Origin of the sequence: Veillonella parvula, from assembly GCF_001553335.1 — a bacterium.
Taxonomy (GTDB): Bacteria; Bacillota; Negativicutes; order Veillonellales; family Veillonellaceae; genus Veillonella; species Veillonella parvula_S.
Genome location: NZ_KQ960806.1, coordinates 1 through 57,671 on the forward strand (window position 1 = coordinate 1; position 57,671 = coordinate 57,671).

Here is a 57,671-nt window from a genome sequence, read left to right on the forward strand (position 1 = left end):
ATTTGTCGCAATATATTTTACAATTCATCATATAAAATAATTACAATAATAAAGATAGCAGATGAGTGTAAAAAAAACAATTATTTGAAAGTACTACTATAAATGCTTTATAATTATATAGTTAAAAACATTTTTTCTGAGGATTGGGTTTTATGGGAGATTATAACTACAAGTTGGACGTTTTTGAAGGTCCCCTTGATCTGCTCTTGCATCTCATTGAAAAACATAAAATAGAAATTACCGATATTCCTATCGTTGAAATAACGAGTCAATACTTGGCATATCTAGACAATTGGAACCATTTTGATATTCATTATAGTAGTGAATTTCTTGTTATGGCATCTACCTTATTACAGATTAAATCACGCATGTTATTACCTAAGGCTGAACCTGAGCCTGATGAAGCAGAGGATCCACGTGACGAGTTGGTAGCAAAATTAGTAGAATTTAAGAAAATTAAGGATATTACATCTCTATTAATGGAGCGTACCGCTGTATCTGCGAATATATTTAGTCGTCCTGAAGAAACGAGTGTGCTTGGATTAGATAGTGTATATAATTTGGAACTTTCACAGTTATATCAAATTTTTTATCAAACTATAAAACGGGCTAAAGAGTTACCAGAAGAAGAGACAATTCGTGAGGTAAAGGTTGAAAAGGATACGTATAGTTTAGAGGACATGATTATATCCTTGTCTAGTCGTATACATCGTGGCGAATGTCTATATTTTAGGGAGTTATTAGTAGCAATTGATACGAAAAGTGGTATGGTAACTATCTTTATGGCTGTTTTAGAATTATTAAAACAACAAGTTATGGAAATGCGCTATGAAGATGATGATATTATATTCACTGCTACCTTAGAGAGGGCCGTGTAGAAAGGGGGCCATATGAGCTTACCAACGATGCATTTAGAAGCCGTTTTGTTTTCATCGGCAAAGCCTATATCGATAGATATGTTAGCAGAAGTGTTTGGGCTTTCCACAGAGGCGACACAAAAATATATAGAAGAATTACAACGAGAACTAGAAGAACAGAATCGAGGTATTCGAATACGTATATCTGGAGCTGGTGTTGAATTAGTAAGCGCTGTTGAATGTGCTGATTATGTTGGGCATATTCGTAAAAGAGAAGATAAATTATCTAATGCGGCTATGGAAACATTAGCTGTTATCGCCTATAAGCAGCCTATTACAAAGGCTGAAATCGAAGAGGTGCGCGGTGTAAATAGCGATAAAATTATAAAACAATTATTAACTCGATCTCTTATAGCTGAATTAGGTCATAAGGATACTGTAGGTAGACCGATTCTATATGGCACGACTGATGAATTTTTGAGAAGTGCTGGTGTAGAATCGATAGAAGCCTTACATCAAGAAGTTTCGGAAACAGAAGGATAGCATGGAACGATTACAAAAATATATTGCCAGTTGTGGTATTGCATCACGGCGTAAGGCAGAAGAACTAATTACAGAAGGTAAAGTACAGGTCAATGGTCGCAAGGTAACCGAATTAGGGGTCAAAATTAATCCACAAAAAGATAAGGTTAAGGTTAATGGCCAATTATTGGCTCAAGAGAAACCAGTATATTATTTGTTAAATAAACCAAAGGGTGTCATTACATCTGTGTCTGACCCTCAAGGTCGAGAAACAGTTTTAGATTATATAAAAAATGAAACGAAACGAATTTACCCTATTGGTCGTCTCGATTTATATACAGAAGGTTTGTTACTGCTTACGAATGATGGAGAGTTGGCACAAAATCTAACGCACCCATCTAAAGGCGTGGAAAAGACTTATGAAGTTCGCATCAAAGGTCGTGTTCGCGATGATGATTTACAAATTATTGCAAATGGTGTAGAGCTTGAAGATGGTATAACTGCACCTGCGACAATTGTAGATTTAGGTTTTGATGATCATAATGGTGTACATGAAGTAGAAATTACAATTCATGAAGGTCGTAATCGTCAAGTTCGTCGTATGTTTGAACACTTTGGCTATCGTATTCATAATTTAAAACGTATTGCGTATGCTGGTCTTACTTTAGGTGGTGTGAAACGAGGCGCTTCTCGTCAACTAACAATTCGTGAAGTAAAAGCGCTAAAAGCATTGGGGACAGATAAGGCATGAAGCAAATCATAGTCATTGGCGGTGGTGCGGCAGGTCTAATGGCAGCTGTTATAGCAGGCCGTGAAGGAGCACGCGTCATCTTATTGGAAAAAATGAATATGGTTGGCAAGAAAATGGGCATTACCGGTAAAGGTCGCTGTAATATTACGAATAGTGCAGATATGACCGAATTTATAAAAAATACGCCTGGTAATGGTAAGTTCTTGTACGGTGCCTATGAACGCTTTAGTAATGAAGATCTTCTGGACCTTTTGCATAGCTGGGGGTTAAAAACTAAAGTAGAACGTGGGGGACGAGTGTTTCCTGAATCCGATTCTGCATTAGAAGTTCGCAATATCTTTATGAAAATCCTAAAAAAGTATAATGTTCAAGTTCATTTAAATGAACCTGTTACATCGATTACTGTACAGGAAAATCGTGTAGTTGGTGTTACAACGGATAAGGAACAATATGCTTGTGATGCTGCTATTATTTGTACTGGTGGTGCATCTTATCCATTGACAGGCTCTACTGGTGATGGTTACGTTTTAGCCGAAAAAGTGGGACATACTATTACTGATATTCGTCCATCCTTGGTTCCTATCGTTACAAACGAAACGTGGGTAAAGGAAATTATGGGGCTTAGTCTTCGTAATGTTGAGGTTTCCGTAATTTCTAAAAGTAAGGTACAAGCAAAACAATTTGGGGAAATGATGTTTACTCATTTTGGTCTTACGGGGCCTACAATTTTATCATTAAGTCACACGGTAGGTAAGTTGCTTCGTAAGAAAAATCCTCAAGTTACCATTGAAATTAATCTTAAACCTGCTTTAACTGCAGAAGTATTGGATAAGCGCTTGCAAAAGGATTTTGATTTATACTCTAAAAAACAATTGTCTAATGGGATGAAGGATTTACTACCTGTTAATCTTATTCCCATTGTTATAAAGCTTGCTGAGTTAAATCCGGCTAAACCAATTAATCAAATTACAAAGGAAGAGCGTTTGCGCTTATGCCATGTATTGCAACATATGACAGTAACTGTTAAGGAATTACGACCTGTAGCGGAAGCTATTGTTACAGCAGGTGGTATTTCATTAAAAGAATTTAATCCTAAAACTATGGAGTCTAAATTGATTGGTGGTTTATATGGTGCTGGTGAAGTACTAGACATAGATGCTTTTACAGGAGGCTATAATTTACAAGCTGCCTTTTCCACAGGCTATGTGGCGGCTATGCATGCCGTACACGGTGATAAAGAATAGAGGTTGTTATGAACACTAAAAAAATTGCCATTGCTATTGATGGTCCTGCTGGGGCTGGTAAAAGTAGCATTTCTAAAGTAGTGGCCAATGAATTAGGGTATTTATATATCGATACAGGTTCCATGTATCGCGGTGTTACATGGGCAGTTCTTGATAGTCAAATCGATGTTAAGGATCAAGCTGCTGTAGAAGCTTTATTACCTTCTTTAAATTTGACTTTAGAGCCTACTGCAACAGCATGCAAGGTCTATATTAAAGGGAAAGATGTTACATCATTAATTCGCCAGCAGCAAATTAATGATAATGTATCGACTATAGCTTCTTATAAAGGGGTTCGACAATATTTGGTAGAACGCCAACAAGAGATGGCCGCCGTTGGGGGAGTTATATTAGATGGACGTGATATCGGTTCTGTCGTATTACCTAATGCAGAGCTAAAAATTTATTTAACCGCTTCTGTAGATGCGCGTGCAAAACGTAGATGGTTAGAAGTACAAGGTACATCAAACGAGCAAACACTAGATGAAATTAAAAAGAATGTTGTTAGTCGTGATGAAATGGATAAAAATCGTGAAGAGTCTCCACTTGTATGCGTTGAAGATGCAGTAGTTGTAGACTCTAGTAATATGAATTTCGATGAAACTGTGGCATATATATTGAATTTAGTACAGGAGACAATCAATCATGAATAAATTTTCTACCTGGTTATGGCGTACCGCTTTTTGGCTTCGCTATAAGGTAGGGTATGGGTTGAAAGTATATGGTCGCGATAATTTTCCAATGGAAGGGCCTGTTATCGTGGTGCCTAATCATTTAAGTAATAACGATCCCCCTATCTGCGGCTATGCTTTGCCTAGACATGTACACTTTATGGCTAAACAAGAATTATTTGTGAATCCCATTTCATGTTTTTTTTGTACATGGCTTGGTGCATTTCCGTTAAATCGCGGTGCTATTGATAAAGTTGCTATTCGTCATGCCATGGGACTACTTAAAGACAATAAGGTTTTAGGCATATTTGCAGAAGGAAACCGTCAAAAAAGTGGTAAACTTGGTAGATTCCATGATGGTGCAGCATCAATTGCTCTTAGAACAGGTGTTAGCATAGTGCCTGTTGCTATCATTGGCTCTCACAATATGGAACGTAATAAAGTGGCTTGTATTATTGGTAAACCAATCCCAGTTGAAAAAGCTAAAGCGACTCCAGAAGCAATTCAAAAAGTAAATGATAGTGTTAAAAGTGAAATCCAACGAATGATAGATTCTTATCATAACAATTGTATAGAGGAGACTTTATGGAAATAATTTTGGCTGAAAACCATGGTTTTTGCTATGGTGTAAAACGGGCTGTCGAAATGGCAAATGAAGCTGCAAATAGCGATGGTAAAAGCTATACATTAGGACCTATTATTCACAATCCTCAAGTTGTAGGTCGTCTTGAAGATAAAGGGGTAAGCCCTGTTCAAGAAGTGTCTGATATCGCTGAAGGCACAATGATTATTCGCTCTCATGGTGTAGGACCTGCTATTTATGAAGAGGCAGAAGAAAAAGGATTACATGTTGTGGATGCCACATGTCCACATGTAAAAAAGGCACAGCAAGATGCAAAGTCTGTTATAGATGAAGGTATGACTTTGGTGATTTTGGGAGAAAAAAACCATCCTGAGGTCAAAAGCATTAATTTATGGGCAAATAACGAAGGAATAATCATCGAAGATGAAGAATCCGCCCAAAAACTACAAGTTGTGGAAAAAATGGGCGTTGTTGTACAAACAACCTTTTCACAATTCAAATTTAACAGTATAATAGACATATTAGAGAAAAAATCTAAGAATCTTAAGGTTTTCAAAACGATATGCAATGCAACGCAAGAACGACAGAATTCTGCCGTTGATTTAGCACGTAATGTAGATCTTATGATAGTGATAGGCGGTAAGAACAGCGGCAACACAAACCGATTGGCAGAGGTTTGTCGTGACGTTGGATGTACAACGTATCACATTGAAACTTCTACTGAATTACAACTGGAATGGTTTAACCGAGTACAGACGGTAGGAGTAACAGCAGGAGCATCGACTCCCGACTGGATTATTAAGGAGGTCATTGAGACAATGAAAGATTTTGCAGAATTATTAGCAGCCGAAGGTCAAGAAGAATTTAAGAAAGGGAACGTTGTAGAAGGTACAGTAGTTCAAGTCGAAGATGAACGAGCTTATGTATCTTTTGGCTACAAAACTGAAGCCATTTTGAACAGAACTGAAATTTCTTATCCAGCACCAGAATCTGCCAAAGATGTGTTAAAAAATGGTGATGAAATTAAAGCAGTTATCATGAATCACATCAAAGAAGATAATCCTATTTATCTTTCCATGACTCGCTTGGCTAAAGATGAAGATTGGCAATATGTTATCGAAGCACAAGAAAAAGATGAAGCTATCGTATGTAAAGGTATTGATGCTATCCCAGCAGGTTTAGTAGTAACAGTTAAATCTCTTCGTGGTTTCATTCCATTGTCCCAAGGTGATGTTCATTTCGTGAAATCCTTGGACAACTTGGTTGGTACAGAATTTGAAGCTAAAGTACTTGAAATCGATGAAAAGAAAAACCGTTTGGTTCTTTCTCGTCGTGCAGTATTGGAAGTGGAACGTCAAGCTAAATTAGCTGAAGCATTGAAAAATATCAACGTTGGCGAAAACTATAAAGGTATCGTTCGTAAAATTATGCCTTATGGTGCATTCGTAGATATCGGCGGTATTGAAGGTTTACTTCACATTTCCGATATTTCTTGGCAAAAAATCAAAAAAGTGGAAGATGTTCTTTCCGTTGGCCAAGAAATCGAAGTTAAATTACAATCTTTCGACGCTGAAAGCAATAAATTATCCTTGTCCTTAAAAGCTTTATCTAAGAGCCCATGGGACGTTGCTGAAGAAACATTGCATGTTGGCGATGTTATTAAAGGCAAAGTTGTTCGTTTAGTAGCTTACGGTGCATTCGTAGCTGTTAATGACGACATCCAAGGTTTACTTCACATTTCTCAAATTACAAAACAACGTAATGCGAAAGTTGAAGATTACTTGAATCGTGGTCAAGAAGTTGAAGTTAAAATCATTTCTCTTAACAAAGATGAAAAGAAATTGGGTTTGGCTTTGACTGAATTGATGGAATCAAAAGAAACTGCAGAAGACGCTGAATAATTCATTGTCTAATATAAGGCTAGCCAAGGTTTCCTTGGTTAGCCTTTTTGCGTACTTTACTTAGTATATGATAAAATATAGTAATGTATTAGATTAGATAATGAGGTGAAACTATGGCAAAACCATTAGTGGCTGTTGTAGGCCGTCCAAACGTAGGTAAATCTACACTTTTTAATGCCATTGTTAATAAACGTATCTCTATCGTTGAAGATATTCCTGGTGTGACAAGGGACCGTATTTACTTCGATGCAGAGTGGTTAAATCGTGAGTTTACAATGATCGATACTGGTGGTATCGAGTTCATTACTGACAATAGTCATGTTATTCCTAAGATGATGCGACTACAAGCGGAATTAGCAATTGAAGAAGCAGATGTAATTCTATTTGTCGTTGATGGTAAACAAGGTATTGTACCTGCTGATGAAGAGGTCGCAAATATTCTTAGAGCTAGTGGAAAACCTGTTGTACTCGTAGTTAATAAGATTGATAGTGTAAATCAAGAACCGAATATTTATGAATTTTACAATCTTGGTTTGGGGGACCCCATTGGTATTTCCGCTAAAAATCTTATGAATTTAGGTGATCTATTGGATGATACTGTAAAACATTTTCCTCCAGTAGGTACTAATGTAGATGATGAAGATACTATTCATGTTGCTATTATAGGTCGTCCAAATGTGGGTAAATCTTCTTTGACTAACGCATTGTTAGGACAAGATCGTGTAATTGTATCTGATGTAGCAGGTACTACTCGAGACTCTATTGATACGTATTGGACTCATGAGAATCAAAAGTTTGTACTTATTGATACAGCAGGTATGCGTCGTAAGTCTAAAATCGAAGAAGCCGTTGAACGATATAGTATTGTTCGTTCTTTGCGATCAGTAGATCGTGCTGATATTGTAGTCCTTGTACTAGATGCTCAAGATGGTGTTACAGAACAAGATAAAAAAATTGCAGGTTACGCTTACGAAGCTGGCAAGGGTGTAGTGATTGTTGTAAATAAATGGGATCTTGTTGAAAAAGATGACAAAACAACATTGCGTTTTACTGAAGATATTTATGATGAATTAGGTTTCTTGCAGTTTGCACCTATCCTGTTTGCTTCTGCTTTAACTAAGCAACGTATTCATCGTTTAGCTGATATGTTGAAGTTCGTATCTGAACAACAATACCGTCGTGTATCTACAGGGACGTTAAATCAATTATTACAAGATGCACAAACCGTAAATCCTGTGCCGTCTCGCAATGGTAGAATTCCAAAAATCTATTATATGACGCAAGCTAGTGTTAAGCCGCCTACATTCATTTTATTTGTAAATGAACCAGAGCTAATTCACTTCTCTTATATGCGTTTCTTAGAGAATCGATTGCGTGAATCCTTTGGTTTTGAAGGAACACCGATTCGTTTAGTATTACGTGGCAAGAAACGGGATGATGAAGACTAATGGATATTATGATTATTGTATATGCTGTATTATCATATCTTATCGGTTCGATTCCTAGTGGATTAATTATAGGTAAGTTTTTCTTTAATACAGATGTACGGCAATATGGCTCTAAAAATATTGGCGCTACTAATACATATCGTGTTATAGGTCTTAAAGCAGCCTTACCTGTATTTCTATGTGATGCTTTAAAAGGGTCAGTAGGAGTAGTGCTACTCTCACCCTATGGGCCTATGTTTATGATCTTAGGTGGTATTCTTGGAATGATGGGGCATAACTGGTCTGTTTTTCTGGGCTTTAAAGGTGGTCGTGGCGTTGCTACGGGTTTAGGTGTACTTATTGCTCTTTCACCAATAGTAGCATTGATTTGCTTTTTGGTATGGGGTGTTATCGTATACTTCACTAAACTTGTATCTTTAGGCTCTATCATTGCCGCTGCATTAGTACCAGTACTGATGTATTTCACTGGAGAATCCTTCTGGTTTGTTGGCTTTGGCGGATTAGCAGCTTTGTTTGTCATTGTACGTCACTGGGATAATATTAAGCGTCTACTTGCTGGAAACGAGTTAAAAGTAGAGCGCATTAAAAAGGATTAAAGAATGAATGTTGTTGTTATCGGCTCTGGTAGTTGGGGGACGGCCCTTGCTATTAAATCCGTTTTAGCTGGAAATACTACAACTATATATTGTCGTCGTCCAGAATTTGCGGATAAACTTGCAAAAGACTTAGAGAATAAAGACTATTTACCAGGTGTAAAACTTCCAGAAGAATTACAATATAGTTCTGATTTAGAGGCTTGTATTAGTAATGCTGAAGTGGTATTAATGGTTACTCCTTCTGTACATGTACGTACCAGTTTAGAGGCTATTAAACCGTATGCTCATAAAAATCAAGCCTATATTCTATGTTCAAAAGGTGTAGAACGAAGCAGTGGGAAACTTTTGACGACTGTGATGAAAGAGGTTTTTGCTACCATAGGGTGTAATTTAGCGGTTTTGTCTGGACCTAATCATGCAGAAGAGATTGGGCGTAATTTGCCTGCTGCCTCTGTGTTGAGTACAGAGAATCTAGAAGTGGCTACAACATTGCAAAAGGCATTATGTAGTCAAAACTTTAGAATTTATGCAAATACTGATATGATTGGTGTTGAACTAGCAGGAGCCACGAAAAACATCATTGCCCTTGCAGCGGGTATTGCAGATGGTTTAGCTTTAGGGGATAATTGTAAGGCTTTACTATTAACACGTGGTCTTCATGAGATGACTCGCTTTGGGGTGGCCTTAGGGGCCCAAAAAGAAACTTATGCTGGTCTTGCTGGTATGGGGGATTTGATTGCTACTTGTATGAGCCCACATGGTCGTAACCGTGCGGCTGGTCAAAAACTAGCCGAGGGTAAGACGATGGATTTTATTGTTAATCATACTAATATGGTTGTAGAAGGATTTTTCGCAACAGAAATTATTTATAAAATGGCTTGTAAACATCAAATTGAAATGCCTATAACGAAGGCTTTATATGAGGTTTTATACGAAAAAAAATCTCCATCCATAGCATTAGCTGAGTTGATGGGGCGTGATATTAAAATTGAAGTATCATAAATAAAAGATACTTTTAATTTGGTTATTTATATACTATAATTAATGAGTATAATCTTGTGAGGGTTGTATGCGAATTATTGGCGGAACTGCTAAGGGACATGTTATAAAAGCACCTAAAGGATTAGATACTAGACCTACACTTGATCGTGTTCGTGAAAGTGTATTTAATGTATTAGCAAATAGAGGTATATTTGGTTCTGATGTACTAGATATATTTTCTGGCACTGGTGCAGTAGCAATTGAATCCTTAAGTCGTGGTGCAGCACATGCAGTAGCAGTGGACTTTAAAACGGGAAAACTAATTTTAGAGAATGCTAAACATTGTCGTGTGGATGATCGGTTAGAAATTATTCCGAGGAAACTTTCACAATTAAAAAATTATATGGTAGGGCGACAGTTCGATTATATATTTTCTGACCCGCCATATGAAAATGGATTTATACAAGATACCATAGATTTGGTTGTAAACTATGATTTGTTAAAACCTGAAGGTGTTTTATTATTAGAACATCATAAGGATGAGGTTTTTACCTTACCAGAATTATGGGAATGTATAAAAGAACAGAAATTTGGTTATACGGTAGTTTCCTATTTTGTAAAGACAGCCGAAAGGAGCTAAACCTGTGCGTATAGGTGTATGTCCGGGTAGTTTTGACCCAGTTACTAATGGACATGTTGATATTTTTGAACGGGGCAGCCGATTGGTTGATAAATTAATCATTGCTGTCAGCTCAAATCCGAATAAAAATTCCTTATTTTCTATGGAAGAACGGGTTGAGATGATTCGAAATTCTGTCAAACATATTCCTAATGTTGAAATTGATTGTACAGGTGGCTTGCTCAATGAGTATGTTAAATCCAAGAATGCTACTATTATTATTCGAGGATTACGTGCATTGAGCGACTTTGAATATGAATTTCAGCGCGCATTATTTGCAAAATATTTGGATGATGACATTGAAACAGTATTTATTATGACAAATAACAAATACTCTTTTGTCAGCTCCACGGGTATTCGTGAACTAGCTAAATTTGGTGGTAAGCTAGATGGTCTTGTTCCGGATGATGTTAAGGAAAAACTTGAAGAACGCTTTAATACGGTCCATAATAAATAGGGGTGAATTGTATGAAAACAGAAAAATTATTAGAAGATTTAGAGGTTCTTATTGAATCTAGCAGCCGTATTCCTATGACTACTAAACGTATGGTTGAGGAAGACGAAATTATGCGTATTATTGATTCTATTCAGGAATCCTTACCTTTGGAACTTGAAGAATCTCGTCGTATTGTAGCAGATAAAGATAAAGTGTTAGCTGATGCTCAACGTCAGGCTGAAACTTTGATCGATCAAGCTAAAGACTACATTGCTAAATTGACAGCTGAAAGTGAACTTGTAAAACAAGCTCAGGAACAAGCTAATCAAATTATTAATGCAGCAAATCAATCCTCTGATGAGCTGAAAGCTAGCTCTATTCAATATGCTGGTGATGTTCTTAAATATGTTGAAAACAACTTGGAGAAAACATTGGAAAGCTTGCGTCAAAATCGTGAAAGTTTGAAACAAACTGAACAACGTACAGAAGAAAACCAATAGTTTAAACAAAGGCTAGATATCATATTATATCTAGCCTCTTTTTATATTTTAATTCCATAGAAAACTTAAGATAAGTAATATCAAATTTCAGATCAATATGTAAAAAATAATGTGAGCAAAATAATAAGCCAAAAATAAAAGCGAAGGGATACCTTCGCTTTTATCATTCTCTATAGTTTTCTGGTTTTTTAGGCTCCACAATCATAGTTTGATGGGTATTAAAAATAACAAATCCCAAAGGAGATCCAGGTGGCTTTTTGATATTTTTAATGTATGTATAATCTACCGGGACCTTACTAGTATCACGAGCTTTACTAAAGTAGGCTGCATATTGTGCTACTTTAGATAAAATCATATCGTCTGGCTCAATATTGAGTCTCAAAATAAGGTGGGAACCTTGGATATCTTGTGTATGGAACCAAATGTCAGTTGGCTTTGCAAATCGGTGTGTTAAATATTCGTTTTGCTGATTGTTACGACCGATGAATATTTCACCTTCATCAATTGTTAAGTGAATGTAGTTAGATTTACCTAGTTTGTAAGATAATGGTTTTTTTGATTTTTTTATAATGCCTGCATCCATACATTCTTTGCGTATTTCTTCTAAACTTTCACGAGTGGTGGCTAAAGAGATACTGTACAGAATGGATTGTAAGTATGCTAGTTTTGTAGTACTAGCATTGAGTTGGTACTCGCCGCTAACCATACGATTTTTTAGTTTTGTATAAAGCTTATAATACCATTGTGCATTTTCCACAATCGTTAAGTTTGGCTTTAAAGGAATCGTTAAGATTTCGTTTTCTTCGGAAAGAAGATTTTGCAATTCAATAGAAGGCTCATATTGCACTTGAAGGTGTGCATTTATCATTAGAAGATCACCATATAATTTATAGGTTTCCATTTTCTTAGTATCTTCTAATTCATCTTTAATCTTTTGATGGCGACCTTCTTCCTTTTTGATGGCTGCTGTTAAGATTTTTTCTAACTCTTTATCAGCTGTATGAATTGCTTTTGTATTATGAATGGATTCTTCTAAGGCTTCAGAAATAGTGTTGTATTCTTTTAATACCTTATAGTTATGTAATAAAATACTTGCGTAAGCTTTTTTATTGTTATCGTTGACTAAAGTAAACAAACCTTTGCTATTTTCGAGTTTTACCTTGAGGTCGTACAAGGCTTTAGCAAGTGTATCTAGTTGAGAAGTATCTAAATCAGTTATGATTTCTTCACCACTTAATTTGGAAATATATAAAAGTTCATCCAATAAAGGTTTACCAAAACCGTTAAAGATAGCTCGAATAGATTGCTGCACAGAACCATTACCAAAGGAAGTAAGTAGATTTTTTATTTCATTATTATCAAAGTCCATTAAACTTACGCGATTAGCATTTGGTGGTAAATCATACTGTAGCTTTGGACTAATAGAACGTTCACGGTTCATGAGTGGAGAGACGTGAATTAAAGATTCTAAAATAATACCGTCTTGTACAAAAATACAATTGGAATATTTGCCCATTAATTCAACATAAATATATGTACTCGTAATGGAACCGTCCATTTCAAGTTTATCCGTTTGGATGCACATGATTCGGTCGCCATTGATTTGTTCCACCTTTACAATGCGGCTACCTTCAATATGCTTTCGTAAGAACATACAAAGTGAGCTTGGTTCTTTTGGTAAATCTTGCAGTGGTTGACTAAGATACATTGCTGGTGTAGCACCTACGGTAATGATCAAGTTTTGGTCTTCGTTGAGTGCTCGAATTTTAAATAATAATGTAGTTTTATCTATTTGATATAGTTTTTGTATTTGACCTGTTTGTAATCGCTCGTTTATTTCTTTAGCAAGTACAGACATGGTGAGTCCGTCTAAATTCATAGTACTCCTTTCAAATATATTTAGAAGTATAGTTTAGTATACCATAGTGTACATATAATTCTTAGTATTTAACACGGATTGTGTAATTCGTGGTACAATAATAAAAACTACTAAGGAGGATGACTTATGAAAAGTATGACCGGTTTTGGTTCTGGCACAGCAACCAAAGATGGTATTACCTGTACTGTAGAAATTAAGTCCGTAAATGCACGCTTCTTGGATCTATTTATTCGTAGTCCAAAACAAATGAATCCTTTTGAAAGTATTATTCGTGGAATGATACAAAATCGCATTACTCGTGGTAAGGTTGAGGTATCAGTTTCTATTCTAGATGCAGGAGAGCGACCTAAAACTTTCACTATTAATAGTGTATTGAGAAAGCAGATACAAGAGTTATTAGTACAAGAGGAGTTCTATGATAACCCCAAAAAGGTACCTTTACAAGCTGTAAATTCGATTTCTAACGAATGGATTCAACAACAAGATACACTAATTGCTGAAGAGGTACTTTCAGATATTGTAAAAGAAGCAACTACTCAAGCATTAGATGCTTTAATAGCAATGCGAACTGCGGAAGGTCAACATATCAATCAGGATTTATTAGAACGTATCGGAACACTTGAATATATAATTACTAAAATAGACACTAATAAAGCTGGTGCTGTAGAAGCATATCGGGAGCATATAAAAACTAAGATTCAGGAATATTTAATTTCTTTAGAAGCGAGTATTAGTGAAGATCGTTTTATACAAGAAATTGCTCTATTAGCTGATAAGACGGATATTACGGAAGAGATTGTCCGATTTACCTCTCATGTGGTACAATTAAAAAATACACTTGCAGATACAAATTCAATCGGTCGTAAGATTGATTTTATTTTGCAAGAAATGAATCGTGAGGTAAATACAATCGGCTCCAAAGCAATGGATTCGATTATTACTGAGTTTGTGGTTCAACTTAAATGTGAGTTAGAGAAAATTAGAGAACAAGTACAGAATGTAGAGTAATAGGAGGTCTATGAATGAGTATTCAATTACTGAATATAGGCTTTGGTAATATGGTATCTGCTAACCGTGTTATGGCTATTATTAGTCCTGAATCCGCCCCTATAAAGCGGATGGTTCAAGATGCTAGAGATAAGGGATTGCTCATTGATGCCACATATGGTCGTAAGACACGTGCTGTATTAGTTATGGATAGTGGTCAAATTGTATTATCTGCAATTCAACCTGAAACCGTAGCACATCGACTTGTGCAACATGATGTGGATGTAGATACAGTGGAATCATAGGAGTGCATATGTCAGACAGAGGATTATTAATCGTTATATCCGGGCCATCTGGCGCAGGTAAAGGTACGATTTGTGCGAATATTCGTAAAGAAATGCCTAATTTAGTTTATTCCGTTTCTATGACAACCCGTGCTCCACGTGTGGGTGAAAGGGAAGGAATTAACTATTTCTTCCGCTCTAAAGAGGAATTTGAGTCTTTGCTTAGTGAAGACGCATTCTTAGAATATGCTAAGGTATATGATAATTACTATGGTACTCCAAAACAGCATGTAATGGATTTATTAGATGATGGGAAAAGTGTACTATTAGAAATCGATATTCAAGGCGCTATGCAGGTTAAGGAACGTTTTAGCGATGCTGTATTTATTTACATTGTACCGCCGTCACTATCGGAGTTATCTGAACGTTTACATAATCGTGGCACAGATGCTAAAGAAGTCATTGATAAACGATTGTCATTGGCTTGTTCAGAATTAGCCTTAGCTCATCGTTATGACTATATCGTCGTAAATGATGATTTAGCAGAGGCTTCTGAAAAGGTTGCCTCTATCTTGCGAGCTGAGTCTTGTAAGATTAGTCGTAATAAAGAGCAAATTCAATATATTTATAAACAATATCAAGAGTCTAAGGAGAAGTGATAGTATGATGGTAAAACCTCCATTAAAAAAATTGGAAAGCCAAGTAGATAGCAAATATACATTGGTGACTTTAGCGGCTAAACGCGCTCGCGAATTAACAGATGGCGAACCTTGCTTAGCAGAATCTACACATGCGACTGACAAGCCTGTATCTTTGGCATTTTATGAAATTGCTGAAGGTGAAGTGACATATAAACGCACTAAAGAAGGCATTAAATAAAAAATCAATTCCTTGTATCAATGATACAAGGAATTTTTAAAAGGAGAAGAACATGCGCGGAAAACATATCATTGTCGCAGTATCTGCAGGTATTGCAGCGTATAAGGCAATTGAAGTGGTAAGCAGACTTCGTAAAAAAGGGGCTGAAGTAAAGGTTGTAATGACACAAAATGCAACGCATATTGCGTCACCTTTAACGTTTGGCGAAATCAGTGGACATCCTGTAGCTCTAGACATGTTTGAACAAGTCCATCAGTGGGATGTAGAACATATTGCACTGGCCACCTGGGCAGATGCATATGTAGTTGTGCCTGCAACAGCAAATGTGATCGGAAAAATTTATGCAGGCATTGCTGATGATATGTTAACTACAACTATTATGGCCACTACAGCACCTAAGTATCTTTGTCCTGCTATGAATACAGAAATGTATAATAATCCTATTACACAACGCAATTTAGAAGGATTACGTTCTCTGGGCTACCATATTATGGACCCTGCAGAAGGTTGGTTAGCCTGTGGCATTACTGGTGTAGGGCGTTTACCGGAACCAGAAGCAATTGTGGAGTGGCTAGAATCTAAAATGTTCAGTACCAATGAGCTTGAAGGTACTACTATACTCGTTACAGCTGGTGGAACACAGGAGAATATCGATCCTGTTCGGTATATCGGAAATCGCTCTAGTGGTAAGATGGGATATGCTATTGCAGATCAAGCTGCACGCATGGGGGCTCAGGTGATTTTAGTAAGCGCTCCCACATCTTTACCTGTACCAAGTGGCGTAGACTTTGTTTCTGTAGATTCTGCATTATCCATGCAGGAGGCTGTTGAAGCTCGTTATAATGATGTTAATGTAGTTATTATGGCTGCCGCTGTTTCTGACTTTAGAGTCCTTCATAAAGCAGAGCAAAAAATAAAAAAAATGGAGTCTATGACCATAGAACTTGTAAAAAATCCAGATATTCTACAAGGGTTGGGCTCTAAAAAAAGTCATCAAATTCTTGTTGGTTTTGCGGCAGAAACAGAACATGTAATCAAGTATGGTCAGGATAAAGTGGCTAAAAAAAATCTAGATATGCTTGTAGCCAATGATGTAAGCAAATCGAATGCAGGTTTTAATGTAGATACGAATGAAGGCTATTTTTTATATCCTGATAAAGAGCCTAAAGAAATGCCTAATATGAAAAAATCTGACCTTGCTCGACATATCCTTAGAGAAGTTATTGATTTAGTAGCAAACAGAGCTGATATAAATTAATTCTTGTGTGTGTTGTTTTAAAAAGGGTGTGTTTTTCTTACATGTTTGCTATACAAAAAGCATATTTAGACGGCTCATTAGGAAAAGGAAAATGGAGTAATAATATTATCGCCGGATTGGTCGTAGGGGTTGTGGCTCTGCCTTTAGCAATGGCCTTTGCTATTGCTAGTGGAGTTACACCGCAAGCGGGCATTTATACGGCAATCATTGCAGGTATATTTGTATCCTTGTTTGGTGGCTCCCCTGTTCAGATTGCGGGCCCTACAGGGGCATTTATCGTTCTATTGAGCAGTATCGTTGTCAATTATGGCTTTGAAGGTTTACAAATTGCGACCATGATGGCAGGAGTTATTCTGGTTTTAATGAGTGTTGCAAAGTTAGGGACAGTCATTCGGTTTATACCCACACCTGTTATTATGGGTTTTACAGCGGGTATTGGTGTTACAATTTGGGTGGGGCAATGGCCATATTTCTTTGGATTTCCACCGTTGCCTTATATGGCTCATTTCCATGAAAAATTATGGGCTATGATTCAGTCCTTACCATACTCTGACTTACCTACATTGGGGATTGCGATCTTAAGCTTAAGTCTACTGTTAGTTTTACCTAGAATCCCATATATTAATAAAGTTCCAGCTCCCATTGTAGCTATGATTGTTGCTACGGTTATTCAAGCCATCTACCAATTTCCTACGGTTTTAACCATTGGTAGTGCATTTGGTGGCATACCTCAAGGTTTGCCAGAATTTTCTGTACCAAAATTGAGTTTTGATAAAATCTTATCCTTAATCGGGCCGGCTTTTACAATTGCCATGCTAGGCGCTATTGAATCCTTATTGTCTGCAGTTGTTGCTGATGGTATGAGTGGAACCAAGCATGAATCTAATACTGAATTATTTGGACAAGGATTAGCTAATATATTTGCGCCATTGTTTGGTGGAATTGCATCAACCGGTGCTATTGCGCGAACTGCCACAAATATTCGTCAAGGTGGTAATTCTCCGGTGGCAGGTATTGTTCATGCCATTACATTAGGTGCCATTCTTTTATTTTTAGCCCCATATGCAGTGTATATTCCGTTGGCATCTATGGCAGCCATATTATTTGTAGTAGCCTACAATATGAGTGATGTACCACGTTTTATACGAATGCTTGTTCTCGCACCTCGTCCAGATCAAATAATATTATTGCTTACCTTTTTCCTGACTATTTTTACGGATTTAGTAGTAGCTGTAAATGTAGGTGTAGTACTTGCAGTGTTGCAGTTTATGCGTAAAATGGTTAATACAATTGATGTGCATGAAGCAAGTAGTGCCGAATTATCAGCTCAGATTAGGCATGAGATTACAATCCATCCAGAAATAATGGTATACACTGTAGATGGCCCATTATTCTTTGGCGCTATAAGTGCATTTGATAGAGCGTTAAACTCTATACATAAAGATCCTAAATATTTAATCATTCGTTTTGTAAAAGTACCATTTGTAGATTTAACGGGTTTACGTATTTTACGAGGTATTATTGAAGAACTTCAAAAAAGAGGCATAGAAGTTTTGCTTAGTGATGTGAGTTACGATATACGTAGAGAGATGTATAAATCTGATTTCTTGGATATTCTGGGCCGTCATCATATGTATCGTCAGTTTGAAAGTGCCCTTCATAAGGCCGAACATGATTTAGCTTTAAAAGAGGCAAGAGAGGTATAATAATGACTTGCTTTCTCACTGTAAATACACTATAATATTTTTGTAACTCATCAAGAGTAGTGGAGGGATAGGCCCTGTGAAGCTACAGCAACCATTCCAAGCGGAAAAGGTGCTAATTCCTATGACAAATGTCGTTAGATGGGAGGGTCTCTCATGAGTGCATGAGAGACTTTTTTTCGTATTAGGAGGATAAAATGGCTGAAAAACATATGTTTTTTACTTCTGAATCTGTTACTGAAGGCCATCCAGATAAAATAGCTGACCAAATTTCTGATGCTGTTTTGGATGCGATTATTGAAAAGGATCCAACTGCTCGTGTGGCTTGTGAAACTTTAGTTACTACTGGTTTAGTTCATGTAGTAGGTGAAATTTCTACTCACACATATGTTGATATTCCTCGCATCGTACGTGATACAATTCGTGAAATTGGTTATACTCGTGCAAAATTTGGTTTTGATTGTGATACTTGTGGTGTACTTGTATCCATCGATGAACAATCTGCGGATATCGCCATGGGCGTTGATGAAGCACTTGAATCAAAAGATGGCAATGGTGAAGTGCTTGATAAAATCGGTGCTGGTGACCAAGGTATGATGTTTGGCTATGCATCTAATGAAACACCTGAACTCATGCCTTTGCCAATTTCCTTGGCACATCGTTTATCTCGTCGACTTACAGAAGTTCGTAAGGATGGGACTTTAACTTACTTACGTCCAGACGGTAAAACTCAAGTTACTGTAGAATATGTTGATGGTAAACCTAAGCGCATTGATACAATTGTTATTTCTACGCAACATAGCCCTGAAGTGACCCAAGAACAAATTAAAGCCGATTTGAAGCGTTATGTAATTGACGCAGCGTTGCCTGCTGAATTCGTTGATGAAAATACTAAATACTTCATCAATCCAACTGGTCGTTTCGTAATTGGAGGCCCTCATGGTGATGCTGGTTTAACTGGCCGTAAAATTATTGTAGATACATACGGTGGTATGGCCCGTCATGGTGGCGGTGCATTTTCTGGTAAGGATCCATCTAAAGTGGACCGTTCTGCAGCATACGCAGCGCGTTATGTAGCTAAAAATGTTGTAGCAGCAGGTCTTGCTGATAAATGTGAAGTGCAAGTTGCTTATGCAATTGGGGTTGCTCATCCTGTATCTATTTTAGTTGATACTTTTGGTACAGGTCGCATAGAGGAAACAAAAATTCAAGAGCTTGTTAAAAAACATTTCGACCTTCGTCCAGCAGGAATCATTGAAATGCTTGATTTGTTAAAGCCTCATTATCGCAAAACTGCAGCGTATGGTCACTTTGGTAGAACTGATGTGGATTTACCTTGGGAACGTACAGATAAAGCACAAATCCTAAAAGAAGAAGCTGGCTTATAATACAAAAGGTCTTGGTAGAATTTCTACTGAGACCTTTTATAATAAACGAAAGGAAATAATGTATGCGCGTAGCACAAGTTATAATTAACAGACCAGCCAAACAACTTCATAAACCTTTGAGCTATTTAATGCCTGAAAAGTTTGGTAATGTTTTACCTGGTACGCGCGTACTCATTCCTTTAGGACATAGTCGTGAAGAAGGCATTCTTATTGGTTACGACGAGTTAGTTGAGCCACCAGAGTTCACTTTACGAAATATTGTGCAAGTATTAGATAGCGAACCTTGGTTTACACCGGAAATGATGGATACGGCCCGCCGTCTAAATGAGTATTATTTATTCTCTTATGGCGATGCATTGCGATTGTTTACAGTGAATAAGACATTAAAATCTTACGAGGCACCAAAGGAAGAATGGTTAGTAGTCATGCCAGAATTTTCGGTGGCACAATTTAGTGAACGGAAAAAGAAGCAACGAGAATTAGCAAAATACTTACTTGAAGTGGGCGGAGCATCTAAGGCATTACTGCTAGCTAAAGGCTATTCTCGTATGGTCATTAAACAAGTGAGTGAAGCTAAAGGTATTGTCGTTGAAGCTCGTTTTAAAGCCACAAAAACAACATTTGATGAGCTTTTAACAGAAGAAGTTAATATTCCTCTTACTGAATCTCAACAAGCTGTATATGGACCAATACAAGATACAATGAATAGCCATGAATATAAAACCTTTTTACTTCATGGTGTCACTGGTAGTGGTAAGACTCAATTATATTTACGTGCTACAGCAAGATGTATTAGTCAGGATAAGACGGCTATTATTTTAGTACCTGAAATTATATTGACTGATCAAATTGTGAGACGATTTGTAGAAACTTTTGGTGACGAAGTCGTAGTATTTCATAGTAAATTGACGGTACAACAACGGAACAATAATTGGGAGCGTTTGCGCCGTAAGGATAGTCACATTATTATTGGTGCTCGTTCTGCCGTATTTGCGCCAGCTGAGGATATCGGCCTTATTGTGGTCGATGAAGAACATGATCCATCTTATAAACAAGAGGATATGGTTCGATATCATGCACGTAACGTGGCATTGTGGCGTGCTGAGGCACATGGTTGTCCCGTTATTTTAGGTTCTGCTACACCATCTGTTACTTCGTACTATAAAGCTAAGCAAGGGGAGTATCATTTACTAGAGTTGCCAAATCGCATTTTTGAGCAACCTATGCCGAAGGTTACTATAGTAGATATGAAGGAAGAAATTCTTCATGGGAATTACTCCGTTTTTTCTGATGCCATGAGTCGCTTAATTCAACATACATTAGATGAGCATAATCAAATGATTATTCTGTTAAATAGACGCGGTTATAGTACTTTTGTTATGTGCCGGGATTGTGGGGAAACTATTATGTGTCCTCATTGTGATGTAGCTATGGTTTATCACCAAGCTGGTGAAGAATTGCGTTGTCATTATTGTGAACATCATGAACCAATTCCAACTGTTTGTCCCAAATGTAATAGTAAGAGGATTAAGTTTTTTGGTTCAGGCACACAAAAGGTAGAGGAAGAGTTACGTCGTCACTTTAAATCGGCCCGCATTGCTCGTCTTGATCAAGATGTGACAAAAAATAAGCAATTAGCAGAAGATATTTTACATGATTTTGGGGCTCATAAATATGATATTTTGTTGGGAACACAAATGGTATCTAAAGGACATGACTTTAAAGATGTAACAGCTGTTGGTATTTTAACAGCCGATTCAGTTTTGAATATTCCCGTTTATACAGCTTCAGAACGAACTTTTGATTTACTTACTCAAACGTCTGGACGTGCCGGTAGGGGTGAAAAACCGGGTAGCGTTGTAATACAAACATATAATCCTTTAAATTATGCTATAATAAAGAGTAAGGCTCATGATTATATAGGCTTTTACAATGAAGAAATTCAAAACCGTAAAGCTTTAGGATATCCTCCATTTCGCGAAATGATTCATATGGTTGTTCGTCATCAAGATATGAAAACATTAGAGTCTATAGCAAATCGTATTGTCGATGACTTGGAGTCTTATAAAGGAAATCAGGATATTTTGATTAATGGTCCTTATGAAGCGCCTATAAAAAAAGTGCGCGATATGTATCGTTTAGCTATTATGATTCGCGGTACAGATTTAACGAATTTGAAAGAATATATATATAACTCATGGATTTTCACGCAAGAAGGACTGCTGATTGACGTGGATCCCGTGTAGTGTAGGAGTATCAATGGCTGTATTAGATGTTGTGAAAGCAGGTCATCCCGTTTTAAAACAAGTGGCGGAACCTGTAGAACATGTTAATAAAAAACTTAGAGCCCTTATCGATGATATGGCTGAAACTATGTATAAGACTGAAGGGGTTGGTCTTGCAGCACCTCAAGTGGCTGTAGCTAAACGTATTATCGTTGTAGATGACCAATCTGGTAGTGGTCTTATTGCGCTAATTAACCCTGAAATCACTCATGCTGAAGGTTCTCAAGTTGGACCTGAAGGATGCTTAAGTGTGCCAGGATATTTCGGAGATGTGGAACGATTTAATAAAGTCACCGTTAAAGGTATTGATCCACATAATAAGAAAGTAACTATAAAAGCTGAAGGTTTTTTGGCGCGTATTTTCCAACATGAAATTGATCACTTGGAAGGTCATTTGTTTATTGAAAAAGCAACTAACTTACGATTAATTACTGATCATCCAGAGGAGAAAGAAATTGTCTGATAATAAACAATTACGCATCGTTTTTATGGGGACACCAGACTTTTCTGTGCCTACCTTAGAGGCTTTGATTCAAGCTGGTCATTCTATTGTCGGTGTGTATTGCCAGCCTGATAAACAAAAAGGGCGTGGTAAACAAGTTCAAATGCCCCCTGTAAAAGTAGCTGCTTTAGAGCATGACTTGCCTGTATATCAACCAGTCACTTTGCGTGATGAACAAGTGAGAGCCGAATTAGAAGCATTACAACCAGATGTAGTGATTGTTATTGCGTATGGTAAAATTTTACCTCCTTGGCTTATTCGATTGCCGCAATATGGTTGTATTAATGTTCATGCCTCTATTTTACCTAGTTATAGAGGCGCTGCGCCAATTCATTATGCAATTCTTAATGGAGACTCTAAAACGGGTGTTACCATAATGCATATGGATGATGGACTTGATACAGGTGATATCATTGACATTGTGGAGATAGATATTTTACCCGGTGAAACGACAGGACAGTTATTTGAACGTATAGCTGTACTGGGGGGTGAAACTATAGTGCCTGTATTAACTCGTTGGGTTAATGGAGAAATTGTGGCTACACCACAAGATGATTCAATGGCTACACATACTACTAAGATTACAAAGGAAATGGGGCAGATCGACTGGTCTAAGCCGGCTAATGAAATTGCAAATCTCATTAGAGGACTTAATCCAGCACCTGGATGTTATACATATCTCGATGGAAAACGTTTAAAAGTATGGTCTGGAGAAGTGGTTCCCAGTGATACGACTCACTGTTTGATAGATGTCCATGGTAAACATGTACCAATTGCTATATCAGCCACAACTGTGCCTGGTACAATCGTATCTAAAATAGCCGGTTTAGGTGTATTTTGTGGTGATGGAAATATAATTCTATTAACAGAAGTCCAACCAGAAAATAAAAAACGCATTTCTGCAATTGATTTTATAAATGGTCATCAAATAAAGGAAGGTATCGTTTTTGGGGACTCAATATAAGCAGTACGAAACGTATCCGTTATACTTGATTTTATCAACTATTACATGTGCTTTGCTCACAGCAGTACTAGCCTTTCTAATGTATATATTAGAACCAGGACTTTTACAATTGCATCCATTTGCATCAATTATAAGTAGTGTAGTTATATCTATACTTATTGCTATTATATGGATTTTGTGCTTATCTTTAATTGTTGCTAGCACAGGTATTATACGGTTACATCCTATTGTTTTAAGACTAGCCAATCAGTTTATTTATGGATTATTTCCATTAACTTTGGCGATTGGTAAGGTGAGAGGGGTTACTAAGGATCAACTCCGCCAGTCTATGATTGATTTAATCAATCATTTAGTAATGCTAGATATGTATACGGTAGATCCAGAACGTATATTATTATTAACTCCTCACTGTTTACAAGAAAGTTCGTGTGTTCATAAGGTTACACATGATGTATATAATTGTAAGCAGTGTGGGCGATGCCAGGTTGGTAATTTGTTGCAAGTGGCTAAGGACTATGGTTGTCAATTTATAGTTGTCACTGGAGGCACCTTAGCGCGGATGAAGGTAAAGGAAGCACGGCCAAAAGCTATTGTAGCAATAGCTTGCGAACGAGATTTAGCAAGTGGAATGGCTGATGTATTTCCCATCCCAGTTATTGGGGTATTAAATGAACGTCCTAATGGGCCATGTTGTAATACAACAGTCGATTCTGAACGTGTTCGAGCAGTAGTAGAACAATTGATTGGTAGGAATAGTAATGATAGAGGTAAAGACTAATCAACAACAAAATATTCGATTGCTCGCTGTAAAAGCATTGAGTGAAATTAATCGCAATGGTGCTTATGCAAATATAAAGTTGCAAGAGTATTTACAGAAATATCATCTATCCGATTTAGATCGAAGATTCTTTACTGAACTTGTGTATGGGGTCATTCGTAGAAAAAATTACTTGGATGCTATTATTGTTCACTTTGCAAAGCGACCCTTAAAGAAACTATCTTCTATGGTTGTGGAAATCCTTAGACTTGGTATTTATCAAATTATCTATATGGATAAGGTTCCTGAAAGTGCGGCTGTTAACGAATCTGTTAAACTCGCCAAAAAGCTAACTAGAGGTTTATCTGGTTTTGTAAATGCTGTTTTGCGTTCGGTTTTACGTGAAAGTGATAGCATTTCTATCGGTGAACTAGCTAAGTCCGAAGCTGAAGAAATTTCCTTTATCTACAATCAACCATTATGGCTTGTCAACTTATGGATAAAAGAAATGGGAAAAGATAAGACCGTAGATCTTTGTTCTTGGTTTAATGAACAACCTCGTTTGACGGCTCGCATAAATACAGTGAAAGTATCTATTGAGGATTGTTTAAAAGAATTAGAAGATTTAGATTGGATTGTAGAACAGGATACATATATTCCTGAAGTAGTTTATATTGATGGACATCAAGGTCATTTAGAAAAAGCTAAACCTGTTTTAGAAGGTCATATTACTTTTATGGATAAAGCATCTATGTTAGTAGCCCATGTGGTAGATCCTCAACCAGGAGAGCATATCTTAGACTGTTGTGCTGCACCAGGTGGCAAGTCTATGCATATGGCAAGTCTTATGAATAATACAGGAGCTATTATGAGTTGTGATATTTACGACCATAAATTAGAACTGATTAATCAAAATGCTGAGCGATTAGGTGTATCTATTATTTCTACTAAGCTTCAAGATGGTCGTTATCTTCCTGATAATTGGAAAGAACAATTTGATCGCGTCTTAGTTGATGCTCCTTGTTCTGGTCTAGGTATATTACAAAAGAAATTAGACATGCGTTGGCGTAAAACAGAGTCTTTACTTATTGAGTTGCCGCCGTTACAACTTGAAATATTAGAAAAAGCCTCTGAAATGGTTAAGGTTAATGGATATTTAGTATATTCCACATGTACTATGAATAGTGGTGAAAATGAAGCTGTTCTAAATAAATTCTTGGCAATTCATAAGAACTTTATCATCGATCCTGTATCATATAAAGGGGCACCACAAGCTATAGATGGTATGATTACAACCTATCCACCGCGAGATCATATGGATGGTTTCTTTATGGCTCGCATGAAACGCTTATCATAATATAAGAAATGGAGCACCATGATAGAATTATTGGGTAAGTCTTTAGAAGAATTACAATCTATCTTTAAGACCCATAATATACAAAAGTTTCGAGCGAAACAATTAATTGACTATATCTATCATAGATATATTTTTGATTTTGAAGACATGACACAATTTCCGAAAGACTTACGTCAATGGCTAGGTGACAATTGTGTTATTTCTTTACCTACATTAATTACAGAGTCTATTGCCCCTGATGGAAAGACTCGCAAAATACTTGTAGAGATGTCAGATCAAAGTCGTGTGGAAGCAGTTTTGATGGAACAACACTATGGGTATTCTGTATGTGTTTCCTCTCAAGTGGGGTGTGCTATGGGATGTGTATTCTGTGCTTCTACACAAGGTGGCTTATACAGAGATTTAACAGTCGTTGAGATTATTGGACAAGTTGTCATATTTGGGGCTCTTACTAAAGAGGAAATACACTCTGTTGTCGTTATGGGCGCAGGGGAGCCGTTACAAAATTATGATAATGTATTACAAGCATTACAACTACTACATGATCCTATGATTTGTAATATTAGTTATCGTAAGATGACGATTTCCACTTGTGGTTGGGTTCCTAATATTTATAAATTAGCTAATGAAGGTTTGCCAATAACCTTAGCACTTTCATTACATGCTACAAATAATGAAGTTCGTCGTAGTATTATGCCCATTGGGGCACGTTATGAATTGACGGAAGTCTTAGATGCGGTAAAATACTATTATAATACGACACAGCGTCGTGTTACCTTTGAGTATATTCTTATAGATTCTGTAAATGCATCTATAGATGATGCTCATGCTTTGGGGAAAATCTGTAAAGATTTCCCAAATTGTCATGTTAACTTGATCCCAGTTAATGGCAATGAACATATTGAATTATATAAACCATCTATTACGAATATGAATACATTTAAAGACATCGTTAGTTCCTATGGCGTATCAGTAACGGTACGAAAGGAAATGGGCGATGCAATCCAAGCCGCATGTGGACAGTTAAAGGCTGCTCATGGTCGGAAAAAGGAGAATCATGAATAATTTTGTTGGTTTAAGTAAAATTGGGCTTGTACGCCAGCGTAACGAGGACCGTTTTTTCATTGATGGCCATATTTGTGCTGTTACTGATGGCATGGGTGGTTATAGCGGTGGTGAAATCGCAAGTACCTATGCTGTAGATGAAATAAAAGAATATTTGTCCTCCCTTGAAACGATAGGTCAACAAGACTTATGTGATGCTATCATTCACGCTAATCAACGTATTGTAAATCGCGTTGCTTGTGAAGAACGACTTGCTGGTATGGGTACTACCGCTGTAGTTACAGCTATAAATGGTAATCAACTTTACTGGGCAAGTGTTGGTGATAGTCGTTTGTATGTATATAGAGATGGTCATTTACGACAAATTACTACGGATCATTCTATGGTACAAGAATTATTAACAGCTGGAGAGATTACAAAGGATGAAATGCTAAATCACCCTCAACGTAATTTATTAACCCGTGCAGTCGGTGTTGATGAAATCTTAGAGGTTGATAGTGGTGTAGAGTCTATTCTTCCCGGTGATCGTATTTTACTTTGCACTGATGGATTAAGTGGCTATGTATCTGATGATGTAATTGCCTCTGCATTACAATCAACGGATGATGATATGTTGGTTATTGAATCATTGATGGAAGCTGTATATGAAGTCGGAGCAGGAGATAATGTGACCATTGTGGTGGGAACAATCTAATCTAGAAATGGAGAAATAATGAGTACTATGAATATAAAAGGCATACTTCTAGATAACCGCTACCGTATTGTTGATAAAATTGGCGTTGGTGGAATGGCTGATGTATACCTTGGAGAAGATACCTTACTAGGTAGACAAGTAGCAATAAAAGTATTGCATGCTAATTTTGCAAATGATGATGAATTTGTGACTCGATTTAAACGAGAAGCACAAGCGGCAGGTAAATTAAATCATCCCAATATTGTAAATATGTATGATGTAGGTTTTGACCAAAATTTACATTACATTGTTATGGAATATGTAGATGGTGAAACCTTAAAAAAATATATAACTCGTCATGGAAGACTGTCTATAGATGAGGCTGTTAAATTTACTATCGCCATAGCTGAAGGCTTAGAACACGCTCATACAATGGGTATTGTTCATTGTGATATAAAACCACATAATGTTATTATTACCAATACTGGGCGCGTTAAAGTAACTGACTTTGGTATTGCTCGTGCAATAAATGCAACTAACACAGTTATGTATACGAATTCGATTTTGGGTTCTGCACACTATTTATCACCAGAGCAAGCTAGTGGTAAACCGGTAGATGGAAATACAGATATCTACTCATTGGGTGTTGTATTGTATGAAATGCTTACAGGTCGTGTGCCATTTGAAGGGGAAACGCCAATTGCAGTAGCATTAAAACACGTTCGTGAGAAGGTAGAACCTCCAACTCGATATAATCCATCAATTCCTCCGCTTTTAGAAGCTGTTGTTATGAAAGCATTATCTAAAAATCCTGCAGATCGTTTTGATTCTATCTCTGATATGATCAGTGATTTGCGGTTATCTCAAGGTTTTACAATGGGGAAAACACAACGTCATGAACCATATGATTTTGCTACACAAATGATTCCTGCGGTTGATCCTGAAGCACTTGAAGATCTAAGTACTATTCAAGAAGAACGTAAAGACGAGGGTAAAAAGAAGAGTATGTTAAGTAAAATTGCATCGATTCCACAAAAATACATCGTTCTAGGTGCTGCTGTCATTTTCTTAGTAGCATTTTTAGGTGCTTTCTTAAGCTATGGAAATTTCTGGAGTAATACAACAGTAGATGTACCTAATGTGGTAGGCAAACAAGTTTCTGTAGCAAAAAATATCTTAGAAGATAAACATTTGCGTGTGTCTACAAGTGAAGTTACGAATCCTGATGTGCCAGCTGGTCAAGTTATTTCTCAAACACCTGGGGCTGGAGAAAAGGTTAAAGAGCAACGGACGATTCACCTTGTAGTTTCTAAAGGTGTAGGCGATATTACGGTGCCAGATTTAACTGATTTAACTGTCGATCAAGCCCGTCAACGACTTAAAGATTTAGGTTTAGTTGTGGGGAAAATAACACAGCAATCTGTAGATGGTAAAAAAGATGGTGTAATTATTGCTCAGAGTCCTTCAGGAGATTCTAAAGTGTCTAAAGGGACAACAATTGATCTCGTAGTAAATAAAGCGAAGGCTAAGAAAGTCAAAGTACCTAATCTTGTTGGTATGACATTAAAAGATGCTCGTGATACATTGAGTAATATTCAACTAGGTGTAAACCAAGTATCTGGATCTGTGGAAGAAAAATCTGTGGTTATAGAGCAAAGCATTAAAGCTGGTGATGAAATTGACGAAGGTTCCACATTAAATCTTACGACTGAGTTCAAAGATGATAAAAAGAAATCCGATAAAAAAGAAGGAAATAGTGGTAATAAAACAACTGGTACTATAGATGTTACTGTACCAGCTGGTTCTAAAAATCAAGAACTTAAAATTGTCGTAAAAGATGATGAAGGTTCTGCCGTAATCTATGATGATACGAATAAACCTGGAGATCGTGTTGTTAAAAAAGTGTCTGGTGTAGGTAATGTACGTATTGAGGTGTACCTCAATGGTGCATTAGTGCAAGAAACTGCATTATAAGAGGTACTATGATTACAGGCATTGTTGTCAAAAATATGAATGGGTACTTTTATGTACAAGATGATATAGGTACTATTCATGAATGTAAGGTTCGTGGCAGACTTAAGCAAGGACGCTATAGTTTACTTGTAGGGGACCGCGTTACGATTTCGGAGGATGGGTTCGTTGAATCCATCCATGAACGTCATAATTCGATGGTTCGCCCTGCAGTAGCTAATATTGACCAAGTTGTATTAGTTGTGGCTGCTCATGAACCAGATATTAATGAGTTATTACTCAATAAAATGCTCGTTATGATTGAACATGCGGATATCCCTATCGTACTATGTATCAATAAATGTGACTTGATGGATTTAGAGACGGAAACTATGGTTGATCTTTATAAATCAATCGGCTATGAGGTTTTGATGACATCCACATATAATATGACAGGCATTGATGATTTACGTCATGTGCTTCAACATAAGGTAACGGCTTTTGCAGGACCATCTGGTGTTGGTAAAAGTAGTCTTTTAAATGCGGTAGACCCAAAATTTGCCTTTCAGACTGGGGAGGTAAGTGATAAGATTAAACGTGGCAAACATACTACTCGTCATGCTTCTTTATATAGTTTAGATGCAGATTCTTTTATCATGGATACACCTGGATTTAGTGCTATTGAATTTAATGATGTTTCCCTTGAAAGATTGCCTACATTATTCCCAGAATTTGGTGAATATGTTGATACTTGTAAATTTAATCCTTGCTATCATGAACATGAACCCATTTGTGGGATTAAAGCTGCTCTAGAAGCTGGTCATATTCATCAAGGACGATATGATGCTTATATGTCTATACGTAATGATATAGAAAGTCAACGAAAGAGGTTTTAATATGATAAAAATTGCACCATCTATGCTTTCCGCAAATTTTGCGGTGTTAAGCGAAGAATTAAAATCTATTGAAGCAGCGGGGGCTGACTTATTACATATCGACATCATGGATGGACACTTTGTTCCGAATCTAACCTTTGGTGCTCCCATTGTGAAAGCCATTCGTCCATATACAAAATTACCATTTGATGTGCATTTGATGGTTACTAATCCTGGTGATTATGTAGAAGAATTTGCAAAAATTGGTGTAGAATATTTTACTTTTCATCAAGAAACTGTACCTCATATGCATCGTTTGATTCAACATATCAAGCAGTGTGGGATGAAGGCTGGTGTAGCATTGAATCCTAGTACACCTGTATCTCTACTAGAAGATGTAGCTGCAGATTTAGATATGATTTTAATTATGTCTGTGAATCCAGGATTTGGAGGACAATCTTTTATTAAGAATGCCATAAAAAAAGTTAAACAAGCTAAGATATTGTTAGAAGAAGTAGACAATTCAACGGCAGTCATTGAGGTGGACGGTGGTATTAACGATATTACTTGTGTACCGATTAAAAGAGCGGGGGCTACAGTTTTAGTTGCTGGTTCTGCAGTGTTTGGAGCAGAAAATCGTGCAAGTATGATTGACTCCATTCGCAATAATTAAATAAATAGTTTCATAATATTCTATAATTCAAATTTGAACATAAGATCGTACATCAATAAGAAAGAGAATGTATTTAAAATAAGGAGTGAGGAATACTTAAAGAATTCCTCACTCCTTGCTTGCTTTTGCTATGATTTTTTGTTAAAATTATTAGGTATGAAAAATAAGCACGTCAGTGGACTTCGGTACTGTGCCTAATTTTGGGTGACCCGAAGGATGAAGCGGCGGAGGTTAATTAACAGGAGGTGCCACAATGGCAGTAGTATCAATGAAACAATTATTAGAGGCTGGTGTACACTTTGGTCATCAGACTAGAAGATGGAACCCTAAAATGGCGAAATTCATCTTCACTGAACGCAATGGTATTTATATCATTGATTTGTCTAAAACAGTTAAAAAAGTAGAAGAAGCTTACAATTTCTTGCGTGAAGTTGCTTCCCAAGGCGAAGTAATCTTGTTCGTAGGTACTAAAAAACAAGCTCAAGAAGCTATTAAAGAAGAAGCTATCCGTGCTAACATGTTCTTCGTTAACGAACGTTGGTTGGGCGGTATGTTGACTAACTTCAAAACAATTGAAACTCGTATTAAACGTTTAAAACAATTGGAAGCTATGGCAGAAGACGGTACTTTCGAAGTATTGCCTAAAAAAGAAGTTATCGGTCTTCGTCATGAAATGGATAAATTGGAAAAATACCTTGGCGGTATCAAAGATATGCCTAAAATGCCAGGTGCTCTTTTCGTAGTAGATCCTAAAAAAGAAAAAATCGCTATTGCAGAAGCTAAAAAATTGGGTATTCCTGTAGTTGCAACAGTTGACACTAACTGCGACCCAGACGAAGTTGATTTCCCAATCCCAGCAAATGATGACGCTATTCGCGCTGTTAAATTGTTGGCTGGTAAAATGGCTGACGCTGTTCTTGAAGGTCGTCAAGGCGAATCCTTTGAAGAAGCATTAGATAACATGGTAGCTGATTCCGCAGAAATGGTTCGAGACGGTAAAGCTTAATCGTTGTCGTATTAGCATTTGAAAGATAAATCTATAACATATATAATTGGGGTAAGGACTATATCCTTACCTTAATTAATACTAGGAGGAACAAAATAATGGCAATTACTGCTGCTTTGGTAAAAGAATTGCGCGACATGACTGGCGCAGGTATGATGGACGCTAAAAAAGCATTGGTTGAAACTGACGGTAATATCGATAAAGCGGTTGACCTTCTTCGTGAAAAAGGTTTGGCTGCGGCAGCTAAAAAAGCTGGTCGTATTGCAGCTGAAGGTGTAGTACAATCCTACATTCATGCTGGTGGTCGTATCGGTGTTTTAGTGGAAGTTAACTGTGAAACTGACTTCGTTGCAAAAACTGATGATTTCCAAAATTTAGCACGCGACATCGCAATGCAAATTGCAGCTGTAAATCCTACATACTTGAACCGTGAAGAAGTTCCTACTGAAGTAATTGAACACGAAAAACAAGTATTATTGGAACAAGCTAAAGTAGAAGCTGAAGAAGACGTTAAAGCTGGTCGTAAACCAAAACCTGAAGCTGTTTTAGAAAAAATGGTTGCAGGTCGTATTGAAAAATTCTATAAAGAAAATTGCCTATTAGAACAAGTATTCATTAAAGATGGCGATAAAACTGTTACAGACATCATTAATGAAAGTATTGCAAAAATCGGTGAAAACATCAACGTACGTCGTTTTGTTCGCTATGGTTTAGGTGAAGGCATTGAAAAACGCCAAGATGACTTCGTAGCAGAAGTAATGGCATCTGTTGGTAAATAATTAATAAACAATAAGAGAACACCGTACAGTGTTCTCTTATTTTGCAATAGAGGAGTAAAAATATGGCAAAAAGAAAGTTTCGACGTATTGTTTTAAAGTTGAGTGGTGAAGCATTAGCAGGTGAACAAGGTTTTGGTATTAATCCTGATGTTGTTGAAGAATTTGCAAAAGAAATTGCTGCTTTAGCAAAATCCACTGATTTAGAAATCGCGATTGTTGTTGGTGGCGGTAACCTATGGAGAGGTTTAGCTGGTAGCAATCAAGGTATGGATCGTGCTACTGCTGACTATATGGGGATGCTAGCAACAGTGATGAACTCCTTAGCATTGCAAGATGCATTAGAGCAAGCTGGTGTAGATACACGTGTTCAAACAGCTATTGAAATGCAAGAAATTGCAGAACCTTATATTCGTCGTCGCGCTATTCGTCATTTAGAAAAAAAACGTATCGTTATCTTCGGTGCTGGCCTTGGTAAACCTTACTTCTCTACAGATACAACAGCTGCATTACGGGCCGCTGAAATTGAAGCCGATGCTATTTTAATGGCAAAGAAATTTGCAGATGGCGTATATGATTCTGACCCTAAGACAAATCCTAATGCTGTTAAATTTGATGAATTAACATATAACGAGATTATCACAAAAGAATTAAAAGTAATGGATGCTACATCTACAACTTTATGTAAAGATAACAATATTCCTATTATTGTATTTAGCATGGATATTCCTGGTAATATTACAAAAGCTGCTAAAGGTGAAGAAATAGGGACCATTGTTCGAGGAGAATAATTCATATGGAAATTAAAGAATTGTTACAACAAGCAGAAGACCGCATGAATAAGTCTATTGAGGCTTTAAAACATGAATTCGCATCTATTCGTACAGGCCGTGCTAGTGTAGCACTACTTGATAAAGTAATGGTTGATTACTATGGAAGTCCATCACCCATTAATCAAGTTGCGAATATCTCCGTGCCTGAACCTCGCATGATTGTGATTGCACCTTGGGATAAAACAATGATTGGTGCTATTGAAAAAGCAATTTTACAATCTGATTTAGGTTTGAACCCTGGTAATGATGGTGCACAAATTCGTTTAAGTATTCCTCAATTAACTGAGGAACGTCGTAAAGAAATCGTTAAAGTAGTTCATAAAAAGGCTGAAGATGCAAAAGTTGCAGTGCGCAATATTCGTCGTGATGTAAATGAAGCATTAAAAAAAGAAGAGAAAGCTAAAACGATTACTGAAGATGATGCTAAAGACGGTTTAGATCAAATCCAAAAGCTTACCGATGCTAAAGTTAAGCAAATCGATGAGTTAAAAGTAGTAAAAGAAAAGGACGTATTAGAAGTATAATGTTTGATTCTAATAGCCTTATTGGAATACCATGGCAGCTTGCAAAGTCTCGTTTGCAGGCTGCCCATATTCCTTTTAAGGTAATGATTGGTGGATCCTTTAATCGCTTCTTTGAAATTTCAGATAAAGGATTTTATGTGGCACGTATTACAAAGGTTGATGAGTGCTTACATATACTACTATATAGACCAATGATTGCCAGCGACTTCGGAAATTCTATCGAGGTAGACTATGCTAAAGAAATTATTTAACCGTAAACGTTCTGATACGCCTGTCATTGATCGTAATATAATTCCACAACATGTTGCTATTATTATGGATGGTAATGGACGATGGGCTAAACGCAGAGGCATGCCGCGCTCCATGGGGCATCGTGCTGGTGCAGATGTATTAAAAGAAATTGTTATGGCCGCAGATGAGATCGGAATTAGAGCTCTTACGGTATATGGTTTCTCCACGGAGAACTGGAAACGTCCTGAACAGGAAGTTTCTTTACTTATGTCTCTCATAAAAGAATACTTAAATAATAATGTTAAGTATATGCATGAACATAATGTACGCATTCGATTTATTGGTTTTATTGGAGGGCTTTCAGAAAACCTACAAAAAATCATTCAAGATGCAGAATTATTAACTCAGAATAATACAGGCCTCACATTACAGTTAGCGATTAACTATGGTGGGCGTGATGAAATAGTTAGAACTATCCGCGACATTGTAAAATCCGTTGCGGATGGCGTTATTACAATGGACAAAATTACTGAAGAATATGTAAGTTCTCAATTATTCACTAAAGAGTTTAGTGATGTAGATTTATTAATTCGTCCTAGTAGTGATTTTAGAATTAGTAATTTTTTGTTATGGCAACTAGCGTATGCTGAATTTTGGTTTACCGATTTGCATTGGCCAGATTTTACTAAGGAAACTTTACTTGAAGCTGTGGCGGCATATCAGAAACGAGAACGCCGATTTGGTGGCTTATGTGATGAGGAATAAAAAATGTTAAAAACACGTGTTATTACCGCTGTTATTGGTTTTATTATTGCCTTAGGGGCCATTACATTTGGTGGATTAGTATATGATGTGCTAATTACACTTTTAGCTTTATTAGGGTGGCGTGAGTTTGTATTACTTGGTAAAGCTAAACGTGTTCGGATATCCATTATATGGGGATATATTAGCATTTTATTGCTAATGATTGCTCTTGCATGTCATCAGTATATTATAGCTATAGCTATTTTAGTATTAAGTTTATTTGCCAATTATATGTTGTGTACATTTGGTGAAAGTAAGTACTCGATGTCTAGTGTATCCTTTAGTGTATTTGGTTTATTATATATTGGTATGGGTATGACTTCATTACTCTTGATTCGTCATGACTCAATTTACATGGATTTATCAATGCCTTTTGAACTATATAACTGGGGCACTATTACACTTTGGTTATTATTGTTTACTACTTGGGCTAGCGATACCTTTGCATACTTTTCAGGTCGAGCTCTTGGTAAACGTAAAATAGTACCATCCATTAGTCCTAATAAAACACTAGAAGGTTTTATTGGTGGATTTATCGGCTGTATCCTTACAGGTGCAGTATTTTCGTATATCGTTGGCATTCCTTGGTGGATGGGAATCCATGTAGGTATGATTAGCGGTATATTAGCACCATTAGGTGATTTGTTTGAATCAAAGATTAAACGACTATGTAATGTAAAAGATTCTGGTACATTATTACCAGGTCATGGCGGTGTATTGGATCGCTTTGATAGTTTATTATTTGCGGCTCCCATTACATTAGTATATATATTGCTATTTTCGTACTAATTTTATAGAGGTACACTTATGAAATACCTAAGTATTATCGGCAGTACTGGCTCAATCGGTACACAGACGCTTGATGTGGTGTCTCAACATCCAGATCAATTCAAGGTGGTTGCCTTAGTGGCACATCATAATATTGACCTCTTAGAACATCAGATTAAAGAATATAAACCTTTGGTGGCTGGTCTTGTAGATGAAGGTGCTTTTAAAGAATTACAAGCACGCTATACAGGTCCTACAAAATTGATAGGTGGTAAGGAAGCCCTCATTGCAGCAGCTACAATTCAAGAAGCAACAATGATTGTTACTGCTATTGTAGGTGCTGCGGGAATTGAGCCTACAGTGGAAGCTATAAAACAAGGGAAGACTATAGGTCTTGCTAATAAAGAAACTCTTGTTGCTGGAGGTCCATTAATTACGGCTTTAGCTAAAGAACATGGCGTGCAAATCCTACCTATCGATAGTGAACATAGTGCTATATTTCAGTGCTTAGAAGGACAGAAACGTGACAATGTTGATTCTTTAATTGTCACTGCTTCTGGTGGACCTTTACGCACATGGGATTCTAGTAAAATTCAAACTGCAACTGCTGCAGATTGTTTGCGACATCCTACCTGGAATATGGGTAATAAAATAACTATAGACTCTGCCTCTTTATTCAATAAAGGCTTAGAGGTAATAGAAGCTCATTGGTTATTTGGTTTTGATTTTGATCATATTGATGTAGTAGTACATCCTCAAAGTATTGTTCATTCTATGATACGTATGAAGGATGGTGCGATATTAGCGCAAATGGGTAATCCAGATATGCGCGAGCCCATTCAATATGCTTTGACGTATCCCAAACGTGAAGTTTTAAGTATGAATCATCTTGATTTTAGTCAAGCACTACATTTGGAGTTTTTACCTCCACGGTATGACGATTTTCCTGCACTTCGACTTGCGTATGAGGTGGGACGTGCTAGTGGATTTAAACCTGCTGTATTTAATGCAGCTAATGAAACGGCAGTATATGCCTTTTTAGAAGATAAAATCGCCTTTGGTGATATTTATAAAGTCGTTACTTCTGTTCTTGAATCTATGGGACCAGAAGATGATTTTACATTAGATAATTTATTATCCATCGATAGATGGGCCCGTGAAAAGGCAACATCGTTGATGTTATAGGAGAATATATGATTACGGCATTAGCCACAATATTTGTATTTGGTTTAATTGTGTTTATTCATGAATTAGGCCATTTTATTACAGCTAAGATGTCAGGTATGCAAGTTGATGAATTTGCTATAGGTTTTGGTCCAGCCATATTTAAAGTACAAAAAGGGGAAACTTTATATTCTATTCGTATAATTCCTCTTGGAGGATTTAATCGTATTGCTGGTATGACACCTGACGAGCCTCTTAATGAGCGCTCCTTTTATAATAAACCTGCGTGGAAAAAATTTATTGTTATTTCTGCAGGGGCTGTATTTAACTTTATATTAGCCATTGTACTTTTCTTTGGCCTAAATGTGACTGTAGGAAATCTTACATATACAAATGAACCTGTAATTGGTAACATTATTGTGGGTAGTTCTGCAGAACAGGCTCATTTAGAAGCTAACGATAGAATTATTACGATTGATGGTAAAAAAATTAGTACTTGGGATGATATTCGTCCTAGCTTACAAGGCACAGCAAACCATGGTGTAACTGTTGTTGTAGAGCGTGAAGGACAAACTATAGAGACTACAGTAATACCTAAAATGGAACAAGATAGTCCTAAGATTGGCATCTATCCTAGCTTTACTCGTGAAACTTATAGTATTGGTGAATCTTTGAGCCTTGCTGTTAGTCGGACGGGGCAAACTATTGTTGCTATGGTCAGTGGGATTTATGATATGATTCGTGGCACACAAGCAGCCGAATTATCTGGTCCAGTAGGAATTTCCCAAATGGCAGGTACTATTGCACAATCAGGATTTGCACCACTATTAAGTTTTGCTGCATTCCTTAGTATTAACTTAGGGGTTATTAATCTTTTACCATTACCTGTTTTAGATGGTGGTCACTTGATTATTATCTTGGCGGAAGCTATAACAGGTCGTAGATTACCTGCTAAAGCTCTTATGTATATACAAATGGTTGGGGTTGCCTTAATGGTAGCATTATTCTTATATGTAACAACGCAGGATATTTTCCGTTTACTATAAGACAGATGGGAGATTACAATGATTGTACGTAAACCAACAAATGGTATCTATGTAGGTACAGTTAAAATCGGCGATTATGCACCGGTAAGTATTCAATCTATGATTACTACGGATCCAGTACATACAGAGAAGGCAATTGCAGAAATTAATCATTTAGCAGAGGCTGGTTGTGAACTGGTTCGTGTCGCCGTTCCTACAATGGCATCTGCAAAGGCTTTAAAGGCTGTTAGAGCGGGCATTTCAATTCCCTTGATCGCCGATATTCACTTTGATTATAGATTAGCTTTAGAAGCTATTGAAAATAATGTTGATGGATTGCGCATTAATCCAGGAAATATTGGTGGTGAAGATAAGGTTTTAGCCGTTATTGAAAAGGCAAAACCTAAACAAATCCCAATTCGCATTGGTGTTAATGCAGGCTCTTTACCAAAGCATATTCTCGATGCTCATGGAGGACATCCTACAGCGGATGGTATGGTTGAAACAGCTTTAGAACACGTAAGAATTTTAGAAAAACTCGATTATCGTCAAATGAAATTATCTATTAAAGCAACGGAAGTACCTCTAATGGTGGAAGCATATCGTAAGTTATCTGATAAGATTCCTTATCCGTTACATTTAGGTGTAACAGAAGCTGGTACTATTAAACAAGGCACTATTAAATCTGCTATGGGGATTGGTGCATTATTGCTCGATGGCATTGGTGATACATTACGGGTATCCTTAACTGGAGATCCAATTCACGAAATTGAAGTAGGTAGAAGTATTTTAAGTAGTTTAGGATTAAGAAATTTTGGGGCCACTATGATATCTTGTCCTACATGTGGCCGTTGCCAAGTAAATTTATTTGATATGGCTGGTATTGTAGAAGAACGTCTAGCATCCATAAAAGCGCCTATTAAGGTTGCCGTTATGGGGTGTGTTGTAAATGGTCCAGGGGAAGCGCGTGAGGCCGACTTTGGTATTGCTGGTGGTGATGGTCAAGGTATTATTTTCCGTAAAGGGAAAGTTATTAAGACTGTACCAGAAGCCGAATTAGTAGATACATTGTTTAGAGAAATTGACCAATATTTAGAAAATTTAGATGAGGAGTCTTTATGTTAGCCACTAAATTATATGCACCTACATTGCGTGAGGTTCCATCTGACGCTGATGTAGTAAGCCAACAGCTTATGCTTCGCGCTGGTTTTATGCGTAAAACTGCAAATGGTTTATATAGTTTTTTACCATTGGGTTGGAGAAGTATCAAAAAGATTGAAGCCATTGTACGTGAAGAAATGGATTGTGCTAGTGCTCAAGAAATTATGATGCCAATTTTACAGCCTGCAGAAATTTGGAAAGAGTCTGGCCGTTGGAACGCATATGGCGCAGAAATGATGCGTATCAATGATCGTCATGATAATGAATTCTGTCTAGGACCAACACATGAAGAGATGATTACAACCCTCGTTAAAAATGAGATTAACTCATATCGTCAATTACCAGTTAACTTATATCAAATTCAAAGTAAATTCCGTGATGAGCGTCGTCCACGTTATGGCTTGATGCGTAGCCGAGAATTCATTATGAAAGATGCTTATTCTTTTGATGTAGATGAAGCCGGTTTAGATGAGTCCTATAAATCTATGTACGATGCATATACACGTATTTTTACACGTTGTGGTCTTACATTCCGCCCAGTAGAGGCTGATAGTGGTGCAATAGGTGGTAGTGGTACGCATGAGTTCATGGCCATTGCCGAAGCTGGTGAAGCTGATATCGTATATTGTACTAAGTGTGATTATGCAGCTAACATTGAAATCGGCAAGCCTGGTATCATGAAGCAAGACGAAGAAGTTCTTCATGAGTTATCTGTTGTGGATACACCAAATGCAAGTTCTATTGAAGCTGTGGCAGACATGTTAAATTTACCATTACATAAAACTATCAAAGCGGTAGTATTTTCTATTGATGGTAAAGTGGTATTAGCCATTGTTCGTGGTGACCATGAAGTAAATGAAGTTGCTGTACAACATGCCGTTCTTGGTGCTGTAGAGCCTGAGATGGCTACCCCTGAAGAATTAGAAAAAGTAGGTTTAACAGCTGGTTTCATCAGTCCTATTGGTTTAAAACAAACAGAAGAATTTGCTATTGTTGTTGATGAATCTGTTATGGAAACTTACAATGTTTGTGGTGGCGCTAATAAAAAAGATGCTCACTACGTTAATATTAATCCAAAACGGGACTTTAATGTAGAAGACATTATTGTTGCTCCAATTCGTTTGATCACGAAGGACGATGTGTGTCCTAAATGTGGTGGTGCTTTAGAACATGCTAAAGGCATTGAAGTAGGTCAAGTATTTAAATTGGGTACAAAATATTCTGAAGCATTACAAGCTACATTCTTAGATCAAAATGGTCGTCCTAATCCAATGATTATGGGGTGCTATGGTATCGGTGTATCTCGTACACTAGCTGCTGCTATTGAGCAATATCACGATGAAAATGGTATTATTTGGCCACGTTCTATCGCTCCATTTGAAGCAGTTATTGTTCCAATTAATGCAAAAGACGAAGCATTAATGTCTACTAGTCAAACTATTTATACTGCATTACAAAATGCTGGTGTAGATGTATTGTTAGATGATCGTAAAGATCGTGCAGGTGTTAAGTTCAAAGATGCTGATTTGATTGGTTATCCACTTCGCATTACAGTAAGTAAAAATACTCTTGAGAATAACGAAGTAGAAATTCAAATCCGTAAGTCTGGAGAAACTCTTCCATGTGCTATTGATTCTGTAGCTGATAAAGTAACAGAATTGCTTCAAAACTTATAATAGAATTGCGATTCTAGTGAATGTTCATTAGGGTCGCAATTTTTCTTTCTAAACTTGAATTAATAGATTAAATAAGTCATAATTAAATGATAGAATATTTGGAATGGAGGTGCTATATGCTTGTAGATTTTCATATGCATTCCATCTTTTCAGATGGTGTTGAAACACCTAAAGATCTATTGCAACATGCCATAGACTGTAATGTATCTATGATGGCTTTAACCGATCATGATGAAATAGACGGCATTCAAGCATTGCGTGCTGCTCAAAAAGAGTTAGATCCTAATGAATCTATTAAAATCGTAAATGGCTGTGAATTTAGTGCTGATTATAAAGATAAGTCAATTCATATTTTAGGATATTGTTTTGATGAAAATAATAAAGATTTAATCGATTTTATTACGTTTTTTAAAGGAAAACGTGAAGAACGTATCGATGAAATTATCCGTCGTTGTAACAATGAAGGATATTATATTACAAAAGAAGAGCTCATTAAACAATTTCCTGATACTAAAGCTTATGGTCGCCCACATATTGGTAAACTTTTAATTGATGGTGGTTATGCCAAGGATATTAATGATGTATTTAAAGGTATTCTTCGAAAAGATAGTCCTTGCTATGTTCCTAAGGTAAAAGTAGAGGTTCCTTATATTATTGATATTATACATAAAGCTGGAGGACTTGCTGTTATGGCTCATCCTAAATTGGTTACCAGTGATGAATATGTGTTGGAAATGTTAAATTATGATTTTGATGGTATGGAGGTATATCACTCAAAGCATAATGATGATGATGTGGAGCGATATAAAGAATTCGCTAAAAAGCATAAGCTATTTATTACTGGTGGTTCTGATTACCATGGTATTGTAGGCAAGAAACCTGATAGATTTGGTGATTACTTAGTATCTGGTAAGGATGTATCAGAATTTATTAGTTTGTTATAAATGACGAGGTAGGCTATGGAAGTCGTTGCATTTGTAGGTAGTAGTGGCACAGGTAAAAGTCATCGTGCCCTCGTAGTTGCTCATGAAAATAAAATTGAATGTATCATCGATGATGGTATTTTGATTCATGATAATAAAATTGTAGCTGGCTTTTCTGCAAAAAAAGAGTCTAGTCGTTTAAAAGCTGTTCGTCGTGCTATTTTTCAAGACGAAGTACAAGTTAAATCCGTACGAGAACAATTAGATAAGATTAAACCTAATAAGCTTATGATTATCGGCACTTCTGATAATATGGTTAAGAAGATTACTAAAGCTTTAGGCTTACAAGAACCTGATCGATATATTCGTATAGAAGATGTTGCAACACCTAAGGAAATTGAAAAGGCACAACATGCACGTCTTAAAGAGGGTAAACATATAATTCCTGTGCCGACTATGGAATTAAAGCCACACTTTAGGGGGTATTTGATTGATCCAATCAAAACCATGTGGCGCCGCAGGACTTTGAAAAAACAAGATCAAGATACCTTAGGTCAAATTGGTTCTGAAGGATTTGAACGTTCTGTTGTACGGCCTGCTTTTAGCTATTATGGTCGACTCACTTTTGACGATGAAGTAATTATTAAATTGATTAGAAATGGGTTAAAAAAAGTAGCTGGTGTCGATGAGACCAGTATAATTTCTTTTAAAAAAAGCGACAAAGGTCAAAACGGTCTTGTTGTTGATATGGCTGTAGTTATTGAACATGGATATCCTGTTAAACCGTTGATGCAACAGGTACAAAAATCTGTTCGCAATGAAATTGAATATATTACCGGCATGTCTATTGAACGCATGTCCATTAAAGTTAAGAATATTATTGAAACAAAACGTAAGATTGTTAAAGTGTAGGAGTTAGAATGAAGTCTTATTATATTTACACCTATGGTTGTCAAATGAATACCGCCGACTCTGAGCGATTATCGCATCAGCTTGAATCTGTTGGGTATATACCAACAGAGAATGTTGAAACTGCAGATTTAATTCTGCTAAATACTTGTGCAGTGCGTGAAAATGCAGAAACTAAAGTTTATGGGCGCATAGGTGAGCTAAAAAGACTAAAACGTAATAATAAAAACTTGATTATCGCCGTCACAGGATGTATGGCTCAAAAAAATCAAGCAGAAATGTTTAAACGAGCTCCTCATATTGATATTGTATTGGGTACTCATAATATTCAACATATTAACGAGATGATTGAAGAAGTACAACATGGACATACGCATCAAATCAGCGTAGATATGGATAACTCTGTATTGCCTGAATTAGAGGCAAAACCAAATGGCTCTTTTTATGCATGGGTACCTATTATGAATGGATGTAATAAATTTTGCACCTATTGTATTGTTCCCCATGTACGTGGTAGAGAGATTAGCCGTCCTGTAGAGGCCATTGTTAAAGAGGTTACAGACCTAGGGGTTAAAGGATTTAAAGAGATCACTTTATTGGGGCAAAATGTAAACTCTTATGGCCTAGATTTTAAAGATGGTACAGATTTTGGTACATTAGTTGATGCTCTTGATGGTATTCCTGGTATAGAACGTATTCGCTATATGACAAGTCATCCTCAAGATATGAGTAAGTCTATGATTGATGCTCTTGGTAGGTCATCCAATATTGTGACGCATTTACATTTACCTATTCAATCTGGTTCCAATCGTATTTTAAAGAAAATGAATCGTCATTACACGGTAGAGCATTATAAAGAATTACTTTCTTATTGCCGTGAAAAAATAAAAGATGTGGTGGTGACTACGGATATCATTGTAGGTTTCCCAGGAGAAACTGAGGAAGATTTTCAAGCTACATTACAATTATTAAAAGATGTGCGCTATGACATGGCGTATACGTTTATCTACTCTAAGCGCTCCGGAACGCCAGCAGCAACTATGGATGATCAAATTCCAGAAGAGATTAAGCGCGTTCGCTTACAAACATTGATGGATGTACAAAATGAAATCTCTTATGAATTAAATAAACCTATGGAAGGACAAGTATTTGATATTATTGTAGAGGGACCAAGTCCTCGTGATGAAGACATGTGGTTCGGTCGTACATCTGGTAATAAAATGGTTTTATTCCCTAAGGATGACTCCTTATCAATTGGTCAAACTGTACCAGCTCATATCGATAAAGCTCAAACATGGGTTTGTTATGGTAGTATTGTAAAATAAACTATTAGAATCAAAAAGAACTCGTCACTATTATGTTAACTCTAAGGTTAGATTTTTTATCTAAAATTAGTTTGCTAAACATGTGGTGGCGATGTTCTTTTTTACCATAGATGCTGATTAGAAATTATATGTGTTATAATAATAGAATAATATAAAAGTTGTATATTGAAGATATTCATAGGTATGAACACCATTTACATTTTGTATTTTTACAAAGAAGGTGTAACTATGAAACTTGATTTAAACGCTGTAGGCGAAACGGCATTATTGACACTATATGCAAGAGCGAAAGATTATGAGTCAGATCAATCTGTATTAAAGGATCAGAAATCCTGGGATATTTTAAAGCATATTGATTATGATTTTGATCAATTTAAAGATGTTAAGATGTCTTATTATGGAATTTTAGGACGAGCAAAAGTAATCGATGATGAGATACGAAAGTTTATATCTCTATATCCAGATTGTATCGTCGTATCATTAGGTGCCGGTTTAGATACTATGTTTTATCGAGTCGACAACGGTTATATTGATTGGTATAATATCGATTTTGCTGGAGTGATTGAGGCACGTACACATTTTTTTGAGCCTCATGAACGAGTCCATAATTTAGTGAGTTCTATAACTGATGAATTGTGGACTAAAAATATTGAGGTAAATGGACGAAAACTATTGCTTGTTAGTGAAGGTGTAGTTATGTATCTTACACTGGATGAAATGAAGCAGTTTTTAGGTTTACTGACAGATTCGTTTGAAGAATTTACGTTATATCTTGATATGATTTCTCCATATGTGGCGAAACGCACTAAACAACATGATATGCTTAGTAAAATGAATGTTTCTTTTCAGTGGGGAACTAAGGACGGTCATGAAATTGTAGTTATGAATCCTAAGCTTAAACAGACTGGACTGATTAATTTTACAGGAAGTATGTTATCCTTAGCACCTATTGTTTATAAATTATTATACCCGTTTATATATTTGTTTAATAATCGTATGGGAATATATGAATATAAGCGGAATCTGTGATATGACTCATAATATATGAGGTGAATATGAGTAAAAAGCAAACACCTATGATGGAGCAGTATTTAGATATTAAATCTAGATACTCTGAAGAATTATTGTTCTTTCGATTAGGTGATTTTTATGAATTATTTAATGAGGATGCTTTAGTCGCATCACGTGAACTTAATATTACCTTAACAGGTCGTCCTACAGGAGATGAGGAACGCACACCGATGTGTGGCGTTCCTTTTCATGCGGCTGAAAGCTACATAGAAACGCTTGTAAAAAAAGGATATAAAGTTGCTATCTGCGAACAACTAGAAGATCCTAAAGCAGTTAAAGGCATTGTTAAGCGCGATGTCATTAAAGTTGTTACTCCTGGTACAGTGATGACAGAAAATGGCAACGATGCAAGGTCAAATAACTTTTTATCATTATTTTATATGGTAAAAGATACGTGGATTCTTGTGTTTTCTGATGTATCTACAGGGGAAGTTATTTGGCACCGCATCACTGATTGTGAAAAACGCAGTGATATGTACGATGCACTCAGCATGTATAGACCAAGTGAAATCATATTGCCTGAAGGAACGATATTACCGCAAGATATTCAGGATTTTATTGAAAATCAATTTAGTAATGTCGTATTTTCTCCTTTTTCTACATACTATACACAACGTGAAGTAGCTGAAAAAGCTGTAACTCATTTCGGTGATTTAGGCCTTATGGAAGAGGATGTATGGGAAGCATTAGGTTATATGCTTTTGTACTTAGAGGATATCATTAAATCTGAAATTTCTCATATCAACTATGTACATCAATTAAGTGTAGGTAATCGCCTTATTCTTGATACATCTTCTTTGCGGCACCTTGAAATTACTCATAATTTACGCGATGGTGGGCAAAAAGGTACTTTACTGGATGTACTAGATCGTACGTTGACACCAATGGGGGCACGCCTTTTAAAACAATGGCTTGAAAGTCCATTAACTGATATAAATCAAATACAACGTCGTCAAGCAGCCGTTTCAGAACTTATTACACGCGGTGCTGAACGTTCTCATATTCGTAACTTTTTAGATTGTATTTACGATTTTGAACGCATCGTTGGTCGTGTTGAAACCGGATCTGTGTCTCCCAGAGATTTAACGGCTCTTCGTGAGTCATTAGCAGTTCTACCTGATATTAAGAATGTATTAGGTACATGTTCAAGTCTAGCTTTAACATCTATTAATGAGCGCATGCAAAATCATAAAGATATTTATGACTTATTATGTCGAGCTATTGCAGAGCAACCAGCGTTGACATTAAAAGACGGTCGTGTTATTAAAGATGGATTTAATGCTGATTTAGATGAGCTACGTTCTTTAGCGACTAATAGCGAGCAATGGCTTGCTAAGATGGAAGCGGATATTAAAGAAGCTACAGGGCTTTCAAAAATTAAGACTGGTTATAATAAAGTGTTTGGCTACTATTTCGAGGTATCCCATAGTAAATCAGAACAAGTACCAGACTATTTCATACGAAAACAAACCCTGGCCAATGCTGAACGCTATATTACGCCTGAGTTAAAAGAGTTTGAAATTAAAATTCTCAGCGCAAAAGATAAAATCATCGCTTTAGAGCACGAACTATATCAACAATTGCGTAATGATATTAAACTCGTTATCAAAGATGTGCAAGAAACGGCTCGTGCTCTTGCAGACCTTGATGTATTATGCTCATTAGCATTAGTTGGATACGAAGAAAACTATATTTGTCCAACTATTGTGATGAATGGTCAAATCAATATTCGTGATGGTCGTCATCCAGTTATTGAAAAGTTTTTAAAACGAGAGGTATTTGTACCAAATGATATCGTTCTAAATCATGATGATGAGGAATTCTTACTCATTACAGGCCCTAATATGGCAGGTAAATCTACTTACATGCGTCAAGCGGCTATCTTAATGATTATGGCACAGATTGGTTCCTTTATCCCTGCTCGTGAGGCATCTATCTCACCTGTGGATCGTATTTTTACACGTGTCGGTGCTAGCGACGATATTTCTACTGGTCAAAGCACGTTCATGGTAGAAATGAAAGAGGTAGCGTATATTTTAGAAAATGCTACCCATAATAGTTTAATTATTCTCGATGAAATTGGTCGGGGTACGAGTACCTTTGATGGTTTGAGTATCGCACAAGCCGTAGTGGAACATATTTGTAAGCATATTCATAGCAAGACTTTATTTGCAACGCACTACCATGAATTGATTTGCTTAGAAGAAAGCTATAGTAAATTAAAAAATTATACCGTTGCAGTTAAAGAAAAAGGGAAAGATGTTGCTTTCTTGCGTCGTATCATTAAAGGTGGTGCAGATCGCAGTTATGGTATCCATGTTGCCAGACTGGCGGGCCTACCTAACTCTGTATTAAAACGAGCTGAAGTGATTTTAGAATCCTTGGAAGATCAAAGTCATGATGCAAGTGACTTAAATAATCGAGTTATGGGTGCTCAACTTACTAATGTGGCAAAACCAGCGGTTAAGCAAGTTAGTGATTCTCCACTAGGCAATTTATTTAGCCATTCCGTAGTAGATAGCTTACTGGAAGTCGATGTAATGAGCATGACTCCAATTGAAGCATTAAATAAATTATATGAACTACAAGAGGAGGCTCGTAAAGGAGGCGGGAAATAATGGCAACCATTCACGTATTGGATGAAACGACAATCAATAAGATAGCTGCCGGTGAAGTCGTTGAACGTCCCGCATCAGTTATTAAAGAGCTCATTGAAAACTCTATTGATGCGTCTGCCACTAATATTGAGGTTGAAATTGGTGAAGGCGGTGTGGCCTATATGCGGATTACTGATAATGGTATCGGTATGACGGAGGAAGATGCTCGTTTGGCGATTCTACGTCATGCAACCTCTAAAATTCAACAAGTAGAGGACCTCTTTGATATTGCGTCCCTAGGCTTCCGTGGGGAGGCTTTGGCTAGTATTGCCTCTGTATCTCATTTCTCTTTGACTACTCGTAAAGCAGACTCTGATTTGGGGACTCGTATTACTGTTGATGGCGGCACTTTTACCGATTGCATTCCTTATGGTGCGGCACCTGGTACAACTATCGAAATTAAAGATTTATTTTATAATACGCCGGCTCGTCGTAAATTCTTAAAAACGGAGCGTACAGAAGCCTCTAAAATTCAAGATATTGTAGGGAAATTAGCTCTAAGTAATCCACATATTTCTTTTAAGCTTATCATAGATGATCGGGTAGCTATTATCACACCAGGAAATGGCGATATTAGTGATACTGTAGCTGCGCTATATGGATATAAAACCAAAGATGATATTTTTACTGTTGCTTATGAAAGTGATTCTATCTATATCGATGGCGTAGTGAGTAAGCCCACACTTCTTAAAAGTACAAGGATATGGCAGACCATTATCGTCAATAATCGCGTGATTTCTGATAAAACCATAATGAAGGCTATCGATAATGCATACCATGCACTATTGCCGAAAAATGGTCATCCTTTAGTGGTACTAAATATTACTGTGCCTGCGAGAATGGTTGATATAAACGTACATCCTCGCAAGAGTGAAGTTAAATTCTCAGATGATAAGATTATATTTAAAGCCGTATATCACGGTATCTTAAATGCTTTAAATAATCCACTCCATGAGAGATACGAACGAGAGTCATCATCTTATATGACTGGTACAGTTGCTAACATATCCGATAAATATGGTAATGATATTGCTAGTAATAGTAATAGTGATATTAAGAAGTTTAGTTCTAATAGTACATCCTTAGCTGGTAATACTACTTATGATTCTTATCAAGTACCTACTGTTGTACACGATTCAATGCAGTCTGCTGAACATATAGCAACAGCTATAGATTATGATAAGGTTTTTTGTGGACGCCGTACAAAAGGCTATGAAGTCATGCGCGGTGAAACTTCGCAGTTTGTGGAAAACCTTAAAACAAAGGGGTATACACCACCTGCACCTAAGGCTACTTATGAACAATCCTCTTTTGTAGATAAAAGTTTTGAAGCTGTTCCTACTGCTTACACTAGTTATACTTCGGAAGATGTAGAGAAGTTTAAATCCTTGTCTCACGATATTCGTAACGAAGAGATAGAAGATCGTACAATTCAAAACTCGGGCTTTTTACCAATGGGTCAAGTTGCATCTTGTTATATATTAGCTAAAAAAGGTGATGATCTATATATCATAGATCAACATGCTGCACATGAGCGTGTGCGTTATGATAAGTTGTGTAAGTCTTCTGAATCGATTCCTATGCAATCTATTTTGGTTCCTCAGTATAGTGAGGCCACAGATGATGAAATGAATTTAGTAGAGGAAGAACGAGAAACATTACTTGATCTTGGATTTGATGTAGAGTTAGGTGGTCCTACTAAGATAAAATTAGTAGGGGCTCCAGTAGATTTAGTAGAGTCAAAAGCATTTGAAATTCTGCAATATATATTCTCTTACTTACATGATCATCAACAGCCTACTAAGGCCCAATTACGACATGAAATGTTAGCTTATGCATCTTGTAGAGGGGCCATCAAGGCAGGTCATAATTTAAATATGTATCAAATGACTACCTTAATTGAGGACTTATTTAGTACCGAAAAACCATATGTATGTCCTCATGGTCGTCCTACGATTATCAAATTTACACCTGATGAATTAGGTAAATTATTCTTACGGTCTTAATATGAATATATTAACTACAGCTCAAAAATCTAATGAGGCCATTCAAGAGGAAGCCAAAGCTTTGGCTTCCTCTATGCATATGGCCTATATAAAAAGAGGAAAATTATCTATACCAGCATTATTTAATGCTCATCCATGTGATTTTATTGCTGTTCTTTCTGGTAATGGCTTAACTATTCATTTTCCTGATAATCAGCAACATAGCTTTCATTTATCCATGGCTCAATTACGTATACTACGTTTGCAACGTGGAGAAGGAGATTATTTAATTAATGCTGTTCAGAAAATACTAAGTACTAATGAAATAACTGATAAAGAAGAATTTTCGTTTCTTGATTGTACAATTGGTCTTGGTAGTGACAGTATCGTCGTAAGCTATGCTTTTCTTCAGGCTAAAATAAAAGGTCTAGAAGGTTCTTTACCTATATGGCTTGCCACATCTTATGGTTTAGCTCATTATTCGCATAATGTGAAAAGTGTGACGGACGCATTACGTCGTATTGAGGTAAGTTATGATACCTTTGAAAACTATGTACCTAATCTACCAGATGAAAGTATAGATATTATTTATTTTGATCCTATGTTTGAGGTCCCTGTAGAGGATAGTCCTCAATTTAAACCACTTCGTGGACATACTGTGGAAAGTCGTATTGATGATAAAATTATGGAGGAAGCTATGCGTGTTGCCTCTTATGGTGTTATCATTAAAGAACGACCATTTAGTTCTGTCTTTCAGAAATATCCACCTCACCAATGGGTGGGGGGGAAATATAGCCGTATAGGTTATGGAGTATATATGAAGGAGTTATTGTGAATCCCTTAATAACCATCGTTGGACCTACTGCGGTAGGCAAAACAGATCTTACCTTGGACTTAGCAGAACAGCTACATGCTGAGGTTATTTCTGGTGATGCTTACCAGGTTTATAAACAATTCAATATTGGTACCGCTAAACCATCGGTGGATGAACTTAATCGGGTGAAACATCATCTCATCGATATACTGGAACCCAATGATTCATATTCGGTATCTATTTTTCAAGATCAAGCTAAAGAAATAATTGCAAGATTAAAAGATAGAAATATTCTTCCTATTCTGTCTGGTGGTACAGGACTGTATGTCCAATCATTATTGGAGAACTACAACTTTAATGATGTTAAACCTGACGAATATTTGCGAGCAGAACTTGATGAGCTCTATAGTACAAAAGGTATTGAAGGCTTACGAGACTATGCTTTCACATTAGGTAAAGAGCATAATATAGAGATACAATATAGCGACAAACATCGTTTGTATCGAGCTATTGAGATATTGCATCATGGTGATGTAGATTCGTTGCGAAATCAGACAAAAGATGGTGTATCCTATAAAGGGCCTGTCATCGGTCTCATGAGAGATCGTGATAAATTATATGAACGTATCAATTTACGCGTTGATATGATGTTTGATGTGGGTTTAATTGAAGAGGTGGAACAACTCATAAAATCTGGAGTGAATCCAGATTGCCAAGCTTTTAAAGGTATTGGCTATAAAGAGGTTGTAGACTATATAAATGGCAATATAACATTAGATGAGTGTCGTGACTTAATTAAGAAGAATACACGTCACTTTGCTAAGCGCCAAATTACATGGTATAAACGTATGCCATATATAGAATGGATACATATTGATAGCAATACATCTAAAGATTTTATATTTAATAAAGCTATGGATTTAATCCGTAGAGAAGGATTAGCATGACATTAGAAGAAATACGTAGTAAAGCCCTAGAAATGGCTGAACCAGAATTTAAGAAATTTGAACCTATTGCATTGGCCAATACAAAAAAAGTATTAGAAGCCTTTAAGGAATGCCAAGTATCTGATTATCATTTCACTGGTACTACTGGTTATGGATATAACGACGTAGGGCGTGAGAAATTAGATGAAGTATTTGCCTATGTATTTAAAGGTGAAAAGGCTATCGTTCGTCCTCATTTTGTTTCTGGTACACATGCGTTAGCTACTACATTAATTTCTTTGATGGGAAATGGCTCTAAAGGGACAGAGTTTATCTATGCCGTAGGGGCTCCTTATGATACGATGCAATCTGTTATCGGTGCCGCTCGTGAAGTACGTGGTTCTTTAGTAGAAAAAGGCTTTACCTATACTGAGGTACCATTGAAAGATAATACTTATGATGTTGAAGCTATTGCTAACGCTGTTAACGATAATACGCGGGTAGTAGTCATTCAACGGTCTCGAGGCTATAGCACACGTGAACCTTTATCTATTGCAGATATTAAGGTTATTGTTGATGCTGTAAAAGCTAAAAATTCTAAAACGATTTGTTTCGTAGATAATTGTTACGGTGAATTTACAGAGCTGCAAGAACCATTAGAAGCTGGTGCTGATATTATGGCTGGCTCTCTCATTAAAAATGCAGGTGGCGGTTTAGCACCAACTGGTGGTTATATTGTTGGTAGAGAAAACCTTGTAGAGGATGCAGCATATCAATTGACAGCTCCTGGACTTGGTGATCATATGGGTTCATATGCTCCTGGTTATCGCTTGTTCTTCCAAGGTTTATTTATGGCACCTCACGTAGTATTACAAGCTCTTAAAGGTGCTGTATATACGGCTGCTGTAGGTGAGTTACTAGGCTATGATGTATTCCCTAAGGTAAATGCTGATCGCTATGACTTGATTCAAGCCATTAATCTGAAAAATGGGGAAGAAATGGAGCATTTCTGTGTAGGTATGCAAGCCTATTCTCCTGTAGATGCTCACGTACATCCTATTCCTGGGGATATGCCTGGGTACGAAGATAAAATCATCATGGCTGGTGGTACCTTTGTACAAGGTTCCTCTATTGAACTCAGTGCCGATGGTCCTATACGTCCACCATATACAATTTTCATGCAGGGTGGCCTAGTGTTTGAACATTCCATGCTTGGTATTTTAGGAGCTGCTGAAGAACTATTAAAACATAGATAATGTTTAGAATCTCTTTCTTTTGTGAAAGGGATTCTTTTTATTTCAAATCTTTTCAATATACCTATTTCTAGGCTATAATATAAGTTGCTATAATTTTATAGCAATACTACTCGGACTTTTACACCGAACTAGTGTTTTACACGTCAGGCTTTCACCCTGATTAGTTTTATGATCAAGAGATCATTAAAAGGAGAAAGTATGGAAAAAGTTATCGCTGTAGCTATGAGTGGCGGCGTAGACAGTTCTTTAACTGCTGCAATGCTATTAAAACAAGGCTATAAAGTATTTGGTATTACCCTATGGTTATGGGTGAGTGGTACGCCTTATGATGAGGTGCCTCTTGCCGTAACTGATGCTAAGAAGATGTGTGATTTTCTTGGTATCGAGCATCATGTTATCGATGCTCGTGATGTATTCTACGAAAACGTAGTAGATTACTTTGTAAAAGAATATGCCTATGGTCGTACGCCAAATCCTTGTGTATTTTGTAACAAGAACATCAAGTTTGACTTGATGCTCAATCGTGCTCTTGAATTAGGTGCCACACATATGGTAACTGGTCATTATGCACAAGTAAATTATAATGAAGAAACAGGTCTATATGAGTTACATAAAGGTGTTGATCCTACAAAAGACCAAAGTTATGTTATGTACAATATGAACCAACGTATTTTGAGTCATCTTATGTTTCCATTAGGTGGTCAATGTAAGACTGAAACACGTAAATTAGCTGCTGAATATGATTTGCCAGTCGCTAAAAAACCAGATAGCGTAGATATTTGTTTCTTGCCTCATGGGAATTATCAAAAGCTAGTGGTAGAAGAAATGAAGGGTAAGCCAGAGTCTGGTAATATCGTTACCGAAGATGGTGAGGTATTAGGTAAGCACAACGGCTTATTTAATTATACGATTGGTCAACGTAAAGGCCTTGGTATTGCTTATAAACACCCTTTATATGTTATTGGATTTAATGGGGATCGTAATGAGGTCATCGTGGGTCCTAATGAACGTCTCTTTACAAATCGTATGATTTGTAAGTTCTATAACTTCTTAGATGATACAATTCATAAGGAATTGAAGGCAGAAGGAAAAATTCGCTATGCAGCTAACCCTTCTCCTTGCACAGCACGTATTTTAGATGACGATACAATGGAGGTTATTTTTGAAGAACCACAACGGGCTATTACCCCAGGTCAGTCTGTAGCCTTTTATAATGGCACTCAATTATTGGGAGGTGCTGTTATCGATCGCGTATGTTAGAAAGGAGAATGCAAGTTCTTTGAACTTGTTTACATAGTATGTCAACGAAAAAGATTCGAAACTTCTGTATTATAGCTCATATCGACCATGGTAAATCAACCATCGCTGATAGATTAATTGAATATACTGGTACATTACAAAAACGTGAAATGGAGGCTCAAGTTTTGGACTCCATGGACCTTGAACGTGAACGCGGCATTACTATTAAAGCGCAATCTGTTCGTATTTTGTATAAAGCGCAAGACGGTGAAGAATATATTTTGAATCTCATCGATACTCCAGGCCACGTCGATTTCAGCTATGAAGTATCTCGTTCTCTTGCAGCCTGTGAAGGGGCATTACTCGTAGTCGATGCGGCACAAGGTGTGGAAGCACAAACGTTGGCAAATGTATATCTCGCTTTAGAACATGATCTTGAAATCATTCCTGTTATTAACAAGATTGATTTGCCGTCAGCAGATCCTGATCGCGTTAAACAAGAAATTGAAGATATTATTGGTTTAGACGCATCTGATGCTGTATTATGCTCTGCCAAATCAGGTATCGGTATTCCTGATATTTTAGAAGCTATTGTAAATAAAGTTCCTGCACCACCAGATAAATCTGATGAGCCAACAAGAGCTTTGATTTTTGATAGCCGTTTTGACGCGTATAAAGGTGCTATTGCTTATGTCCGCGTAAAAGAAGGGTCTATAAAAGCAAAAGATACAATTCGCATGATGCATGATAAAAAGGACTTTGATGTTACAGAACTCGGTATTTTTACTCCCAATCTTGTACCTGTGCAAGAATTACAATGTGGCTCAGTAGGTTGTATTGCAGCTAGCATCAAAAATGTAAAAGATTGCCATGTAGGCGATACTGTAACATTAGCTAATAATCCTGCAACTGAGCCATTGCCTGGTTATCGTAAGGCTGTATCTATGGTGTACTGTGGCCTTTACCCAACAGAGTCTAAAGACTATGAAAACCTTCGGGATGCATTAGAAAAGTTACAGCTTAATGATGCTGCCTTAGAATATGAAGCAGAAACATCATTGGCATTGGGGTTTGGTTTCCGTTGTGGGTTTCTCGGCCTTTTGCATATGGACGTAATTCAAGAACGTTTAGAACGTGAATATAATTTGACCCTTATTACGACGGCTCCATCTGTAAATTACAAAGTGTACAAAACAAATGGGGAAATGCTCGAAGTCGATAATCCTGCTAAATTACCACCTCCAACGGAAATTGACTATATCGAAGAGCCTTATGTAAAGGCTACAACAATTGTACCTAAAGATTTTGTTGGTACTATTATGGAGTTGTCCCAAGATAAACGCGGTGAATATCAATCTATGGAATATTTGGATGAAACACGAGTATCTGTCGTTTATCACTTGCCATTGAGTGAAATCATTTATGATTACTTTGATAAATTAAAATCCGCTACAAAGGGTTATGCATCCCTTGACTACGAATTGATTGGATATAAACAATCTCCAATGGTTAAGATGGATATTCTCTTAAATGGAGATCCTGTGGATGCATTGTCCATTATTGTACACAAAGACCGTGCAGCTACACGTGGTCGTGCATTAGCTGAGAAATTGAAAGAATTGATTCCTCGTCAAATGTTTGAAATTCCTATTCAAGCGGCGGTAGGGACAAAAATTGTGGCTCGTGAAACTGTAAAAGCTTGGCGTAAGGATGTTTTGGCAAAATGTTACGGTGGAGATATTTCTCGTAAGCGTAAATTACTTGAAAAACAAAAAGCCGGTAAGAAACGCATGAAGTCCGTCGGTTCCGTAGAGATTCCACAAGAAGCATTCATGGCGATTCTCAAGGTTGAGGACTAATAAAATGAAAACAGATTCTGATATTCTGAATCTGTCTACACTGAGGGATATGGGGCTGTATGTCCATATCCCTTTTTGTAAACAGAAATGTATGTACTGTGATTTTCCTGCTTATCAAAATTTACAAGATTATTACGAAACCTATGTATATGCTTTAGTACAAGAAATCGATTTATGGGTCTCTGAACATCCAGAGTCTACATCTAAAGCTATTGATACAATTTATTTTGGTGGAGGTACGCCTACAGAATTATCGATTCAACAACTACAGATGATTCTTGATAAAATCAAAAATACTTTTACAATTACGGACGATTGTCATATGACTATTGAATCGAATCCTGGGGAAGTAAATTTACATTATTTAACGAAATTAGTTAAGCTTGGTTTTAATCGTATTAGCTTTGGTGTTCAAACATTTGACGATAAGGCACTTACCATGCTTCATCGCAGTCACAACGAGGAACAGGCAAAACAAGCCGTTTATGATGCTAAAAAGGCGGGCTTTGCTGATATTAATATTGATTTGATTTATGGTCTGCCACGACAAACATTAGAGGATATTCAACATAATTTAGATATTGTAAAAGACTTACCGATTAATCATATTTCAACGTATGGACTTCAAGTTGAGGTAGGAACGTATCTATATCATTTAGTACAAAAGAACCTTATTTCTATTCCTAGTGAAAACATTGATGAAACCATGTATGACATGATGATGGACGGATTAAAAGAACTAGGCTTTGAACGATATGAGATTTCAAATTTCGCCAAGGCTAATTCCTATAGCCGTCATAATTTAAAATATTGGCACTATGTAGATTATTTAGGCTTTGGTGCTGGTGCTCATTCCTTCTATGACGGAGTTCGCCGTAGTAATAATCGTAATGTAATGCCCTATATACAATCTGTTGACAGATATATTATGCCTACTATCGATACGGAGACGATTACTTTAGAACGAGCTCAAGAGGATTTTTGCTTTTTAGCTCTTCGCACTAAATGGGGCCTTGATGAGCAAAAATTTGAAGATAAATTTGGCGTATCTGTTCATGATCTATTTGGTACTGCTTTAGAGGATTTAGTTAGTAAAGGTTTATTAAAGTATCAAAATGGAAGTTATCATTTAACCGCTGAAGGTGCCAAGCATGGGAACTATGTATTTAGTCAATTTATTCGTGAGTAATTTCTCACAGTTTCTCAAAATCTAATATGTTAGTATAAATAGGATGATGGTGAATAAGCATGCTAGATTTTAGGAGGAGCGATGAAGACATCTGTAATATTACACGGTTTACATAATGAATTTACTTTAGATCAAATGAAAGCATGCATAGAACTTGTTGAAAAATATGGCGGATCCTTCCGTCATGTTGTAACAGGTATACAAATTACAGGTATTGAAAAAGATGATAAGGAACAGTTTATTTCTGAATTGCCTGATGGCGTGACAACTGTTATTCATAGAGGTGTTAATTCTTTAATTGCCTGTGTAGGTAAAGGTCATTGTAAAAATGGACAAATGGAAACTAAAGAATTGGCTGATTATGTAGAGAGAAAACATTACGGCCGAAAAACATCTCACAAGTGCAAAATTGGCATCAGTGGATGTGGACGTAACTGCCCTGATGCGATGGTAAAGGATATTGCTTTTATTGGCACATCTCAAGGTTTTATGTTGGCTGTTGGTGGTAATACAGGCATGAGACCAGAAGCTGGCAAAATTTTGGCTAGACATCTTACTGTAGAGCAATCCAAAAAAGCTGTAGATATTTTGATTGATTGGTATGCTAAATATGGTGAACCTCGTGAACGTATGGGGAAACTGTTAGAGCGTCTTGGTAATCCATTAGAAGGTGTAGAACTATAAATTATTATATTTTTAGTACTTATTGATTTATGGTTTTAGTCTGTAAATAGTTAGGGCCCAAAAAGTATTCTAACTAAGAGTCTATTAATAACAGAATTACAATAAAATTATTACAAATATAAACACTTATACTATTTCAGGTTTTAATAATATAAATTTTATTAGACCAACATATTCTA

The 57,671-nt window shown here is 36.8% G+C and carries 55 protein-coding genes and 1 riboswitch; of the genes, 54 read left to right on the top strand and 1 reads right to left on the bottom strand.

Going from position 1 to position 57,671, the window contains the following annotated elements; genetic code table 11:
- Positions 1–152: 152 nt before the first annotated feature.
- The 13 genes from HMPREF1865_RS07770 to HMPREF1865_RS07830 all read left to right on the top strand — a co-directional run bounded on the left by HMPREF1865_RS07770 (position 153) and on the right by HMPREF1865_RS07830 (position 11,208).
- Positions 153–878, top strand: a complete 726-nt coding sequence (locus HMPREF1865_RS07770; protein WP_024061798.1) for a segregation and condensation protein A — start codon at positions 153–155, stop codon at positions 876–878.
- A 12-nt stretch (positions 879–890) separates the two neighbouring features.
- Positions 891–1,400 (top strand): SMC-Scp complex subunit ScpB, encoded by a 510-nt coding sequence (scpB, locus tag HMPREF1865_RS07775; RefSeq protein WP_004693207.1) that lies wholly within the window; start codon positions 891–893, stop codon positions 1,398–1,400.
- Position 1,401: 1 nt separating this feature from the next.
- Positions 1,402–2,130 carry a pseudouridine synthase gene (locus HMPREF1865_RS07780; RefSeq protein WP_004697430.1) on the top strand — a complete coding sequence of 243 codons (729 nt, stop codon included), beginning with the start codon at positions 1,402–1,404 and terminating at the stop codon, positions 2,128–2,130.
- Positions 2,127–3,374, top strand: coding sequence for a BaiN/RdsA family NAD(P)/FAD-dependent oxidoreductase (locus HMPREF1865_RS07785; RefSeq protein ID WP_024061799.1), 1,248 nt, complete (start codon positions 2,127–2,129; stop codon positions 3,372–3,374). Before HMPREF1865_RS07780 ends, HMPREF1865_RS07785 begins: the two co-directional genes overlap by 4 nt.
- An 8-nt stretch (positions 3,375–3,382) precedes the next feature.
- Complete coding sequence (cmk, locus tag HMPREF1865_RS07790; protein ID WP_004693214.1) at positions 3,383–4,066, top strand: (d)CMP kinase; 684 nt, start codon at positions 3,383–3,385, stop codon at positions 4,064–4,066.
- Positions 4,059–4,679, top strand: a complete 621-nt coding sequence (locus HMPREF1865_RS07795; RefSeq protein ID WP_060919756.1) for a lysophospholipid acyltransferase family protein — start codon at positions 4,059–4,061, stop codon at positions 4,677–4,679. Before cmk ends, HMPREF1865_RS07795 begins: the two co-directional genes overlap by 8 nt.
- A complete protein-coding gene (locus HMPREF1865_RS07800) occupies positions 4,670–6,568 on the top strand; it encodes a bifunctional 4-hydroxy-3-methylbut-2-enyl diphosphate reductase/30S ribosomal protein S1 (RefSeq protein ID WP_008600816.1) in 1,899 nt (632 codons plus the stop codon). The genes HMPREF1865_RS07795 and HMPREF1865_RS07800 overlap by 10 nt, the downstream gene beginning before the upstream one ends.
- 113 nt (positions 6,569–6,681) lie before the next feature.
- Positions 6,682–8,016 carry a ribosome biogenesis GTPase Der gene (gene der / locus HMPREF1865_RS07805; RefSeq protein ID WP_008600817.1) on the top strand — a complete coding sequence of 445 codons (1,335 nt, stop codon included), beginning with the start codon at positions 6,682–6,684 and terminating at the stop codon, positions 8,014–8,016.
- The gene (gene plsY / locus HMPREF1865_RS07810) at positions 8,016–8,612 is read left to right on the top strand and encodes a glycerol-3-phosphate 1-O-acyltransferase PlsY (protein ID WP_060919757.1); all 597 of its coding nucleotides are present in this window, start codon (positions 8,016–8,018) and stop codon (positions 8,610–8,612) included. The genes der and plsY overlap by 1 nt, the downstream gene beginning before the upstream one ends.
- Before the next feature lie 3 nt (positions 8,613–8,615).
- Positions 8,616–9,614 (top strand): NAD(P)H-dependent glycerol-3-phosphate dehydrogenase, encoded by a 999-nt coding sequence (locus tag HMPREF1865_RS07815; RefSeq protein ID WP_060919758.1) that lies wholly within the window; start codon positions 8,616–8,618, stop codon positions 9,612–9,614.
- A gap of 67 nt (positions 9,615–9,681) precedes the next feature.
- Positions 9,682–10,233 carry a 16S rRNA (guanine(966)-N(2))-methyltransferase RsmD gene (rsmD, locus tag HMPREF1865_RS07820; RefSeq protein ID WP_060919759.1) on the top strand — a complete coding sequence of 184 codons (552 nt, stop codon included), beginning with the start codon at positions 9,682–9,684 and terminating at the stop codon, positions 10,231–10,233.
- 4 nt (positions 10,234–10,237) lie between these two features.
- Positions 10,238–10,729, top strand: a complete 492-nt coding sequence (coaD, locus tag HMPREF1865_RS07825) for a pantetheine-phosphate adenylyltransferase (protein WP_004693226.1) — start codon at positions 10,238–10,240, stop codon at positions 10,727–10,729.
- A gap of 11 nt (positions 10,730–10,740) precedes the next feature.
- Positions 10,741–11,208 carry a hypothetical protein gene (locus HMPREF1865_RS07830; RefSeq protein ID WP_004693228.1) on the top strand — a complete coding sequence of 156 codons (468 nt, stop codon included), beginning with the start codon at positions 10,741–10,743 and terminating at the stop codon, positions 11,206–11,208.
- 163 nt (positions 11,209–11,371) lie between these two features.
- On the opposite strand, the gene HMPREF1865_RS07835 is transcribed toward HMPREF1865_RS07830, so the two are convergent.
- Positions 11,372–13,087 carry an Rqc2 family fibronectin-binding protein gene (locus HMPREF1865_RS07835; protein WP_060919760.1) on the bottom strand — a complete coding sequence of 572 codons (1,716 nt, stop codon included), beginning with the start codon at positions 13,085–13,087 and terminating at the stop codon, positions 11,372–11,374.
- Between the two features lie 126 nt (positions 13,088–13,213).
- On the opposite strand from HMPREF1865_RS07835, the gene HMPREF1865_RS07840 reads away from it, so the two are divergent.
- From HMPREF1865_RS07840 to HMPREF1865_RS08040, 41 genes are all read left to right on the top strand, one after another.
- Positions 13,214–14,095 carry a YicC/YloC family endoribonuclease gene (locus HMPREF1865_RS07840; RefSeq protein WP_060919761.1) on the top strand — a complete coding sequence of 294 codons (882 nt, stop codon included), beginning with the start codon at positions 13,214–13,216 and terminating at the stop codon, positions 14,093–14,095.
- 14 nt (positions 14,096–14,109) lie between these two features.
- Positions 14,110–14,379 carry an extracellular matrix/biofilm regulator RemA gene (gene remA, locus HMPREF1865_RS07845; RefSeq protein WP_004695657.1) on the top strand — a complete coding sequence of 90 codons (270 nt, stop codon included), beginning with the start codon at positions 14,110–14,112 and terminating at the stop codon, positions 14,377–14,379.
- Between the two features lie 8 nt (positions 14,380–14,387).
- Entirely contained in the window at positions 14,388–15,017 is a 630-nt protein-coding gene (gene gmk / locus HMPREF1865_RS07850; RefSeq protein WP_012864305.1) for a guanylate kinase, read from the top strand.
- Positions 15,018–15,021: 4 nt separating this feature from the next.
- Positions 15,022–15,237 (top strand): DNA-directed RNA polymerase subunit omega, encoded by a 216-nt coding sequence (rpoZ, locus tag HMPREF1865_RS07855; protein ID WP_004695660.1) that lies wholly within the window; start codon positions 15,022–15,024, stop codon positions 15,235–15,237.
- A gap of 52 nt (positions 15,238–15,289) precedes the next feature.
- Positions 15,290–16,495 (top strand): bifunctional phosphopantothenoylcysteine decarboxylase/phosphopantothenate--cysteine ligase CoaBC, encoded by a 1,206-nt coding sequence (coaBC, locus tag HMPREF1865_RS07860; RefSeq protein ID WP_060919762.1) that lies wholly within the window; start codon positions 15,290–15,292, stop codon positions 16,493–16,495.
- Between the two features lie 41 nt (positions 16,496–16,536).
- Positions 16,537–18,201 carry a SulP family inorganic anion transporter gene (locus tag HMPREF1865_RS07865; protein WP_060919763.1) on the top strand — a complete coding sequence of 555 codons (1,665 nt, stop codon included), beginning with the start codon at positions 16,537–16,539 and terminating at the stop codon, positions 18,199–18,201.
- A gap of 44 nt (positions 18,202–18,245) precedes the next feature.
- Positions 18,246–18,346, top strand: a riboswitch (SAM riboswitch).
- 49 nt (positions 18,347–18,395) lie between these two features.
- A complete protein-coding gene (gene metK, locus HMPREF1865_RS07870; RefSeq protein ID WP_004695665.1) occupies positions 18,396–19,586 on the top strand; it encodes a methionine adenosyltransferase in 1,191 nt (396 codons plus the stop codon).
- 62 nt (positions 19,587–19,648) lie between these two features.
- Positions 19,649–21,832 carry a replication restart helicase PriA gene (gene priA, locus HMPREF1865_RS07875; protein ID WP_060919764.1) on the top strand — a complete coding sequence of 728 codons (2,184 nt, stop codon included), beginning with the start codon at positions 19,649–19,651 and terminating at the stop codon, positions 21,830–21,832.
- A gap of 13 nt (positions 21,833–21,845) precedes the next feature.
- Entirely contained in the window at positions 21,846–22,334 is a 489-nt protein-coding gene (def, locus tag HMPREF1865_RS07880; protein WP_004695669.1) for a peptide deformylase, read from the top strand.
- A complete protein-coding gene (fmt, locus tag HMPREF1865_RS07885) occupies positions 22,327–23,337 on the top strand; it encodes a methionyl-tRNA formyltransferase (protein WP_004695671.1) in 1,011 nt (336 codons plus the stop codon). Before def ends, fmt begins: the two co-directional genes overlap by 8 nt.
- The gene (locus HMPREF1865_RS07890) at positions 23,321–24,115 is read left to right on the top strand and encodes a DUF116 domain-containing protein (RefSeq protein WP_004695673.1); all 795 of its coding nucleotides are present in this window, start codon (positions 23,321–23,323) and stop codon (positions 24,113–24,115) included. Before fmt ends, HMPREF1865_RS07890 begins: the two co-directional genes overlap by 17 nt.
- Positions 24,096–25,451, top strand: a complete 1,356-nt coding sequence (rsmB, locus tag HMPREF1865_RS07895; protein ID WP_060919765.1) for a 16S rRNA (cytosine(967)-C(5))-methyltransferase RsmB — start codon at positions 24,096–24,098, stop codon at positions 25,449–25,451. Before HMPREF1865_RS07890 ends, rsmB begins: the two co-directional genes overlap by 20 nt.
- Positions 25,452–25,469: 18 nt before the next feature.
- Positions 25,470–26,516 (top strand): dual-specificity RNA methyltransferase RlmN, encoded by a 1,047-nt coding sequence (rlmN, locus tag HMPREF1865_RS07900; RefSeq protein ID WP_060919766.1) that lies wholly within the window; start codon positions 25,470–25,472, stop codon positions 26,514–26,516.
- Positions 26,509–27,210 carry a Stp1/IreP family PP2C-type Ser/Thr phosphatase gene (locus tag HMPREF1865_RS07905; RefSeq protein WP_004697417.1) on the top strand — a complete coding sequence of 234 codons (702 nt, stop codon included), beginning with the start codon at positions 26,509–26,511 and terminating at the stop codon, positions 27,208–27,210. The genes rlmN and HMPREF1865_RS07905 overlap by 8 nt, the downstream gene beginning before the upstream one ends.
- 27 nt (positions 27,211–27,237) lie before the next feature.
- On the top strand, positions 27,238–29,163 hold the full coding sequence (gene pknB, locus HMPREF1865_RS07910) for a Stk1 family PASTA domain-containing Ser/Thr kinase (protein ID WP_008600842.1): 1,926 nt from the start codon (positions 27,238–27,240) through the stop codon (positions 29,161–29,163).
- Between the two features lie 8 nt (positions 29,164–29,171).
- Positions 29,172–30,035: a ribosome small subunit-dependent GTPase A gene (rsgA, locus tag HMPREF1865_RS07915; RefSeq protein ID WP_060919767.1), complete on the top strand. Its 864-nt coding sequence runs from the start codon at positions 29,172–29,174 to the stop codon at positions 30,033–30,035.
- 1 nt (position 30,036) lies between these two features.
- Positions 30,037–30,687 (top strand): ribulose-phosphate 3-epimerase, encoded by a 651-nt coding sequence (rpe, locus tag HMPREF1865_RS07920; RefSeq protein ID WP_004695686.1) that lies wholly within the window; start codon positions 30,037–30,039, stop codon positions 30,685–30,687.
- A gap of 253 nt (positions 30,688–30,940) precedes the next feature.
- Positions 30,941–31,693: a 30S ribosomal protein S2 gene (rpsB, locus tag HMPREF1865_RS07925; RefSeq protein ID WP_004695687.1), complete on the top strand. Its 753-nt coding sequence runs from the start codon at positions 30,941–30,943 to the stop codon at positions 31,691–31,693.
- Between the two features lie 98 nt (positions 31,694–31,791).
- Complete coding sequence (gene tsf, locus HMPREF1865_RS07930; protein WP_004695689.1) at positions 31,792–32,472, top strand: translation elongation factor Ts; 681 nt, start codon at positions 31,792–31,794, stop codon at positions 32,470–32,472.
- A gap of 62 nt (positions 32,473–32,534) precedes the next feature.
- Positions 32,535–33,260, top strand: coding sequence for a UMP kinase (gene pyrH / locus HMPREF1865_RS07935; protein ID WP_008713845.1), 726 nt, complete (start codon positions 32,535–32,537; stop codon positions 33,258–33,260).
- Positions 33,261–33,265: 5 nt separating this feature from the next.
- Positions 33,266–33,826, top strand: a complete 561-nt coding sequence (frr, locus tag HMPREF1865_RS07940) for a ribosome recycling factor (RefSeq protein WP_008713847.1) — start codon at positions 33,266–33,268, stop codon at positions 33,824–33,826.
- Entirely contained in the window at positions 33,826–34,077 is a 252-nt protein-coding gene (locus HMPREF1865_RS07945) for a hypothetical protein (protein ID WP_004697100.1), read from the top strand. The genes frr and HMPREF1865_RS07945 overlap by 1 nt, the downstream gene beginning before the upstream one ends.
- Positions 34,058–34,822 (top strand): isoprenyl transferase, encoded by a 765-nt coding sequence (locus tag HMPREF1865_RS07950; protein ID WP_008713849.1) that lies wholly within the window; start codon positions 34,058–34,060, stop codon positions 34,820–34,822. Before HMPREF1865_RS07945 ends, HMPREF1865_RS07950 begins: the two co-directional genes overlap by 20 nt.
- A gap of 3 nt (positions 34,823–34,825) precedes the next feature.
- A complete protein-coding gene (locus HMPREF1865_RS07955; RefSeq protein ID WP_060919768.1) occupies positions 34,826–35,650 on the top strand; it encodes a phosphatidate cytidylyltransferase in 825 nt (274 codons plus the stop codon).
- A gap of 18 nt (positions 35,651–35,668) precedes the next feature.
- Positions 35,669–36,814, top strand: coding sequence for a 1-deoxy-D-xylulose-5-phosphate reductoisomerase (locus HMPREF1865_RS07960; RefSeq protein WP_060919769.1), 1,146 nt, complete (start codon positions 35,669–35,671; stop codon positions 36,812–36,814).
- An 8-nt stretch (positions 36,815–36,822) separates the two neighbouring features.
- Positions 36,823–37,839, top strand: coding sequence for an RIP metalloprotease RseP (gene rseP, locus HMPREF1865_RS07965; protein ID WP_024061701.1), 1,017 nt, complete (start codon positions 36,823–36,825; stop codon positions 37,837–37,839).
- 18 nt (positions 37,840–37,857) lie between these two features.
- The gene (gene ispG, locus HMPREF1865_RS07970) at positions 37,858–38,943 is read left to right on the top strand and encodes a flavodoxin-dependent (E)-4-hydroxy-3-methylbut-2-enyl-diphosphate synthase (RefSeq protein WP_004695704.1); all 1,086 of its coding nucleotides are present in this window, start codon (positions 37,858–37,860) and stop codon (positions 38,941–38,943) included.
- Positions 38,937–40,655 (top strand): proline--tRNA ligase, encoded by a 1,719-nt coding sequence (locus HMPREF1865_RS07975; RefSeq protein WP_060919770.1) that lies wholly within the window; start codon positions 38,937–38,939, stop codon positions 40,653–40,655. The genes ispG and HMPREF1865_RS07975 overlap by 7 nt, the downstream gene beginning before the upstream one ends.
- Before the next feature lie 116 nt (positions 40,656–40,771).
- Positions 40,772–41,599: a PHP domain-containing protein gene (locus HMPREF1865_RS07980; protein WP_060919771.1), complete on the top strand. Its 828-nt coding sequence runs from the start codon at positions 40,772–40,774 to the stop codon at positions 41,597–41,599.
- A 15-nt stretch (positions 41,600–41,614) separates the two neighbouring features.
- On the top strand, positions 41,615–42,490 hold the full coding sequence (locus tag HMPREF1865_RS07985) for an Asp23/Gls24 family envelope stress response protein (protein WP_004695710.1): 876 nt from the start codon (positions 41,615–41,617) through the stop codon (positions 42,488–42,490).
- Positions 42,491–42,498: 8 nt separating this feature from the next.
- Positions 42,499–43,812: a tRNA (N6-isopentenyl adenosine(37)-C2)-methylthiotransferase MiaB gene (miaB, locus tag HMPREF1865_RS07990; protein WP_060919772.1), complete on the top strand. Its 1,314-nt coding sequence runs from the start codon at positions 42,499–42,501 to the stop codon at positions 43,810–43,812.
- Between the two features lie 228 nt (positions 43,813–44,040).
- The gene (locus HMPREF1865_RS07995) at positions 44,041–44,841 is read left to right on the top strand and encodes a class I SAM-dependent methyltransferase (protein WP_060919773.1); all 801 of its coding nucleotides are present in this window, start codon (positions 44,041–44,043) and stop codon (positions 44,839–44,841) included.
- A 26-nt stretch (positions 44,842–44,867) separates the two neighbouring features.
- Positions 44,868–47,501, top strand: a complete 2,634-nt coding sequence (gene mutS / locus HMPREF1865_RS08000) for a DNA mismatch repair protein MutS (RefSeq protein ID WP_060919774.1) — start codon at positions 44,868–44,870, stop codon at positions 47,499–47,501.
- Positions 47,501–49,546, top strand: coding sequence for a DNA mismatch repair endonuclease MutL (mutL, locus tag HMPREF1865_RS08005; protein ID WP_060919775.1), 2,046 nt, complete (start codon positions 47,501–47,503; stop codon positions 49,544–49,546). Before mutS ends, mutL begins: the two co-directional genes overlap by 1 nt.
- Before the next feature lies 1 nt (position 49,547).
- On the top strand, positions 49,548–50,360 hold the full coding sequence (locus HMPREF1865_RS08010) for a class I SAM-dependent methyltransferase (protein WP_024061694.1): 813 nt from the start codon (positions 49,548–49,550) through the stop codon (positions 50,358–50,360).
- Positions 50,357–51,286, top strand: a complete 930-nt coding sequence (gene miaA, locus HMPREF1865_RS08015) for a tRNA (adenosine(37)-N6)-dimethylallyltransferase MiaA (protein ID WP_060919776.1) — start codon at positions 50,357–50,359, stop codon at positions 51,284–51,286. The genes HMPREF1865_RS08010 and miaA overlap by 4 nt, the downstream gene beginning before the upstream one ends.
- The gene (locus HMPREF1865_RS08020) at positions 51,283–52,521 is read left to right on the top strand and encodes a methionine gamma-lyase family protein (RefSeq protein WP_060919777.1); all 1,239 of its coding nucleotides are present in this window, start codon (positions 51,283–51,285) and stop codon (positions 52,519–52,521) included. Before miaA ends, HMPREF1865_RS08020 begins: the two co-directional genes overlap by 4 nt.
- A gap of 198 nt (positions 52,522–52,719) precedes the next feature.
- Positions 52,720–53,781: a tRNA 2-thiouridine(34) synthase MnmA gene (gene mnmA / locus HMPREF1865_RS08025; protein ID WP_004695727.1), complete on the top strand. Its 1,062-nt coding sequence runs from the start codon at positions 52,720–52,722 to the stop codon at positions 53,779–53,781.
- 38 nt (positions 53,782–53,819) lie between these two features.
- Entirely contained in the window at positions 53,820–55,619 is a 1,800-nt protein-coding gene (gene lepA, locus HMPREF1865_RS08030; protein ID WP_004695729.1) for a translation elongation factor 4, read from the top strand.
- A gap of 4 nt (positions 55,620–55,623) precedes the next feature.
- Positions 55,624–56,808 carry a radical SAM family heme chaperone HemW gene (gene hemW, locus HMPREF1865_RS08035; RefSeq protein WP_060919778.1) on the top strand — a complete coding sequence of 395 codons (1,185 nt, stop codon included), beginning with the start codon at positions 55,624–55,626 and terminating at the stop codon, positions 56,806–56,808.
- Between the two features lie 81 nt (positions 56,809–56,889).
- Complete coding sequence (locus HMPREF1865_RS08040; RefSeq protein WP_060919779.1) at positions 56,890–57,492, top strand: nitrite/sulfite reductase domain-containing protein; 603 nt, start codon at positions 56,890–56,892, stop codon at positions 57,490–57,492.
- Positions 57,493–57,671: the final 179 nt, after the last annotated feature.

Bases quoted from the DNA above. Each gene is read 5' to 3' on its own strand.
- rseP (WP_024061701.1), top strand. From the start codon at position 36,823: ATGATTACGGCATTAGCCACAATATTTGTATTTGGTTTAATTGTGTTT.
- HMPREF1865_RS07995 (WP_060919773.1), top strand. From the start codon at position 44,041: ATGAAACTTGATTTAAACGCTGTAGGCGAAACGGCATTATTGACACTA.
- miaB (WP_060919772.1), top strand. From the start codon at position 42,499: ATGAAGTCTTATTATATTTACACCTATGGTTGTCAAATGAATACCGCC.
- hemW (WP_060919778.1), top strand. From the start codon at position 55,624: ATGAAAACAGATTCTGATATTCTGAATCTGTCTACACTGAGGGATATG.
- HMPREF1865_RS07865 (WP_060919763.1), top strand. From the start codon at position 16,537: ATGTTTGCTATACAAAAAGCATATTTAGACGGCTCATTAGGAAAAGGA.
- def (WP_004695669.1), top strand. From the start codon at position 21,846: ATGGCTGTATTAGATGTTGTGAAAGCAGGTCATCCCGTTTTAAAACAA.
- HMPREF1865_RS07800 (WP_008600816.1), top strand. From the start codon at position 4,670: ATGGAAATAATTTTGGCTGAAAACCATGGTTTTTGCTATGGTGTAAAA.
- rpe (WP_004695686.1), top strand. From the start codon at position 30,037: ATGATAAAAATTGCACCATCTATGCTTTCCGCAAATTTTGCGGTGTTA.
- HMPREF1865_RS07815 (WP_060919758.1), top strand. From the start codon at position 8,616: ATGAATGTTGTTGTTATCGGCTCTGGTAGTTGGGGGACGGCCCTTGCT.
- HMPREF1865_RS08040 (WP_060919779.1), top strand. From the start codon at position 56,890: ATGAAGACATCTGTAATATTACACGGTTTACATAATGAATTTACTTTA.
- HMPREF1865_RS07780 (WP_004697430.1), top strand. From the start codon at position 1,402: ATGGAACGATTACAAAAATATATTGCCAGTTGTGGTATTGCATCACGG.
- HMPREF1865_RS07905 (WP_004697417.1), top strand. From the start codon at position 26,509: ATGAATAATTTTGTTGGTTTAAGTAAAATTGGGCTTGTACGCCAGCGT.
- rsgA (WP_060919767.1), top strand. From the start codon at position 29,172: ATGATTACAGGCATTGTTGTCAAAAATATGAATGGGTACTTTTATGTA.
- rsmB (WP_060919765.1), top strand. From the start codon at position 24,096: ATGATAGAGGTAAAGACTAATCAACAACAAAATATTCGATTGCTCGCT.
- HMPREF1865_RS07985 (WP_004695710.1), top strand. From the start codon at position 41,615: ATGGAAGTCGTTGCATTTGTAGGTAGTAGTGGCACAGGTAAAAGTCAT.
- HMPREF1865_RS07835 (WP_060919760.1), bottom strand. From the start codon at position 13,087: ATGAATTTAGACGGACTCACCATGTCTGTACTTGCTAAAGAAATAAAC.
- HMPREF1865_RS07770 (WP_024061798.1), top strand. From the start codon at position 153: ATGGGAGATTATAACTACAAGTTGGACGTTTTTGAAGGTCCCCTTGAT.
- mutL (WP_060919775.1), top strand. From the start codon at position 47,501: ATGGCAACCATTCACGTATTGGATGAAACGACAATCAATAAGATAGCT.
- HMPREF1865_RS07830 (WP_004693228.1), top strand. From the start codon at position 10,741: ATGAAAACAGAAAAATTATTAGAAGATTTAGAGGTTCTTATTGAATCT.
- rsmD (WP_060919759.1), top strand. From the start codon at position 9,682: ATGCGAATTATTGGCGGAACTGCTAAGGGACATGTTATAAAAGCACCT.
- HMPREF1865_RS08010 (WP_024061694.1), top strand. From the start codon at position 49,548: ATGAATATATTAACTACAGCTCAAAAATCTAATGAGGCCATTCAAGAG.
- rlmN (WP_060919766.1), top strand. From the start codon at position 25,470: ATGATAGAATTATTGGGTAAGTCTTTAGAAGAATTACAATCTATCTTT.
- ispG (WP_004695704.1), top strand. From the start codon at position 37,858: ATGATTGTACGTAAACCAACAAATGGTATCTATGTAGGTACAGTTAAA.
- mnmA (WP_004695727.1), top strand. From the start codon at position 52,720: ATGGAAAAAGTTATCGCTGTAGCTATGAGTGGCGGCGTAGACAGTTCT.
- scpB (WP_004693207.1), top strand. From the start codon at position 891: ATGAGCTTACCAACGATGCATTTAGAAGCCGTTTTGTTTTCATCGGCA.
- frr (WP_008713847.1), top strand. From the start codon at position 33,266: ATGGAAATTAAAGAATTGTTACAACAAGCAGAAGACCGCATGAATAAG.
- HMPREF1865_RS07945 (WP_004697100.1), top strand. From the start codon at position 33,826: ATGTTTGATTCTAATAGCCTTATTGGAATACCATGGCAGCTTGCAAAG.
- HMPREF1865_RS07795 (WP_060919756.1), top strand. From the start codon at position 4,059: ATGAATAAATTTTCTACCTGGTTATGGCGTACCGCTTTTTGGCTTCGC.
- plsY (WP_060919757.1), top strand. From the start codon at position 8,016: ATGGATATTATGATTATTGTATATGCTGTATTATCATATCTTATCGGT.
- HMPREF1865_RS07955 (WP_060919768.1), top strand. From the start codon at position 34,826: ATGTTAAAAACACGTGTTATTACCGCTGTTATTGGTTTTATTATTGCC.
- der (WP_008600817.1), top strand. From the start codon at position 6,682: ATGGCAAAACCATTAGTGGCTGTTGTAGGCCGTCCAAACGTAGGTAAA.
- priA (WP_060919764.1), top strand. From the start codon at position 19,649: ATGCGCGTAGCACAAGTTATAATTAACAGACCAGCCAAACAACTTCAT.
- mutS (WP_060919774.1), top strand. From the start codon at position 44,868: ATGAGTAAAAAGCAAACACCTATGATGGAGCAGTATTTAGATATTAAA.
- HMPREF1865_RS07960 (WP_060919769.1), top strand. From the start codon at position 35,669: ATGAAATACCTAAGTATTATCGGCAGTACTGGCTCAATCGGTACACAG.
- HMPREF1865_RS07950 (WP_008713849.1), top strand. From the start codon at position 34,058: ATGCTAAAGAAATTATTTAACCGTAAACGTTCTGATACGCCTGTCATT.
- pknB (WP_008600842.1), top strand. From the start codon at position 27,238: ATGAATATAAAAGGCATACTTCTAGATAACCGCTACCGTATTGTTGAT.
- metK (WP_004695665.1), top strand. From the start codon at position 18,396: ATGGCTGAAAAACATATGTTTTTTACTTCTGAATCTGTTACTGAAGGC.
- HMPREF1865_RS07975 (WP_060919770.1), top strand. From the start codon at position 38,937: ATGTTAGCCACTAAATTATATGCACCTACATTGCGTGAGGTTCCATCT.
- HMPREF1865_RS07980 (WP_060919771.1), top strand. From the start codon at position 40,772: ATGCTTGTAGATTTTCATATGCATTCCATCTTTTCAGATGGTGTTGAA.
- remA (WP_004695657.1), top strand. From the start codon at position 14,110: ATGAGTATTCAATTACTGAATATAGGCTTTGGTAATATGGTATCTGCT.
- pyrH (WP_008713845.1), top strand. From the start codon at position 32,535: ATGGCAAAAAGAAAGTTTCGACGTATTGTTTTAAAGTTGAGTGGTGAA.
- cmk (WP_004693214.1), top strand. From the start codon at position 3,383: ATGAACACTAAAAAAATTGCCATTGCTATTGATGGTCCTGCTGGGGCT.
- rpsB (WP_004695687.1), top strand. From the start codon at position 30,941: ATGGCAGTAGTATCAATGAAACAATTATTAGAGGCTGGTGTACACTTT.
- tsf (WP_004695689.1), top strand. From the start codon at position 31,792: ATGGCAATTACTGCTGCTTTGGTAAAAGAATTGCGCGACATGACTGGC.
- gmk (WP_012864305.1), top strand. From the start codon at position 14,388: ATGTCAGACAGAGGATTATTAATCGTTATATCCGGGCCATCTGGCGCA.
- lepA (WP_004695729.1), top strand. From the start codon at position 53,820: ATGTCAACGAAAAAGATTCGAAACTTCTGTATTATAGCTCATATCGAC.
- rpoZ (WP_004695660.1), top strand. From the start codon at position 15,022: ATGATGGTAAAACCTCCATTAAAAAAATTGGAAAGCCAAGTAGATAGC.
- HMPREF1865_RS08020 (WP_060919777.1), top strand. From the start codon at position 51,283: ATGACATTAGAAGAAATACGTAGTAAAGCCCTAGAAATGGCTGAACCA.
- HMPREF1865_RS07785 (WP_024061799.1), top strand. From the start codon at position 2,127: ATGAAGCAAATCATAGTCATTGGCGGTGGTGCGGCAGGTCTAATGGCA.
- HMPREF1865_RS07840 (WP_060919761.1), top strand. From the start codon at position 13,214: ATGAAAAGTATGACCGGTTTTGGTTCTGGCACAGCAACCAAAGATGGT.
- coaBC (WP_060919762.1), top strand. From the start codon at position 15,290: ATGCGCGGAAAACATATCATTGTCGCAGTATCTGCAGGTATTGCAGCG.